The sequence below is a fragment of the Variovorax paradoxus genome (assembly GCF_030815855.1).
GTDB classification, from domain to species: domain Bacteria; phylum Pseudomonadota; class Gammaproteobacteria; order Burkholderiales; family Burkholderiaceae_C; genus Variovorax; species Variovorax paradoxus_M.
Genome location: NZ_JAUSXG010000001.1, coordinates 3,254,104 through 3,309,122, shown reverse-complemented (window position 1 = coordinate 3,309,122; position 55,019 = coordinate 3,254,104). Strand labels below are relative to the sequence as shown.

Sequence of the window (55,019 nt, the reverse complement as noted above, 5' to 3'; positions counted from 1 at the left end):
ACCACGCCGAACATGTGGCACATTTTTTCTTCGGTGTCGGCAATGAGTTCGAACGGGAGTTCGAGCTTGGCCTTGAATTCGTCGTGCGACTTCATGTTGTCGCGGGACACGCCGAATACGGTGGCGCCGGCCTTTTCGAAGTCCTTGTAGCGGTCGCGGAACTGCATGGCTTCGGTCGTGCAACCCGGAGTGTTATCTTTCGGGTAAAAATACATGACCAGCACGTGGCCGAGATGCGAGGTATTCGAGACTTTCAAGCCGCCCGTGGCGTTGGCGTCGAATTCAGGAATGGGTTTGTTGACAACGATCGCCATGAAACTTGTTTTCTCCGTTGGTTTCCATTGATCGAGCGCTTTGGGGCACACTCGACGAATGGAGGATTGGTCGTTGCTAACCGAGGGCAGCTGGCCTCTTTGCAACCCGGTATTTTACCCCGAAAAGCTCCCCCTCAGCCATCCTGGGGCGGTTCGACCAGCAGGGCGGCTATCACGTGGCGGCCTTCGCCGGCCAGGATGTTGTAGGTCCGGCAGGCAGCGGGGGTGTCCATGGTCTCCACGCCGGTGCGCTTGGCCATGAGCGGCTGAAGCCAGGCGGCCTGCGGAAAGCGGATGCGCGACCCGCTTCCGAAAATGATCAATTCCGCGCCGAGCGACGCCAACTGGGCGAAATGCTCGGGCCCAAGCTGGTCGAAGCGGGTGCAATTCCACTCGAAGCGCTCGCCCCGGGAACCGACCACCACGCTGCCCTCGACCTTCTCGTTGTTGATCGCAACCCAACCGGGGCCGTGTGCGGTAAGGGACTGGGCGTCGGATTTGTCGGGCTGGAGCTTCATCGGGGCACTGGGAACTGTGGTCAAATTATAGGTTTTCCCCAGTGACACGAGGCCCCCAAGGGCCTTTCGACATCGAGTAACCCGCGCCCGGGAGGGCCCTTTGAAGCAGTTCAAGAAATCGGCCAAGCTGGCCAATGTGCTCTATGACATCCGCGGCCCCATCATGGACGCCGCGAAGCAGATGGAGGAAGAGGGCCAGAAAATCATCAAGCTCAACATCGGCAACCTGGCCGTGTTCGGTTTCGATGCGCCCGAGGAAGTGCAGCAGGACATGATCCGCAACCTGCCGGCCTCGGCGGGCTATTCGGACAGCAAGGGCATCTTCGCGGCGCGCAAGGCCGTGATGCACGAAACGCAGAAGCAGGGCATTGCCGGCGTCACGCTCGACGACATCTACCTGGGCAATGGCGCGAGCGAACTGATCGCCATGGCCACCAACGCGCTGCTGAACGACGGCGACGAGATGCTGCTGCCAGCGCCCGACTACCCCCTGTGGACGGCCGCATCGAGCCTGTCGGGCGGCACGCCGGTGCACTACCTCTGCGACGAGGCCAACGGCTGGATGCCCGACCTGGACGACATCCGCGCCAAGATCACATCCCGCACCAAGGGCATCGTGGTCATCAACCCCAACAATCCCACGGGCGCGCTCTATTCCGACGAATTGCTCAAGAGCATCGTGGCCATTGCGCGCGAACACGATCTGGTGATCTTCGCGGACGAGGTCTACGACAAGGTGCTGTACGACGACGTCAAGCACACCGCGATCGCAAGTCTTTCGACCGACGTGCTCACGCTCACCTTCAATTCGCTTTCCAAGAGCTACCGCTCGTGCGGCTACCGCGCGGGCTGGCTCGTGGTGTCGGGCGACAAGAAGCGCGCGCAAGACTACATCGAGGGGCTGAACATGCTCTCGAACATGCGTCTTTGCGCCAACGTGCCCGGTCAATGGGCCATCCAGACCGCCCTCGGCGGCTACCAGAGCATCAACGACCTGGTCGGCGACGGCGGCCGCCTGCGGCGCCAGCGCGACCTGGCCTATGAACTGATCACGGCCATTCCGGGCGTGAGCTGCGTCAAGCCCAGTGCGGCGCTCTACATGTTTCCCAAGCTCGATCCGAAGGTCTATCCGATCGACGACGACCGGCAGTTCTTTCTCGAGCTGCTGAAAGAAACGAAGGTCATGCTGGTGCAGGGCACGGGTTTCAACTGGGCGACGCCAGACCACTTCCGCATCGTGTTCCTGCCGCATGAGGACGACTTGCGCGAGGCGATCCACCGCATTGCCAAGTTCCTGGAGCTGTACCGCTTGCGCAGCAAGACAGGGCCATGAAATCCGCCTGCATCGCTGCGGCGTTCTCGCTCGCCGCGCTGTCCGCCGGTGCCGCCGGGAAGGATCCGATCGCGTTCTCGCACAACGACTGGGAATTGGCCCGCGATAACACGCGCACCTGCCGCGCGGCGGGCTATCAGGCCGAGAGCGGGACTTCGGATCCGGTGTCGATGCTCATCACCCGGGCGGCGGGGGCCGGCACGGCCATCGACATCGAATTGCAGATGGGCGGTGAGAGCGAGGTCAAGGGGCCCCTGCGCTTCAGGGTCGGCAAGGCCGCCGTTCCCGGCCTGGGTGGCGAGAGCGCAAAGCTCGATGCGGACCAGATCCGCCACATCCTGCCGGAACTGCTCAAGAACGACGACGCGACCGTGACGGGCGGCGGCAGGAAGTGGACGCTGTCGCTGGCCGGCCTCAACGCCGTGCTGCTGAAGATGGACGAGGCCCAAGGCCGCGTCGGAACGCAGGGCGCGCTGGTGCGCCGCGGCAGCAAGCCGGAATCTTCCGTGCTGCCCCCGGTGGCGGCCCCCGTCGTGAACGTGGCCAAGCCGCCGAAGGCGCGACCCGGCGACGATGCGCTCGCCGCGCGCATCTTCCCCTCGCTCGATCTGGGCGACGCCAGGGAACGGTGCAGCAACCGCGACGACATCGACGCCAAGGCGCTGACCGTTTTGCGCCTGAGCGAACGGAAAGTACTGCTGTCGCTCGGCTGCGGCTTGGGCGCCTACAACTATTCGAGCCTGATCTGGATCGCCAATGACAAGCCGCCCTATGCGCCGGTGTCGATCGAGGCGAACGGCGATTTCGACGACAAAGAGGCCAGCATCACCTCGGCCATGAAGGGCCGCGGCATCGGCGACTGCTGGTCGAGCGAGACCTGGCACTTCGACGGCAAGGACTTCGTGCGTACCGGCGCGGCGGGCGACGGCATGTGCCGCGGCTTTGCCGGCGGCGCATGGAGCCTGCCACGCTACGTGAGCCGTGTCGTGAGCGCGCCGCCTGCCAATCCATCCAAACCATGAACGCGAATCTCCAATGAAACCCATCCAAGTAGGCCTGCTCGGCGCAGGCACGGTCGGCAGCGGCACTTTCAAGGTGCTGCTGCGCAATCAGGAAGAAATCAAGCGCCGTGCGGGCCGGGGCATCGAGATCACGATGGTGGCCGACCTCGACCAGGCGCGTGCGCGTGAAGTGGCGGGCGAAGGCGTGCGAGTGGTCGCCGACGCGCGCGACGTCATCGCCAATCCGGACATCGACATCGTCATCGAACTGATCGGCGGCTACGGCATTGCGAGGCAACTCGTGCTCGAGGCCATCGCGGCCGGCAAGCACGTGGTCACGGCCAACAAGGCACTGCTCGCGGTGCATGGCACCGAAATTTTTGCCGCCGCGCATGCCAGGGGCGTGATGGTGGCCTTCGAAGCCGCAGTGGCCGGCGGCATCCCGATCATCAAGGCGCTGCGCGAAGGCCTCACCGCCAACAGCATCCAGTGGCTGGCCGGCATCATCAACGGCACCACCAACTTCATCCTGTCCGAGATGCGCGACAAGGGGCTCGATTTCGCCACGGTGCTCAAGGAGGCGCAGCGCCTCGGGTACGCCGAAGCCGACCCGACCTTCGACATCGAGGGCGTCGACGCCGGCCACAAGGTCACGCTGATGAGCGCGATCGCCTTCGGCATTCCGGTGCAGTTCGACAAGGCGCACATCGAGGGCATCACCAAGCTGGCTGCGCAGGACATCAAGTACGCCGAACAGCTCGGCTACCGCATCAAGCTGCTGGGCATCACCAAGCGCACGGCGCAGGGCATCGAGCTGCGCGTGCACCCCTCGCTGGTGCCGTCGAAGCGGCTGCTTGCCAACGTGGAAGGCGCCATGAACGCGGTGGTGGTGCATGGCGATGCCGTGGGCACCACGCTGTACTACGGCAAGGGCGCGGGCAGCGAGCCGACCGCCAGCGCTGTGATCGCCGACCTCGTCGACATCACGCGCCTGCACACGGCCGACGCCGCGCACCGCGTGCCGCACCTGGCGTTCCACCCGGACGCCATGAGCGACCTCAAGGTACTGCCGATGACCGAGGTCGTCACCAGCTACTACCTGCGCCTGCGCGTGGCCGACCAGGCCGGCGTGCTTGCCAAGGTCACGGGCCTGCTGGCCACCGCAGGCATCAGCATCGACGCGGTGCTGCAGCGCGAAGCCGACGAAGTGGGCGGAGAAGGCTCCACGCAGACCGACCTGATCATCCTCACGCACGACGCGCGCGAAGGCACCGTCAACGATGTGTTGGCCGAGTTGCAGGCACTGCCCACCGTGCTGGAGCCGATCGTGCGAATTCGCAAGGAAGAGCTGTCCTGAAAGACGGCGCAAGAGAAATACCGTGAACTACCTGAGCACCCGCGGCCACCCAGACCGCAAGCGTTTCTGCGAAATCCTGCTTGAAGGTCTCGCGCCCGACGGCGGGCTCTACCTGCCCGAGCACTATCCGCAGGTCGACACCGCCATGCTCGCGAAATGGCGCGAGCTGCCGTATGCGGAATTGGCGTTCGAAATCCTCTCGCTCTACATCGACGACATTCCGCCGGCCGACCTGAAGGCCATCTGCGCCAAGACCTACACGCCCGAGATCTTCGGCAGCGAAGAGATCGTGCCGTTGCGCGAGCTCGAGGACGGCGTGTACCTCGAGGCCCTGTCCAACGGCCCGACGCTGGCCTTCAAGGACATGGCGATGCAGCTGCTCGGCAACCTGTTCGAGTACGAACTGGCCCGCCGCGGCGCCGAGCTCAACATCCTGGGCGCCACCAGCGGCGACACCGGCAGCGCGGCCGAGTACGCCATGCGCGGCAAGAAGGGCGTTCGCGTCTTCATGACCTCGCCGGACGGCCGCATGAGCCCGTTCCAGCAGGCGCAGATGTTCAGCCTGCAGGACGAGAACATCCACAACATTGCCGTCACCGGCGTGTTCGACGATTGCCAGGACATCGTCAAGGCGGTGTCGAACGATCTGGCGTTCAAGCGCAAATACCGCATCGGGACGGTCAACTCGATCAACTGGGCACGCCTGCTCGCGCAGGTCGTCTACTACTTCGCCGGCTACTTCCAGGCGACCGCCGGCAACGACAAGCCCGTGAGCTTCACCGTGCCCTCCGGCAACTTCGGCAATGTCTGCGCCGGCCACGTGGCGCGCATGATGGGCCTGCCCATCCAGACGCTGGTGGTGGCCACCAACGAGAACGACGTGCTCGACGAGTTCTTCCGCACTGGCATCTACCGTGTGCGCGCGGCTGCCGATACGCATGAAACCTCGAGCCCGTCGATGGACATCAGCAAGGCCAGCAACTTCGAGCGCTTCGTGTTCGACCTGGTGGGCCGCGATGCCGGCAAGCTGCGCTCGCTGTTCGTGGACGACCTGGGCCGCGAGGGCCGCTTCGACCTGAGCGGCACTCCGGCCTTCGCGCAGGCCGCGGAGCGCTTCGGCTTCAAGAGCAGCCGCAGCACGCATGCCGACCGCCTTGCAGTCATCCGCGACACCGACAAGCGCTTTGCCACGCTGGTCGATCCGCACACCGCCGACGGTCTCAAGGCCGCGCGCGAACACCTTGTGCTCGGCGTGCCGATGGTGGTGCTCGAGACCGCGCTGCCGATCAAGTTTGCCGCCACGCTGGTGGAGGCGCTCGGCCATGAGCCGGCTCGGCCGGCCAGGTTCGAAGGCATCGAAGCGCTGCCCAAGCGGGTGGTCAAGCTTCCGGCCGACGCCGAAGCCGTCAAGGCGTACATCGCGCAGAACTGTGACTGACCTTGGTCGTACGCCGCGCATTGCAGCGGCTGCCCCGCATTTGCATTCGGCTGCCGCGTAACGGCAGCCACAGGAACTCGACATGAAGGTGATCGGCTTTTCCGGGTATTCGGGTTCGGGCAAGACCACGCTGGTCGAGCGCCTGATTCCAGTGCTCAGGCTCCATGGGCAGCGGGTGTCGGTGGTCAAGCATGCGCATCACAAGTTCGACATCGACCATCCGGGCAAGGACACCTACCGCCATCGCGAGGCCGGGGCCTTCGAGGTGGTCGTGGCGTCGGACAAGCGGCTCGCGCTCATCCGCGAATTCGAGCAGCCCGCGCAGCTCACGGTGCACGATCTCATTGCCGAGCTTCACGACGGCGTCGACTGGGTGCTGGTCGAGGGCTTCAAGCACAGCGACCTGCTCAAGATCGAAGTCTGGCGTGCCCCCGAGGCAGGCCAGCAGCCGCGGCCTTCGAAGTACATCGACGATGCCTTCGTGACCGCCATTGCCACCAACGCACCCGAAGGACTGCCGGAGCCGACCAACCTGCCGATGTTCGACCTCGACGACATCGAGGGCATCGCGCAGTGGCTGATCGACAGCGGAGGCCGCTTCGAATACAACCCCGAACATCATGGCTGACACCGCTCCTAACTCGCGCCCGCCGCTGATGGCGCTCGACGAAGCGCTGGCAAGTCTGCTCGGGAAGGCGCAGCCGTTGCTGCCGGCCGAAAGCGTCGCCACCTTCGATGCGAATGGACGCGTGCTCGCGCAAGACCTGGTGTCTGCGCTCACCGTGCCGCCCCGCGACAACAGTTCCATGGACGGTTACGCAGTGCGCGCGGCCGACTGCGCCGCGCCCGGCGCCTTGCTGCAGGTCGCGCAGCGCATCCCTGCCGGCACAGTGGGCACGCCGCTGGCCGCAGGCACGGCGGCGCGCATCTTCACCGGTGCGCAAATCCCCGAAGGCGCGGATGCCATCGTGATGCAGGAAGACACCCAGGCCGTGCCGCAGGAAGGCACGCTCGGTTCAGTGCGCATCGAGATCGTTCCCACCGCTGGCCAGTGGATCCGCCGTGCGGGCGAAGACGTGGCTGCCGGCGACGTGGTGCTGCGCAAGGGCGAGCGGCTGACCCCCGCCGCGCTCGGGCTCGCCGCGAGCATCGGTTTCGACCGGCTGCAGGTCGCCCGGCGGCCCCGCGTCGCGCTGCTGTCCACCGGCGACGAGCTGGTGATGCCCGGCGAAGTCGCGCCCGAAGCCATGAAGCCGGGCGCGATCTACAACTCCAACCGCTTTTTCATGCGCGCCTTGCTGCATCGGCTCGGCTGCGAGGTGAACGACCTGGGCATCGTGCCCGACAGGCGCGAGGCCACCATCGAGGCGCTGCGCGGCGCGGCCGAAAGCAGCGACTTGATCATCACCACGGGCGGCGTGTCCGTGGGCGAGGAAGACCACATCAAGGCCGCGGTGCAGGCGCTTGGCGAACTTCAGTTGTGGTCGCTCTCGATGAAACCCGGCAAGCCTTTCGCCTACGGCTCGATCGCAAGGGCCGCGGGCGATGCGCAAGGCCGCTGCCACGTCACGGGGCTGCCCGGAAACCCGGTGTCCAGCTTCCTGACCTTCCTGCTGCTTGTGCGCCCCTTCCTGCTGACACTGCAGGGCGCCGCACGCGTGGCGCCGGAACCCGTGCAGATGCGCGCCGACTTCGACTGGCCGCGCGCCGACAAGCGCCGCGAGTTCCTGCGCGCGCGGCGCAACGCGGCCGGCGGACTCGATCTGTTCGCCAACCAGAGTTCGGGTGTGTTGACGTCGATGGTGTGGGGCGACGGCGTCGTCGACAACCCGCCGGGCCAGACCATCCAGGCTGGCGACACGGTGAATTTCATTCCCTTGGCCTCGCTGCTGGCCTGAAGCGCATCTCCATGAAGGTCCAGATCCGTTATTTCGCTTCCGTGCGCGAGGCGCTCGACACCGGCGGCGAAACCGTCGAAACCGGTGCCGGCACGCTGTCCGCGCTGCGCGACGAACTCATCGCGCGCGGCGGGGCCTACGCCACGGCGCTCGCGCGCGGCAAGGCCGTGCGCATGGCGCTCGACCAAGCCATGAGCGACGAGGCGGCCTCGCTGCGCGAGGGCTGCGAGGTCGCCTTCTTTCCGCCCGTTACGGGCGGCTGAGCCGGGCGTCCAGCGCCACCAGGCGCTCGCGCAACGCGTCGGAAGCGCGGGTCATCGGCGAGCGCAACTCGTCGCGCATCGATCCGCCATGCGCCAGCAGCGCCTTGAGCGGCGCGGGGTTCGGTTCGGCAAACAGCAATTCGATCAGCGGCTGCAGCGGCTGCCATTCGCTGCGCGCCTCTTCGAGCCGGTTTTCGGCCAGGAGGCGCAGCACCTGCACGAAGCGCCGCGTCTGCACATGCGCGCTCGCCGCAATGGCTCCTACGCCCCCTTCGGCCACCGTGCCGAAGATCTGGTGGTCTTCGCCGGACAGCACCCGCAGCCTGCCATCGGCAATCACCGCACGTGTCTTGGCCATGTCGCCGCCGCAGTCCTTGATGCCGCGGATGCGCGGGTGCCCGGCCAGCGCCAGCAGCGTTTCGCGCGCGATGGTCACGCCGGTGCGGTAGGGAATGTCGTAGATCAGCAGAGGTGCGGCGCTGGCGTCGGCAATGGTGCGAAACCATTCGAGCAGGCCGGCCTGCGAGGGCCGGATGTAGTGCGGCGCGGACACCAGCAGCCCTGCCACCGGGCGTTCGGCCAGCCGGCGTACCCAGGCTGTCGTCTTGCCCAGGTGATAGCCCGACAGGCCCATGACGATCGGCAGCCCTTCGGCGGCAGCGTGCACGGTGTCAAGCGCGGCCAGCTGTTCCGTTTCATCGAGCGCGGCGGGCTCGCCGGTCGAGCCGCAGACGACGAAGCCGGCCACGCCGTCGCCGGCGAGCCGGCGTGTCAGCGCATCGAGTGCGGCATGGTCGACGGCGCCGTCCTGAAACGGCGTGACAAGGGGAATCCAGAGGCCCGAGAAATCAGGGCTGGAAGAGGAGGGGATGGATGGTTGCGGCACGCGGGCTTCCTTACGGGAATCGACCGATGGAAAAGAACCATCGTCGATGCGCGCGCAACCATTCAGGGACCAAAGCCTTGGCAGGTTCCGTCGCTCATCCGACGACGGAACCGCAGCTCCGGTCAGACGAGCTTTGGTTTTTTGGCTTTGCTGCCCTGGCGCGCACGACTGCTTTCAAGGTGCGAAAGCACCGTGGAGAGCGCGGCGTGGCAAGGCATTGCCGAAGTCTAGCGCGGTGCCACAATCCCGGCATGAGCGATGCACGCGTTTCGATCCAGACAGCCGATTTCGACCTCGGACGGGAGGTCGCCGCGTTGCGTGCCGGCGACAAACGCGTGGGCGCGGTCTGCAGCTTCGTCGGTACGGTGCGAGACCGCAACGACGGAAGCGCCATCGCCTCGATGGAACTGGAGCACTACCCAGGCATGACCGAGAAGGCCATCGAGGCCATGATCGACGAGGCCCACAAGCGCTTCGACATCCTGGGCGCCCGCGTGATCCATCGCGTGGGCCTCTTGCAGCCGCTCGACCAGATCATGATGGTGGCGGTGATCTCGGCCCACCGTGGTCAGAGCTTCGAGGCCTGCGAGTTCCTGATGGACTACCTGAAGACGCAGGCGCCGTTCTGGAAAAAGGAGCAGACGCCCGAAGGTGCCCGATGGGTGGATGCACGTGTCAGCGATGACGCTGCGCTGGCGCGCTGGGGTATCGATGTCGGCAATGCGTGAATCGCGGCAGGTCTCACCGGGGCTCGACTAGAACATAGTCGCCAAAGCGCTGCCGGTCCTTCTTGCCCACTTTGGCGCACAGGCGGCCATCGCACAGTGTGACATCTGCCTGGTTGTAAGCCCTGAGCAGGTCGGCGGACACTTGGTTTGTACGAATCTCCTCGTAGTAGTGCCAGGATAACCAGCCTCCGCCAGCCAGAAGAAGCACGAGACTGCCCAGTGTGATGCCGGCAACTTTCCAGATCAGTTGCTTGTGCAGCGTTTCAGCGCGCTGCAATTGTGAGGTGAGTGCTTTCGACGCTTGCTGCAACCGCTCGCCCGCCTCGCGCAAGCGCTGTTCATAGGCGACCACTGGTCGCTCGATTCCTGACCGGACGCCGCCCATCACCTCGTCGGGAATGCGGCGAAAGTGCTCGTCGGCCGACTGCCGCACCACGCCCGGCATCTGTTGCGCGAGCTGGCGCAACTGTCCGCTGGCGTGCTCGCAGCGGCGGTCAAACTGCTCGACAAGTGCCGCAATCTTGCTGATCAAAATCATGCTTTTTTCTTCGTTCATTTCTTCCCTTTTTTCGCTCCCGTTCCCGATCCGTTCAATCGCGATCTACCAGGTGTTACATGCGCATGACCGGGCTACTGACCTGCGCGGCCTGCTGCAGTTGGGCTTGGTGCTGTGCGGCCAACTGCTCCTGTTGGTCTACGGCGGCAACGGCTTCGGTGCGCAGCTCGCGTCCGGGTGGTAGATCGGCCAGGGTCTGAGTCATCTTGCGGAAGGAAGCGTCATCGCCCGACTGCGCGGCGGCGAGCATGCGGTCGAGATAGGCCGAGAAGTCGGCTGTGGGCGAGAGTTCCCGCTGCGCCTGGGGTGTGCCGGAAGGCTGAACGGCCTCCGGATCGCGCGGGTCGCCGGCTTTTACCCCAGGCGATCCCGTTGCGCCGGGAACTACCGGCACATGCTGATGGCTATTGGGCGTGCCAGCCGGCGTGTTGGTGTGATCGAAACGATGCGGTGCCGGCGGCAACTGGCTGGTGTCGTTGTAGGGCTGCGGGGTGCCGGGATTCTTTCCGATGGCGATGCCGTTCCGTTCCATCAACTCTTCGCGCAGGCCCAGGCGAGACATATCGACCTGCATGTTCGGGGCTAGGCCGTTGATGGGCTGGGCGTAGGAGCGCTCCATATCGATGGCGCGCCCCACCGCATGGGCACCGTAGTAGTTGCGATAGTCGGAGTCGCCGTGAAAACCGATGCCGGTGGTCTGGTTCTCCGGTACGCCGAGTGTCCCCTTGGGCGGCTTGTCGAAGTAGTACAGCCCCGCCGTGGCAATGTTGGCGGGGGTTGGCGACAGGGTGGCGTCGGGGTTGAAGGTCAGGCCGGGGCGGATTTGGGCTGATCTAGAAATTCGGTTGAGTTCGATGAAATCGTTTACTCTGAAATTTCGGGTTCTCAGCATGTCATCGAGCCCCGCGGAGGGCGTGATCTGCTGCTGCTGGCTCAACAACGCATTCCATCCCGCAATCTGCGCGCTGGCCTCATCCGCGCGCGAAGCCTGAGTCAGCTTGCCGATGGGTTCGGTGTAGTCGTGCGCAAGGTTGTTGCTCTGGGCGATCTGCCGGGTCTCGGTGCTGAAGGACTGACTGGCCGCAGTCATGCCGGCATGGTTGAAGGCATGCTGGACTTCATGGCCCAGCACAAAGGTCATGTCCGCTGAATCGAATAGGGTCGAGAGACTCGTCGGTGGCAAGCTCATGGTCCTGGTGTCGCCGTTGTAAGTGCCGCCGGCCACCGTGCCGCTGAGTGGCGCAAAGTGCTGCAAGGGCGCTTCCTGCCCCGGCCCTGGTGGCGTGACCGCCTTCTTCATCTCCTGCGCCAGCACCGGCGAGCCATTGATGGTTGACTGCAGGTTGTTCACCATCACCTGCGTGATCGGGCGGCAGAGCTTGTTGGCAGGGTCGTCGTAGTCGCTGTGCGCAAAGCGCATGGACATGTCCTGCAAGCGCAGCGTTGCGATCAAGTCTGCACTGGCAACTCCGCCGGTAGGAGCAAAACTGCCGGCCGGTAAGGTGACGACACCGGAGGCCTTCTCATAGGTGCCCGTCAGATTCGGTGGGGCCCCGCCCTGCGACAAGGCAAAGCCCTTGAGGTGGCCGTCGGCAGCGTCCTGGTTCAGGCGCTCCAGCAACCGGGCATCGCTGGCGACGGCGGCACGCAGTTGTGCCTCATGGGCGGGAGTGACGCCGGGTTGGGCAGCGAGTTGGGAGAGGGCGATCTCCAACTGAGGATTGAGGATGGACATGGCTTATCTCTTTCCGAAGCGCTTGGCGGTGATGGATTCCACGCAGGCGTGAGACAGCTTTTCAGCAGGCGCATCGGCTTCACGTCGAGGGATGATCTGCACCACAACGTTGCTGCGCGTGAAAAAATAAACGGGCAGGCGCCGGAATTGAGGGGGGGGGAGGGCTCTAACAGTCCTGTTCGCTCGTTACGGCGCGGATATGGATGGAGGGCATCGTATCGGGCCATATCCTCCCGTTCCTGGAAGCCCATGCTCGTCAGTGCCGTCACATAGGCGCCATAGTCCATGGCGCAGACTGGGCCCATGTCAACCGTTTCGTTTTTCCCGAGGAACTCATACGTAATGTTCTTGGACTCTGACAGTTGGGGATGGTCGTAGTAGTCGAAGGCGTAGTACCAATCCGACGCTGGCAAATGCATTCCGAAAGCGTGCGATGTTCCTGATGGCATTTCGTACAGAGGCAGCCGCATCACCTCCTGAACCCGCGCCAACGACAACTCGTCGAAGGATGCGAGGCTGTCGATCAGCTTGAGCATTCGCCGTCCCATTTCTTCCGGCGTGAGGTCGGGGTATTCATCCAGCGTGTGGGGACGGTAGGCTTTCGCAGATGCGTTCATCGGCATGGTCTCTTTGGAGTGGTGCGCTGGGGCTTGGGCACAGGCGCCCAGGGCCAGCGTTGCAAGCACCGGCAATATGAGCTTGTGGGCAATCATTGGGATGCGTCCTGGTTCAGTTGCTCCAGCAATCCGGCCTTGCTGGCGACGGCGGCACGCAGTCGCGCCTTCTGCGTGGGAGTCACGCCCGGCTGGGCTGCGAACTGAGCCAGCGCCGTTTGCAGTTGGGGGCTGAGGTTGGCCATGGCCCATTGTGGTTGGCCGGAATAGTCAAAGCCGCAGTGCCTCCCCGACTGCGATAAACGAACCGTGAAGGAATGCAGGTCTCCGGCGGGCGTGTAAGTCATCCGAAGCGTGTGCTATCTCCGGTACTTGCTCCAACTGGAACTCCACGGCGTGCCGCTGTCGCGGCGCCTGTGGCAGGGCTGGCGCGCTGGGGCATCACGGCCAACAACGCTTGATTCTTTTCCCTCTCCCTCTGGGAGAGGGCGGGGTGAGGACAAGCGGCCGTTGTCGAGCGCTGCGCCTCATCGGCGGCACATGCCCTCACCCCAACCCTCTCCCGGAGGGAGAGGGAGCCAGAAAGCTCAGAGGGGCTTGAAGCCGCTCGACTGGATGATCCGTTCCCAGGTCTGCGTATAGCTGCGCACGCGGCCTGCGAACTGGCCCTGGGACTCGTAGCCGACCGTCAACCCCATGGTCGTGAGCTTCTGCTTCACGTCAGGCATGGCCAGCACTTTCTGCAGGGCCTCGCCGTACTTGTCGATGACCGGCTGCGGCGTGCCCACGGGCGCGAAGATGCCGTAGTAGGGCAGGTCCTCGAGGTTCGAGAAACCCAGCTCGGTGAAGGTCGGCACGTTCGGCAGCACGGCCTGGCGCTTGGCGCCGATGGACGCCACGATGCGCACCTTGCCCGCCTTGTGGTTCTCGATGAAGTCGGGCACCGAGGCGATGCCCGCGGTGATCTGGTTGCCCAGCATGTCGGCCGTCATCGGCGCGCTGCCACGGTAGGGCGCGGGCTGCACATCGATCTTGTACTTGTCCGAGATCATCTTCACCAGGAACTCGGGAATCGAGGCCGGTGCCGGAACGCCGATGGTCTCCTTGCCGCCGCGCTGGGTGCGAACCCACTTCACGTACTCGTCGATGCTCTTGGCCGGCGTGCCGCCCGACACCGCGAGTACATTGGCGAAGGTAGCGAAGCCGGCCACGGGCACGAAGTCGGTCGCGGGGTTGAAGCCCGGGTTCTTCACCACCTGCGGCAGGATGGAAATCGTATGGTCGTGCGAAAGGAACAGCGTGTGGCCGTCGGCCGGGGCCGCCTTGAGCGCCTGCGCCGCGATCTGTCCGCCGGCGCCGGCGCGGTTTTCCACCACCACCGGCACGCCCAGCACATCCTTGAGTTTTTCACCCAGCGTGCGTGCAATGGCGTCCGTGCCGGCACCCGCCGGAAAACCGACCAGCAGGCGAATGGGGGTGCCTTGCGCCTGCGCAAGACCTGCGAGGCCCATGGCCGCTACAAAGAGACCGACGCCGAGCGCCCGGCGAACCGGATGGGCGCGCTGCATTGAAAAAACCATGATCGACTCCATTCGAAAGATGAACAGGCACAGTGCAATAGCCATGCCCGAAGCGCCGGACACCTTGAATCGCGCCGGAACAGTCCTATTTTGAGTGCAGGAATACCACCATGCGACAAGACAAACTCACCACCAAGTTTCAAGAAGCGCTGGGCGATGCCCAGACGCTCGCGCTCGGCAACGACAACGCCTACATCGAACCGTCCCACCTGCTGGTCGCCATGCTGCGCCAGGAAGACGGTCCGCGTGCCCTGCTGGAGCGCGCCGGCGTCAACGTGCAGGGCCTGGCCCATGCGGCCGAGGCGGCCATCAAGAAGCTGCCGCAGGTGCAGGGGCACGACATCGTGCAGGTCGGCCCCGAGCTTGGCAAGCTGCTGCAGGCCACCGAGAAAGAAGCCATCAAGCGCAACGACCAGTTCATTGCGGGCGAACTCTTCCTCTTGGCCGTGGCCGACAGCAAGTCCGACATCGGCCGGATCGCGAAGGAAAACGGCCTCAGCCGCAAGTCGCTCGAATCGGCCATCGACGCCGTGCGCGGCGGGCAAGGCGTGAACAGCGCCGATGCCGAAGGCCAGCGTGAAGCACTCAAGAAATACTGCCTCGACCTGACCGAGCGTGCACGCCTGGGCAAGCTCGACCCGGTCATCGGCCGCGACGAGGAAATCCGCCGCGCCATCCAGGTGCTGCAGCGCCGCACCAAGAACAACCCTGTGCTGATCGGCGAACCCGGCGTGGGCAAGACCGCGATCGTCGAGGGCCTCGCCCAACGCATCGTCGCGGGCGAGGTGCCTGAGTCGCTCAAGGGCAAGCGGGTGCTGTCGCTCGACATGGCCGCGCTGCTCGCGGGCGCCAAGTTCCGCGGCGAGTTCGAAGAGCGCCTGAAGACCGTGTTGAACGAACTGGCCAAGGACGAGGGCCAGACCATCGTCTTCATCGACGAGCTCCACACCATGGTCGGCGCCGGCAAGGCCGAGGGTGCGATGGACGCGGGCAACATGCTCAAGCCGGCGCTCGCGCGCGGCGAGCTGCACTGCGTGGGCGCCACCACCCTCGACGAATACCGCAAGTACATCGAGAAGGACGCCGCGCTGGAGCGCCGCTTCCAGAAGATCATCGTGGGCGAGCCCTCGGTCGAGGCCACCATCGCGATCCTGCGCGGGCTGCAGGAAAAGTACGAAGTGCACCATGGCGTGCAGATCACCGACCCGGCCATCGTGGCCGCGGCCGAACTCTCCGACCGCTACATCACCGACCGCTTCCTGCCCGACAAGGCCATCGACCTGATCGACGAGGCCGCGGCCAAGATCAAGATCGAGATGGACTCCAAGCCCGAGGTCATGGACCGCCTCGACCGCCGCCTGATCCAGCTGCAGATCGAGCGCGAAGCCGTGCGGCGCGAGAAGGACGAGGCCTCGGTGAAGCGCTTCGGCCTGATCGAGGACGAGATCGCGAAGCTGCAGAAGGAAATCGCCGACTACGACGAGATCTGGCAGGCCGAGAAGGCGCAGGCGCAAGGCAGCGCGAAGATCCGCGAGGACATCGACAAGATCAAGTTCGAGATCGAGGAGTGGAAGCGCAAGGGCGACTTCAACAAGCTCGCCGAACTGCAATACGGCCAGTTGCCCGCGCTCGAAAAGCGTCTGCGCGAGGCCGAGGAAAGCGAAGCGAGCAAGGGCAAGTCGAGCGCGCCCACGCTGCTGCGCACGCAAGTGGGCTCCGAAGAAATAGCCGAGGTGGTGGCGCGTGCCACCGGCATTCCGGTCGCCAAGCTGATGCAGGGCGAGCGCGACAAGCTGCTGGTGATGGAAGACAAGTTGCACGAACGCGTCGTGGGCCAGGACGAGGCCATCGGCGCGGTCGCCAACGCGATCCGCCGTTCGCGCTCGGGCCTGTCCGACCCGAGCCGCCCGACCGGCTCGTTCCTGTTCCTCGGCCCCACGGGCGTGGGCAAGACCGAGTTGTGCAAAGCGCTTGCGGGCTTCATGTTCGACAGCGAAGACCACTTGATCCGCATCGACATGAGCGAGTTCATGGAGAAGCACTCGGTCGCCCGCTTGATCGGCGCGCCGCCGGGCTACGTGGGCTACGAGGAGGGCGGCTACCTCACGGAAGCCGTGCGCCGCAAGCCCTACAGCGTGGTGCTGCTCGACGAGGTCGAAAAGGCGCACCCGGACGTGTTCAACGTGCTGCTGCAGGTGCTCGACGACGGCCGCCTGACGGACGGCCAGGGCCGAACCGTGGACTTCAAGAACACCGTGATCGTGATGACGAGCAACATCGGTTCGCCGATCATCCAGGCCATGGTGGGCAAGCCGTCCGAAGAGATCAAGGAAGCGGTGTGGGACGAGCTGAAGAACTACTTCCGCCCCGAGTTCCTGAACCGCATCGACGAGACGGTGGTGTTCCATGCGCTGGACGCGAAGAACATCGAATCGATTGCCGCGATCCAGCTCAAGGTGCTGCAGGCGCGGCTCGCGAAGATGGACCTGGGGCTCGAGGTGTCGCCCGCGGCGCTGGCCGAAATTGCCAAGGTCGGCTTCGACCCGGTGTTCGGCGCGCGCCCGCTGAAGCGCGCCATCCAGCAGCGCATCGAGAACCCGCTCTCGAGGCTGCTGCTCGACGGCAGCTTCGGGCCGAAGGACACGATCGAAGTGAATACCGACCCGATCCGGACCCCTGGCCAGTTTTCGTTCTCCAAGGCCGGGGAACCATCGGAGGCCGTTGCGGCCTAAAGTCGGATGATGAACTTTATCTTTCGCGTCGTTCTTCTGCTCCTGGGGCTGGTTTTCGCGGCCAGCCTGGCGGTCGCGGTCACGCTGCTCGCCGCCGTGTGGGGTGTTCGCTACGCTTGGGGGCGCCTCACGGGCAAGCCCGTGAGGCCCTGGATGGCTTCGATGGGCGGGCGCTTCAATCCGCGCTCGGGCTTCGAACGTTTTCGCAATGCGGCACAGCCGGCCGAACCTACTGCCTCGGACACGGCCAACGCGCGTGCCCGCGGCGAGTCGGTGCGCAGCCCGCTGTCGCTGCGTCCGGCCGGCGACGTGACCGATGTGCGGGCCCGGCCTGCGCGCGGCGAATAAGAAGCACGCCGCGGTCTTCGAACGCGTTTGAAGGCACACTCGCCTTCATGCTTCGTCCACCCATTCTGATCGACCCCGACGAGGTCGAAATCAGCGCCATTCGTGCGCAGGGCGCGGGCGGGCAGAACGTCAACAAGGTGTCGAGCGCGGTGCACCTGCGCTACGACATTCATGCCAGCTCGCTGCCCGCCGACGTGAAAGAGCGGCTGCTTGCATTGCGCGACAGCCGCATCACGCAGGAAGGCGTCTTCGTGCTGAAGGCGCAGCAGCACCGCACGCAGGAGATGAACCGGGCCGACGCGCTCGCGCGCTTGCAGGCGGTGGTCGACAGCGTGGCCACGCCGCCGCGCGTGCGGCGCGCCACCAAGCCGACCTATGGTTCGAAGCAGCGCCGGCTCGAGGGCAAGAGCCAGCGCTCGCAGATCAAGAACCTGCGCGGACCGGTGCGGGACTGACCGGCTTGTGCGCATGCATTTGCCTCCCTCATTAAGACTCGACTAAGCCGGGGGCAATGGGGCCCAAGCACAATGGAGGCCATGAGAGCCTTTCTTCGCCGTACCTTGCCGGCTTTCCTGCTTGCATTGGGCGCGGTGACCCTGGCGGGCTGCGGCCCGGCCGCCGACACGCGGGCGGCCGCGGCGGGCGCGGTGCAGGAGCTCAAATGGGAAGAGCTCGTGCCCAAGAGCTGGGACCCGACCAGGCGCTACCGCGACATCAGCCTGGAGTCGCTGCGCGACAATGATCCGCGCGCGGTGCAGATGCTCGACGAGATGCGCGCCGTATGGGACAACGCGCCGGTCAACGTGGCGCTCGACGGCACGGCTGCGCAGCTCTCGGGCTTCGTGGTTCCGCTCGACAACACGCAGGGCGGCATCCGTGAATTTCTGCTGGTGCCGTATTTCGGCGCCTGCATCCACACCCCACCGCCGCCCGCCAACCAGATCGTCCACGTGATCGCGGCCGATACCGTGAAGGGCCTGCACGCGATGGACACGGTGCGCGTCAGCGGCCTGCTGAAGGCGGCGCGCTATTCGTCGGCGGACATGGGCGTGAGCGGCTACGAGATCAAGTCGGCTTCGGTCGAACCCTTTGTCTCGGCGCGCTGATTCGCGCCTCCGGCCAGTGCCGCCAGCGCTTCGCCGTCGGTGCGGTAGCTGAAAAGCATCGGCCCCGGCGCGAGCAGCCCGGCACGTTCGAGCACCTGCAGGGCCGGCAGCTTCAGGCCGCTCAGGTGCAGGCGCACGCCCTTGGATTCCATCATTCGCCGGATCGAGCCGAACACTTCGGCGCCCGTGATGTCGATGCGGTTGATAGGTTGTGCAAAGAGGCACACATCGGTCAGTTCAGGCCGCTCGGCCAGCACGACCGTGAGCGCGCGCTCGAGCGTCGACGCCGAGGCGAAGTCGAGTTCGGCATCCATGCGCAGTGCGTAGAGCTGCGGTGCCAGCGGCGGCAGCTTCCAGAGGTTGCGGTCGCGCAGGCTGCCGTCGGGATGCAGGCCCACCTCGATGATGCGCGGATGCAGGTGGCGGTACATGTAGTGCGCCATGCTCGCGAACAGCCCGCCCAGCACGCCCCAGTAGATGCTCGGCGCGGTGCCAATGGTCAGCACGAAGGTGCCGAACGAAATGCTGGCCTCGATGCGCGACACGCGCCAGAGCGCAATGAAGCTCGCCGGCTTGACGAGCCCGAGAATGGCCGTGACCACCACGGCGGCCAGCACCGCCTGCGGCACGTGATAGAGCAGCGGCATCAGCCACAGCAGCGCACCGGCCACGACCGCGACGCTGAACAGCGTGGCCCACCCGGTCTGCGCGCCCGCATAGAGCGTGATGGCCGAGCGCGAGAACGACGAACTGGTGGGGAAAGCGCCCGAGAAGCCCGAGACCAGCTTGGCCAGGCCCTGGCCGATGAGGTCCTGGTTCTCGTTCCAGAGCGTGCCGGCGCGCGCGTTGTCGACCTTGGCGCTCGAGGCGGTTTCGAGAAAGCTCACCAGCGTGATCATCAGCGCGGGCAGCACCAGCGTGCCGAGCGTGCTCAAGGGCAACAAGCCGGGCCAGTACAACGAAGGCAGGCCCGATGGCAGGCTGCCCACCACGGCCCCGCCGCGCAGCGCGTAATCGATCGTCCAGCTGATGGCCGCCGCACCCGCGACCAGTGCCATCGCGGTTGGAAAACGGGGCGCCAGCCGCTTGCCGAGCCACAGCGCCGCAATGCTGCCCAGGCCGAAGGCGATGGCCGTCAAGTCCGGCAGCGGACCGCCCCGCAGCACTTGCGGAATGGTGCGGCCCGTGAAGCCGAGCAGCCCCGGCAGCTGAGAAATGGCGATGAGCACCGCCGCGCCTTGCGTGAAGCCGATGAGCACCGGCGAATTCACCAGCCGCAGCAGCCAGCCGAAGCGGCCCGCGCCCAGCACGATCTGAACGGCGCCGGAGATCAGCGTGAGCCACACCGCCATTGCCACCCACTCGGTGCTGCCCGGCACCGCGAGCGGCGCGAGCGATGCGCCCACCAGCAAGCTCGTGAGGGCCGTGGGCCCGACCGACAGCCGCTGCGACGAACTGAAGATCACCGCGACGAGCGCCGGAAACAGCGCCGCGTACACGCCCGTGACCAGCGGCATGCCGGCGAGTGCCGCGTAAGCCACGCCTTGTGGAATGACCATCAGCGCCACCGTGACGCCCGCCATCGCCTCGTTGCGCAGCAGCGCGGCCGAAGGGCGCGGCCAGGCGAGACAGGGAACCCAGCGCGCGAGGCGCTGGCGCAAGGAAGGAGAGGGGGCGGCCGGGTTCATGGATCGTTGCTGGCGCACGGGAGAGGCAAGAGAACACAGGCGCGGTGCGGCGCGCGGTCGGGACGCAGGAGCGTTGTCAGATCAGGGAGGTGGCGTTTTTCAGCACGTAATCGCAGGCCTTTTCCTTCATCTTCGACGACAGGATCTTGAAGTTGAGCGTCTTGCCGTCGCCGCCCTTCAGCAGCCCCTTCGCGCCGCTCTCGAAGTTCTTTTCCTGCTGCTTCTGGCCGGTGATCTTGGCAAGGAGCTTGTCTTTCACCGAGGCCGCATCGCCGCCGAGATAGTTGTTCTTGACGCAGTACTGCAGCACGCCGGCCGCGCTGCCGACGGTGCTGGAGCCGATCGCGGGCATCTTGAAGCCGAGGTTCCCGCCGAGCGACGAACCGGCCTGGTCCTTGAGCTTGCCGAGCAGGTCGGACTGGGCCGAGGCCGAGACGCTGGCTGCGATCAGCACGACGGAAATCAGTGTGGAACGAACATGCATGACGTGCTCCCGCCTGTAGGGGTGAATGAGGATTCCATCGGCAGCATACCCCGACGGAACCGCGATTCACGGGCGACGGAAAAGCAGCACCGAGTTCGTGCCGCCGAACGCGAAGGAGTTGCTCATTGCGGCTTCGAGTGCCGGCGCGTGCGTGTCGTTCTGCGTCACGAGATTCAGGCTGCAGGCCGGATCGATTTCGTGGCAGTGGGCATTGGGCGGCAGTTCGCGGCGGTGCAGCGCCAGCACCGTGATGAGCGCCTCGAGGGCGCCCGCCGCGCCGAGCATGTGGCCGTGCAGCGCCTTTGTGGAGCTGACGCGCAGGGTGTCGAGGTCGCGGCCCCACACCTCCGCCAGCGCATTGCGCTCGACCACATCGCCGATGCGCGTGGCCGTGCCGTGCGCGTTGCAGTAGCCCACGTCGCGCGGTTGAAGGCCGGCCTGACGCAGCGCCTGGCGCAATGCGCGCGCCTGGCCCGGTGCGTCCGGCTTCGTGAGGTGCGTGGCATCGCTGCTCAGGCCCCAACCGGCCAGCGTGGCATAGCTGCGCGCGCCGCGGCCGCGCGCGCGTTCGGCGGATTCGAGCACGAGGAAGGCCGCGCCTTCGCCCAGCGCGAACCCGCTGCGGTCGCTCGCGAACGGACGTACCGCGCCGGCTGCTTCGCCGGGCTGGAAAGTTGCCAGCGTCTGCATGGCCTGCCATGCCAGCACCACGCCCGGCACGATGAGCGCCTCGCTGCCGCCAGCAATGGCCATGTCGACTTCGCCACGCTGGATGGCCTTGGCCGCTTCGGCAATGGCGACCGACGACGAGGCGCAGGCGACCGAATAGGTCAGCACCGGCCCCTGCACGCCCTGGCGCATGGCCACGTGGGCGGCAGGCGCATTGGGCATGAAGGCTGGGATGGTGAGCGGCGATACGCGTCCGTTGCCGCGGTACGCGGCCTCCAGTGCGGCGGCACCGCCCATGCCGCAGCCGGCATAGATACCCGTGCGCTCGGGATCGGCATCGCTTGCGGCAAGGCCTGCATCGCGCATCGCGAGGTCGGTCGCCGCCACGGCAAGCTGGCTCACCCGGTCGACCCCGGCGAGCTGCAGCTTGGTGAACCAGCGCGTTTCGTCGAAAGCCACCGTGGCCGCGGCGGCCGGCTTGGGCAGGTCGGGAAAGATCGGGCGGATGGCCGACTGGCCGCCCAGCAGTGCCTGGAACAGTGCATCGGGCTCGCCGCCGTGCGGCGCCATGACGCCGAGGCCCGTGACGCAGACCTCGTGGCTCACGCTGTTTTCGCGGCCCTGACCTTGTCGACGAGCAACGCCAGTTCGCCCAGCGTGTCGATGTTCGCGTCGTCGTCGGGCATGGTGATGCCGAAGTGGTCTTCGATGGCAAACAGGAACTCGGCCAATGCCAGCGAGTCGAGTCCGCCTGTTTCGCGCATCGATGCATGGGGGTCGAGCTTCGACGGTTCGATACCGTACTTCTCGTGGATCAGGTCCTGCAATTCCTTCAGCGAACTCATCGTGCGATGCCTGTTGTCGTGTGCCGGCCGCTGATCGATCGCCACCCCTCAGGGCGCTGCATGGGATCGACCCCTTCCTCGCTCGGCTTGTGGGTCAGTGATGGCCAATGATATCCGCTCCCACCAAAGTATTCGGCCGGTTTCTGTACACCGGACGCCAGCGCAGCGAGGGCAGCGCAAAGGCCGTTCCCAGCAACGCGCCGGCCAGTGCGTCGAGCACCACATGCTGCTTGACGGCCAGCGTCGAGTAGGCAATGGCGGCAAACCAGAGCCAGTTCGCAAGGCGCAGGAAGACCGGCGTGCGCGTCTCGCGCAGCACGTGGTCCAGGCGTATGGCGGTGAAGATGGCCACGGCCACGTGCATCGAGGGACAGGCGTTGCCCGCGGCATCCACGCCCTGCAACATCGCAAAGCCGGGGTAGCCCGACACGTCGATGGCGAGCGGCGGTATCTGGGTGGGCCAGAAGTAGAAGAGGCCCAGGCCCGTGAGGCAGAGCGCGCCGATCCAAAGCCCATAGACCACCAGCTCGCGAAAGCCCAGCTGCAACCCCGGCGCGACGCCCACATAGAACCAGAGCGAGAGGTAGGCGCCCAGCGTGTACGGCTGGAACGGAATCAGGTGGTCGAGCGCCGTGAGCGGCATCACCACGACCGGGTAGACCGGGTTGCGCAGCAGGTGGAAGTAGCCGATGAAGAAGAGCCACGTGAAGGCCGTGGTGCCGATCGCCTTGAGCCAGAAGAGGCTGCGGATGCGCTCGCCGATGTCTGCGGTCCAGGTCAGGGGGCGATGCGATCGGGGAATGGGCGCCATGGGGCAGGTGGGTCGGGGTCCGTGGTTTCTTGGGCCCGCCGATCTTGCCAGAGCGCCGTGACAGCCCCGCGCCGCACAGGCGATTCAGGCAAGTGCGGCGGATCGCTTGCGGTGCTGGAACGACGTCGGCGAGCGGCCGGTGGCCGCCTTGAACATGGCGCAGAACGCGCTGTCGGTGGCATAGCCGCTGGCCGCCGCCACCTGGCTCACGGCCATGCCGCGTGCCAGCAGCGGCAGTGCATGCGCCATCACGGCTTGCTGCCGCCACTGCTGCCAACTCATGCCGAGCTGGTCGCGGAACAACCGCGCCACCGTGCGCTCGCTGGCGCCGATGGTGGCGGCGCGCTCGGCCAGCGTGGCCCGGTCGGCCGGGTTGCGCAGCAGCGCTTCGCAGAGCTGCCGCAGCCGTTTGTCGGTGGGCAGCGGCACGTCGATGCGGATTTGCGTGGCGCGCTCCAGTTCGTCCACCAGCAGCGGGGCGATCATGCGTTCGCGCTGCGGTGCATGCGGATCGGCCGGCGGCAGTCCGTCGGGCGTGGTGTCGAGCGCGAGCATCAGTGCGCGCAGCAGCGGGCTGATTTCGAGCACTTCGCATTTTTCCCATGGCGGGCCGAGCCAGGCATGCAGGTACACGGTGCGCAGCTCGGCATCCTCGATCAGCATGATGCTGTGCGGCATGTTGGCCGGCACCCAGACTGCGCGTGACGGCGGCACGATGTAGCTGCCGTCCTGCGTGCTGAGGCGGATCACGCCGCGGGTCGAGAAGGTGAGTTGCGGCCACGGGTGCTGGTGCAGTTCGACGAACGTGTCGGCGCTCAGGAAATGTTCCTTGGCGCGCAGCGGCCGCACGGCATCGGGCGCATAGAGATGCGGCGTGAGCGAGGCAACGCTGGTGACCGGCGCCACGTTCGCGCCGCGCGGCTTGGCAGCGCGGGTGCTCCCGGCATTGGACGAGAAAGAGGAAGAAACGGCGCTTGGCATGGTTTCGACAAATGTTGTCGCTGTATCGCCATTCTGCCGCGAGCTGCGGGCATAGCATCGGTACTGCCTCGGTTTTTTGTAGCAATCCATGTCTTCTTCCACCTCCACGACCGCCACCTCTTCCACCAACTTGCGCAGCGATGCCCAACTGATCGGCCTCGTCGGCCTGGCCCATGCCATCAGCCATTTCAGCCAGCTGATCCTGGCGCCGCTCTTCCCCTGGCTCAAAGACGCCTTCAACGTGAGCTACACCGAGCTTGGCGCGGTGCTGACGGTGTTCTTCGTGGTCTCGTGCATCGTGCAGGCGGCTTCCGGTTTCATCGTCGACAAGCTGGGCCCGCGGCCCGTGCTGTTCGTCGGCCTTGGCGCCTTGGCGTTGGCGGCTTTCGGCTATGCGCTGGCCCAGAGCTACTGGATGCTGCTGGCATGCGCCGTTGTGGGCGGCATCGGCAACGGCGTGTTCCACCCGGTCGACTACACGCTCTTCAACCGCAAGGTCGCGCCGACGCGGCTCGGCCACGCCTACAGCGTGCACGGCATTACCGGCAGCCTGGGCTGGGCGCTGGCGCCAGCCTTCGTGGTGCCGATTGCCATGGCCTATTCATGGCGCGTGGCGCTGGCCTCGGCGGGCGTGCTGGCCATCGTGGTGTTGCTGGTGCTCTGGGCCTATCGCAGCGTGCTGTCGCTCGATGTGAAGGCGGTGCACAAGGCCACGGGCCACGGCGAGCCCGCGCCCATCGGCGGCGAGTTCGATTTCCTGCGCATCCCGGCGGTGTGGATGTGCTTCGGTTTCTTTTTCCTGTATGCCGTGGTGATCAGCGTGGTGCAGACCTTCGCGCCGGTGGCGGCGGGCCACCTGCACGCGGTACCGGTGGCACTGGTGGCGGTCTGCCTCACCGTCTACATGGTCGCGAGCGCGGCGGGCATGGTGGCGGGCGGCTTTCTCGCGTCCGATCCGTCGCGCTGCGAGCGCATCGTAGGCACCGGCTTCGGCATTGCGGCGGCCGTGGCGCTGGTGCTGGCCTTTGCGCAGTTTCCGCCGGTGCTGGTGCCGGTGCTGTTCGGCGTCATGGGTTTCGTGTCGGGCGTTGCTGGGCCTTCGCGCGACTTGCTGGTCAAGCGATCGACACCGCCGAATGCCACCGGGCGCGTCTATGGCGTGGTGTACGCCGGCCTCGATATCGGCCAGGCGCTGGCGCCGCTGGTGTTCGGGCGGCTGATGGACCACGCCCAGTACACGAGCGTGATCGTCGGCCTGGCGCTGGTGCAGGGCGTGCTGATTGCCAGCGCGTTCAATGTGACGCGGGTGCGCCGCACGGCGATGGTGCCGGCGTCGGCCTGACCGGCCGGCAGCGACTGACGCGCGATGCGGCCGATATCATCGGCCGCATGCAGGCCTTGTATGTGTATGTGATCGTCGGCGCCGTGCTGGCGGGTTTTGTGCAAGGCCTGTCGGGCTTTGCCTTCGGATTGGTGGCGATGTCGGTCTGGGCCTGGACCCTGGAGCCGCAACTGGCCGCCGTGCTTTCGCTGTTCGGCGCGCTCACTGGCCAGGTGATTGCCGCCGCGACGGTGCGCCGCGCCTTCGACAGGCATGTGCTGTGGCCGTTCGTGCTCGGCGGACTGGTCGGCGTGCCCTTCGGCGTGTGGCTGCTGCCGCACCTCGATCTCGTGGTCTTCAAGGTTTGCCTTGGCGTGCTGCTGGTGCTGTGGTGTCCTGCGATGCTGATGTCGCAGCATTTGCCGAAGATCACTTTCGGCGGACGCATCGCCGATGGCATCGCCGGGTGCATCGGCGGCGCCATGGCCGGTATCGGCGGCTTCTCGGGCACCATTCCCACACTGTGGTGCACGCTACGCGGCTTCCAGCGCGACACGCAGCGGGCGGTGATCCAGAACTTCAATCTTTCGATGCTGATGGTGGCGTTCGCACTCCACCTGGCGAGCGGCAGCATGGGCCGCTCGATGGTGCCGCTGCTGGGGCTGGTGGCGCTGGCCGTCGCGGTGCCGGTGCTGCTGGGAGCGCGGCTCTACATCGGCATCAGCGAGGCGGCGTTCCGCAAGCTGGTTCTGGGTCTGCTGACCGCCTCGGGCGTGGCGATGCTGGCTTCGGGCGTGCCCGCGCTGTTGCAGCGCGGCTGAGCCTATACGGCAGGCAGGATTTCGCGCACGCGTTCCCACGGCCGGCACATCAGCGTGCCGCGCGGCGAGACGACGATGGGGCGCTGCAGCAAGATCGGATTCGCGACGATGAAATCGAACAACTGGTCGTCGGTCCACTTCGGATCGGCCAGCTTCAGGTCTTCATAGGGCGCTTCCTTCGTGCGCAACAGGTCGCGCGCGCTCGCGCCCATGGCCTTCGCCAGCTCGCGCAGCTTTTTCTTCGAGGGCGGGGTCTCCAGATAGAGGACGATCTCGGGTTCCACGCCGCTCTCGCGGATCAGGCCCAGCACGTTGCGCGAGGTGCTGCAGTTGGGCTTGTGGAAGATGGTCATCGGGTAGGCGGTGGTCGGGGTGCGTGCGGTCATGGCGTCGATGATGTGAAGAACAGGCGTCAGTCTTTCTGGGTTCCGGTGTCCAGCGTGAAGGGAAAGCGCGCGGCCCAGAAGTCGGCCAGCCGGGGATCGGCATCCACGCGCCGCACCACCCGGGCCATGCGTGGTGCCTCGCGATAAAAGCGCCTGCGCTGCGGCGTCCAGCGCGACATCACGGTCACATACAGGTCGAGCATGCTGATCTTCTCGCCGAGCAGGTAGGGCGCGGGTTCGTCGATCTGCGTGTCCATCAGGTGCCAGCAGTGCGCGATGCGCTCGGCCGTGCGTTCGAGCATCACGGCCTGCGCCGCCGCGTCGGGCGTGAGGCGCGTGGGATCGTCGCGCACCCAGTACAGCGAATAGATGGCCGCCGGCAGATAGACCATCCAGCGCAGATAGCGCGCACGCAGCGGATCGTCGGGCGCGGGGCAGAGCCCGGCTTCCGGATAGCGGTCGCCGAGCCAGATCAGGATGGCCGCGCTTTCGGTCATGACCTCGCCCGAAGGCAGCACCAGCGCGGGCACCTGGCGCATCGGATTGATGCCCGATACCCGCTCGCGCTCGGACTCGCCCTCCCAGGGAGAGACGTCGACGGTATTCACCTGCGCGCCGATCAGCGTCAGCGCGGCGTGAACCGGCGTGGCACCCGAACCGGGCGCACCGTAGAGGGTGTAGCGGTCGTTCGAAGAAGCGGATGAAGAAGTCATCCGCCCAGATTACTGCAGCTCAGCGCCTGTTGTCACGCAGCCAGCAGCGCGTCGACGTTCTTCAGGCCTTCGAGCGTCTTCACGCAGGCTTCGGCCACTTCCGTGCCCTTGACGGCAAAGTGGCGGTGGAAGTATTTGCGGTGCTCCACATGCTCGTGGAAATGGTGCGGCGTGAGCACGGCCGAGAAAATCGGCACGTCGGTCTCGAGCTGCAGCGACATCAGCGTGCTCACCACGGTGCTGGCCACGAACTCGTGGCGGTAGATGCCGCCATCGACCACCAGCGCGCAGCCGACAATGGCCGCGTATTTGCCCGAGTTCGCGAGCCTCTTGGCATGCAGCGGGATCTCGAAGGCGCCCGGCACATCGAACACGTCGATGAGCTCGCGCGGCACGCCGAGCCGTTCCATTTCGGCAAGGAAGGCGTCCCGCGCCTGATGGACGATGTCGGAATGCCACTGCGCCTCGACAAATGCGATGCGCTCGCCGCGCGGATTGCCCGACGCGTTGATGGCGGAAAGGGGAAGGCCGTTGATCTGACTCATGGTGTGCCTCTTGAAAGCAGGTTTCCTGAATCAGGGCGCACGAAACCGCACGCCAGACCACGCGCCATTGCACCTAGAGACGGCAAAGCGCGCGGGCCAGCCCGCATTTTCGCGCTCTCTTTCATCCGGACTGTGACCGTCGGCTTCGGAATGGCACCGAAATCTGCTGACCCCGCAGCCTGTTGCAGGCCGCAGGCGCTCGCGGGCTCGTGCGGCTTATCTCTCGAAGAAGCCGCCATTACCGCCGGTGGGGAATTTCACCCCGCCCTGAGAACGCTTGCCGTCCGGCATGCCGGACGACGGGGCGATTCTAGGAGCGGGCGGCGGCGCGGGTTGTCGCCCGTGCGCCAGACCTTCCGCGGCGCGGGGATTTTCATTTCAAGCGGATGCGGATTAGCGCTTCGCCAGGAACTGCGTCATGCGCTGCAGTTCGTCGTCGAGCGCCGCACGGAAGGCTGCATCGCGCGGCTTCCGGTCGACGTAGCCGAATGCGGGCTGCAGCCGGCCTTCGGGCGCGCTCACGTTAGCCCAGCCGATCACGCGGTCATGCCAGAGCATGGGCAGCGCGTAGTAGCCGAACCGGCGCTTGGCTGCGGGCATGTAGGCCTCGAACTTGTATGTCCAACCCCACAGCAGTTCGAAGCGGCGACGGTCCCACGCCACGGGATCGAACGGCGCTAGCAGGCGCACCTCGTCATCGGGCGCATGACGGCGCGAGGCTGGGTTCTCGCCGGCCGGCCAGTACCAAGTCGTGCCGTCGATGCGGCAGCTCGCGAGCTCTTCTTCGCGTGCGAGGCGCAGTGCGGCCTGCGTCTGTGTCGAGAGATGCGGCGCGCCGTAGCCGAGCAGCCGCACGAGATACGTCAGGCTCGCGGCGGGCAGTGGCGCGTATTTGCGCACGACCAGGTCGATCAGTGCGGCGGCGCGCTCCGTGCGGCCGGCGGGGCTTTCGTCGGCGGGCGCATGCGTCACGGCTTCATAGACGCGCGTGCCGCTGTCGCGCCGCACCACGCGCAGCATGCCCCGGTAATGCAGGCCGTCGAGCAGCCGCGTCGTCGCATTGCTCGAGCCGCCCCAATAGTTCTTCACGCTGCCGTGCGCGAAGTGCTGTTCGACCTCGCGCGGATGCACCGATCCGCGTTCGCGCGCGAAGGCCAGCACATCGGCGGCCTTGCGGCGGGTGTCCGCGTCCCAGGGTTGCCTGGCTTCGCGCGGATGCATCAGAGCCAGGTGTTCGCGCGGCAGGAATCCGTAGTTGACGAGGCAGTCTTCCTCGATGGGAAGGCGGGTATAGCGGCTTTCGAGATCGCCGGCGCGGTAGTCCTTCACGCGATGGCGCAGCGTGAGGTCTTGTGCACGCGCAGGTGCGCGGATCGGGTCGGCTTGAACGAAGCCGAGTTGGCGGATTGCGCCGGGCAAGGTGGTCGGCTTGAAGAGGGTGCGGGCTATTGCATAGCGGCGCAGGTCGTCGAGGGTCGGAGTAGCCATGGGGCGAATTGCAGCACAAAGTGGAGCGTTCTTTTTGGCGCTGCTGTTCTTCGGGGCGCGCTCCCGCCGACGGGGTGCCTTGCGCAGCGAAATCAAGGAGGAGCCGAAGGCGGGGGACATTCGGAGGGGAGTACCCGGTGACCTTTGCACGCGCCCTGAACAAGGGCCCATGCGCCCGCGCAAAGATTCAAACAGCCTGCTTATGCCGCTCGATACACACGTCGAGGGTTTCGCTGCCAAGCCGCTGCCACCAGTCGAGATTCGAAAAGATCTCAACCTCGCTGAACCCGGCGAAGCCCGCTTCTTCGACCCAGCCGCGGATCTTCTTGAGTTCCACGACGCCGTCGCCCATCATTCCGCGATCGCTCAGCAGGTCGCGCGTGGGCGTGAGCCAGTCGCAGACGTGATACGCCAGCAACCGCTCGCGTCCGGCGCGTGCGATCTGCTGCTGCAGCTTCGGATCCCACCAGACGTGGTAGATGTCCAGCGCCACGCCGAGCATGCCGCTCTTCCCCACATCGAGCTCGTCGCAGATGTCGAGCGCGTGTTCGAGCGTGTTGATGCAGGCGCGGTCGGCGGCCTGCATGGGGTGCAGCGGCTCGATGGCCAGCGGCATGCCGACTTCGCGGGCGTATTCCAGCGAGGCGGCGATGCCGTCGCGCACCTCGTTGCGCGCACGGGCGATGTCCTTGTAGGCGGCCTTGCCCTCGAGCGCACCGGGCAGCGCGCCGACCACCAGAACCAGGCAGGGCGCATTCAGCGTCTTGGCCTCGTCGATGGCGCGGCGGTTGTCGTCCAGCGCGGCTTTCAGGCCCACCGCATCGGGCGCGGGGAAGAAGCCGCCGCGGCAATAGCCCGAGAGGCGGATGCCATGTGCCTTCAGCTGCGTCGCAATCTTGTCCAGCCCGACGGCCGCCACCTGGTCGCGCCAGGGGCTGATCGCGCGGATCCCGCGTTCGGCGCACTGGTCGATGATGCGGTCCAGCGGCACCTCGGCGCCCAATTGCTTGCGGATGGTTGCCGTGTTGATCGACAGCCGGTCGTGGTTCTGCGAGAAGTCGCGCATGGTCCGGGCTAGCCTTCTACGCCGTGCAGGGCCAACAGCGTCTTCATACGCCGTAGCGCCAGCTCCGGCTGCTCCAGCAGATTGGCCGCATCGGCCAGGCGGAACAGCTCGGCAAAGTGCTGCAGCGAGCGCGTGCTCTGCTGGCCGCCGACCATCGTGAAGTGCTTCTGGTGGCCGTTGAGCCAGGCCATGAACACCACGCCCGTCTTGTAGAAGCGCGTGGGCGCCGCGAAGATGTGGCGCGACAGCGGCACCGTCGGGCCGAGGATCGCGTGGAACTTCTCGGTGTCGCCCTGCGCAAGCGCACCCAGCGCCGCACTCGCTGCGGGGGCGATGGCGTCGAAGATACCCAGCAGTGCGTCGCTCTGGCCGTGCGTCGGCTCGCTGCCGACGCCGTCGCCGGCAATCAGCTCGGCGTAGTTGAAGTCGTCGCCGGTGTACATGCGAACACCTGCCGGCAGCCGCCGCCGCATCGCAATTTCCTTGTCCTTGTCGAGCAGCGAAATCTTGATGCCGTCGACCTTGTGCGGATGCGCGGCAATCACCGCAAGGGCGGTGTCCATCGCCGCATCGACATCCTTGCTGCCCCAGTAGCCCGCGAGCGCCGGATCGAACATGTCGCCGAGCCAATGCAATACCACCGGCTGCTTGGCCTGGCTCAGGATGCGGTCGTACACACGCTCGTAGTCGGCGGGGCTCTTCGCCACGCGGGCGAGGGCACGGCTCGCCATCACGATCAGCTTGCCGCCGAGCGCCTCGATGGCGGCCATCTGCTCTTCGTAGCCGCGGATCACGTCGTCGACGCTCTTTACGTCGTCGATGTTCAGGTGGTCGGTGCCGCAGCCAGAGGCCACCAGCGCGCCGGGCACATCCTTTGCGGCATCGAGCGAGCGGCGGATCAGTTCGAGCGACGTGGGCCAGTCGAGGCCCATGCCGCGTTGCGCGGTGTCCATCGCCTCTGCCACGCCCAGCCTCAGCGAGAACAGGTGGCGGCGGTAGGCGATGGTCGCGTCCCAGTCGACGGCAGCCTGCAGCCACGGATCCACTGCGGCGAGCGGATCGGCCACCACGTGCGCGGCCGAATAGGCGATGCGGTTGAACTTGACGCCCGCTTCGGGCTTGACCGGCGCGGTACCGCGCAGGGCGTACGGCGCGAGCGAGCCGCTTGCGGTGGGAAGGGTCAGCGAAAGTGCCATGCTGCCTGCCTCAGACCTTCAGCGCAGGCACGTCGATCCAGCGGCGTTCCTTCCACGACTCGAGCGCGGCCTCGACCAGCTGCACGCCCTTGGCGCCCTCAGGCAGCGTCCACTTGTAGGGCTCGTTCTCGACCACGTGGCGAATGAAGTGTTCCCACTGGATCTTGAAGCCGTTGTCGTACGCCTGCGAATCCGGAATCTCCTGCCACTGGTCGAAGAAATTCATCATCTGCTTCTCGTCCGGGTTCCACACCGGGCGCGGCGTGGCCACGCGCGACTGGGCGCGGCAGCTCGAGAGGCCCGCGACGGCCGACCCGTCGGTACCGTCGACGTGGAAGGTCACGAGGTCGTCGCGGCGCACGCGCGTGACCCAGCTCATGTTGATCTGCGCGATCACTGGCTCGCCGTTGTGGCCGGTGAGTTCGCAGGTGGCATAGGCCGCGTCGTCGGCGGTGGCTTCATACGGCTTGCCGGCTTCGTCCCAGCGCTTGGGTATGTGGGTCGCGCCGAGGCACGACACCGACTTGACCTCGCCGAACAGGTTGTCCAGCACATAGCGCCAGTGGCACATCATGTCCAGGATCATGCCGCCGCCGTCTTCCTTGCGGTAATTCCAGCTCGGGCGCTGGATGGGCTGCAGGTCGCCTTCGAACACCCAGTAGCCGAACTCCAGGCGTACGCTCAGCATGCGGCCGAAGAAGCCGGCGCGGCGCAGCATGTCGAGCTTGCGGAGACCTGGCAGGAAGAGCTTGTCTTGCACGGCGCCATGCTTCAGGCCAGAGCCTTCCGCGAGGCGCGCGATCTCGACCGCTTCATTGAGGTTGGTGGCAATCGGTTTCTCGCAGTACACGTGCTTGCCGGCGCGGATGGCCTTGGCCAGCAGCGTGGGGCGCATCTGCGTGGTGCCGGCGTCGAAGAAGATGGTGTCTTCCTTGTTGGCCAGCGCCTTGTCGAGGTCGGTGCCCCAGCGCGCGATGTTGTGCGTCTTGGCGAGCGCTTCCATCTTCTCGGCGTTGCGGCCGATGAGGATCGGGTCGGGCATGACCTTGTCGCCGTTCGACAGCGTGACGCCGCCTTGCGCGCGGATTGCGCAGATCGAGCGGATCAGATGCTGGTTCATGCCCATGCGTCCGGTGACGCCGTGCATGATGATTCCGAGTCGTTGTGTAGCCATGTCGTCTTCAGCCGAAAGAAAGTTGGAGAGAAAAGAAGGAAGGAGAGGGCGGATTACTGCGCCGGCGTGAGCCCGGCGGCCTTGACCAGCGTGGCGTTGGTCTTGATCTCGTCCTTGATGTAGGCGTCGAACTGCTCGGGCTTGAGCGTCCAGGCATCGGCGCCGAGCTTGAGGAAGCGCTCCTTGACCTCGGGTGAAGCGAGCGCCTTGGCCACTTCGTCGTGCAAGCGGTTGACGATGTCGCGCGGCGTCTTGGCGGGCGCCATCATGCCGATCCAGAAGTTGAACTCGGAGCCGGGCACGCCTGCTTCGGCGGTGGTCGGCACGTCGGGCAGGGCGGCGGCGCGCTTGGGCGAACCGACCGCCAGTGCGAGCAGCTGGCCTTCCTTGATCTGGCCGATGACCGGCGCGATGGGCGAGAAGTAATAGTCGACCCGGCCCGACAGCACTTCGGTCACGGCTTCGGCCGAACCCTTGAACGGGATGTTGGTGGCGTCGATCTTCGCGGCCAGCTTGAACTTCTCCGCGTTGAGGTGGGTGGCGCTGCCCTGGCCGGCCGAGGCGAAGTTGATGGTGCCGGGCTTGGCCTTGGCGGCTGCGACGAGCTCTTGCAGCGTCTTGATGTTCTTCGCGGGCGAGATCACCAGCGCGTTGGGCAGCGACGAGATCGGCGTGACGCCGGCGAAGTCGTTCACCGTGTCGAACGGCAGCTTCGCGAAGGTGGAAGGGCTCACCGTGTGCGACGACGAGTGAATCATGACGGTGTAGCCGTCCGGCGCGGCCGTGGCCACGGCCTGCTGGCCGATGGTGCCGCTGGCGCCGCCGCGGTTGTCCACCACCAGCGTCTGGCCCATGCTCTGGCCCATCTTGTCGGCAATGGCGCGCGCAATGATGTCGGTGGTGCTGCCGGCCGCGAACGGCACGATGACACGGATGGGCTTGTTGGGATACCCGTTCTGCGCCGACGCCCACCCCGGCGCCAACGCGGCCAGGCAGGTGAGCGTGGCCAGTGCAGTGCTGCGTACAAGTTGCTTCATGGTTGTCTCCGTGCGGTCGGGCCGCTGTGTCTGATCGATTAATTCACCAATAAGTGAATTAGCGATTCTAGAAAGGCTGTCGCCGCAGCGCAATCGCTGCCACTCGGTAAATACCCGAAGATGCTGGAAGTGCCGGAGGACTCAGTGCAGGACGTAGCCCAGGACCAGGTCGGTCATGTGCGAAAGGCGCTGCGCCATGGCCTTGGGCGCGCGCAGGTCACGGCCGAAGACAGCCGAGAGCGTGTGGTTGTTCGAGAGATAGAAGTAGCAGAGCGAGGCGATCGAAATGTAGAGCTGCACCGGGTCGACCCCCCCGCGAAACAGCTTGTCGCGCTTGCCGCGCTCGAGCACCGTGTCGAGCAGTTGCACCAGCGGCGAGTTCATTTCCTGGATGCGTTCGGAGCGCTTGAGGTGTGCTGCGCAATGCAGGTTCTCGCTGTTCAGCAGCGTGATGAACTCGGGATGCTCGAGGTAGTAGTGCCACGTGAACGAGACCAGCTGGCGGATGGCTTCGACCGGATCGATCTCATCCAGGTGCAGCTGCTGCTCGGCCTCCCGAATGTCGGCATAAGTGCGTTCGAGCACCGCCAGGAACAGGTCGTCCTTGCTGCCGAAGTAGTAGTAGATGAGCCGCTTGTTCAGGCCCGCGCGGGTGGCGATGCTGTCCATGCGTGCGCCCGCGAGACCCAGCTGCGAGAACTCTTCGCGTGCTGCCACGAGGATGGCGAGTTGCGAGCGATCGGCGTCGCGCGAACGCGGCTCGATCGTTTGGGGCAGGGAGTCCTTCGAGGCTTTCATGGTTCGAATTTAACCATTTGGTGAATTAATGCAACGCGCGGAGGACCGGCGAACAGAGTGCCGCAGGCAAAAAAAAGCCGGCATGTGCCGGCCTTTTGATTCGGGAGCGCGATGGACGCGCACTACCCGAGCGCTTACTTGACGTGCTTGCCGATCAGCGCGGCCAGTTCGAACATCGACACTTGCGGCTTGCCGAAGATTTCCTTCAGCTTGGCGTCGGCGTTGATGTTGCGCTTGTTGGCCTTGTCTTGAAGATTGTTCTTCTTGATGTAGTCCCACAGCTTGCTCACGACTGCGGTGCGCGGCAGAGGCGTCGAGCCCACCACAGCGGCGAGTGCCGGGCTGGGGGTCAGGGCCTTCATGAACGCGGCGTTGGGCGTGCGCTTCTTGGCGGGAGCGGCCTTCTTTGCAGGAGCCTTCTTCGCCGGTGCAGCAGCCTTCTTCGCAGGAGCAGCCTTCTTTGCGGGAGCTGCCTTCTTGGCCGGTGCGGCCTTCTTCGCAGGAGCCGCAGCCTTCTTTGCGGGAGCGGCCTTCTTTGCCGGAGCTTTCTTGGCCGGAGCCTTCTTTGCAGTTGCCATGGTTGATTTCCTTTTTTGGTTGAACAGTCACCAATGAAAAACTTGCGTCTCCAGTGGCATTGCGGATGCTAAAGGAGAAAAAACGCGTTTCCAAGGGAAAAAGAGCTTTTTTCATTGGGAGTTGTTGTTTTTTCAGAGGGGAGAACCCGAGGTTTTCAACTCCGGCGTGCAGGCCAGGTCGCCAGCACCACGCCAACGAGTGCGATTGCGAATGCAAGCAGCTGTGCCGAGGAGAGGCTTTCGCCGAGCACCAGCACGCCCACGAGGGCCGCGCTCACGGGCAGCATCACAGCGAAAACACCGGCTTGCGCGGCGGGCACATGACGAAGACCGGTCATCCAGAGCCACACGGTCCAGATGCTCGCGGCGAGTGCGTAGACCACGAGCAAGGCCCAGGTGCCGAAGCGCACGGCGGAGAAGTCGAACTGCAATGCGAACCAGAGGCCGAAGGGCATCGACAGCACGAAGCCCCAAAGGTTGATGAGTGACGAGATCCGCTTGGGCCCAAGACGACCGGTGAGCGACTTGCCGATCACCGCGTAGGCGGTTTCGCAAAGCACCGCGCAGAACACGAGCAGGTTGCCGAGCCAAGGCATCGATGGCGGCGCGCCGCCTTCCGCGGCAGGCGGTGCATGCGCCGGCGCAAGGGCCAGCAGGCCAATGCCGAACGCGGCGCAGCCGATCGCAAGGCCGATGCGCACCGTGATGCGCTCGCGCAGGAAGAGCCAGCTCGCCACCGCGACCACCGCGGGGATCGATGCCATGATCACGCCTGCCGACACTGCGCTCGTGAGGCTCACGCCAAACAGCATGCAGATCGAAAACAGGAAGTTGCCGAGGAAGGATTCGAGGAAGACGAGCCAGCGCGTGCGGCCCGTCATGGGTGCTTCTTCAGGCCCGCGCTTGAGCCAGTGCGGCATGGCCAGCGCAGCGATGCCGAAGCGCAGCCAGGCGAGCAGCAGCACGGGAAAGGCCGCGACCAGCGGTTTGGAAAGGGCGACGTAGCCGCCGACGAGCGACATGCTCAAGGCCAGGCAGCCATAGGCTACAAGACGGCTGGAGGCGGGAGCGGCGGTGTTCAATAGACTGGACGGCTTGTTGGGAACGATGGATTCAATGATGCCGCAATCGCTGAAATTCGATGGCGCACCGGCCGTGCGCACACCGGGCCATGTCTTCGTCTACGGCACGCTGCGCCGCGGCGGGCGCAACGACATCGCGCGCTTTCGGCCCGAGCCGATCCATGTGGCCGACGCCGTCATCGCAGGCACCTTGTACGACCTGGGCGCCTATCCCGGCTTGGTGTTGAACGGAAAAGGACGGGTGCTGGGCGAGATCTACCGCATCGAACCCGAGGTGGAGGCGGCGCTCGACGTGCTCGAGGAAGTTGCGGACGACGACTCCGGCGAATACATCAAGCGCCAGGTGGCGGTGGAAGTGGACGCGCGGCAGTTCGAATGCCTGGTCTATGAAATCCATCCGTCGCGCATCGTCGGACGCGCGGTGATCCGGAGCGGCGATTGGATCGCACACGCAGCGGCCGGCTGAAAAACCGTGTCTGAGGAGCCTGTTTTCACGTCTGAAAGAGTCATTGCACATCGTGAAAAGAGCGACTGCTGCGCTGCAATATTTTTTCTCGATATGAGAAAAATAATTTCGTATTGAGAAATATTCCTATAAGTTGTTGATTTTCCTTGGATAAAAATATGTCTTCTATAAGACATAAGAGTGTGAGATCGGTTTACAGTGACTTCACGGCCGTAGCGCCCACCTTCAATCAACCTCACGGAGTGACCATGCCCCAGACCCTTACCGAACAACTGAGCCGCGAACAGCAAATTGCCGCCCTCGAGAAAGACTGGGCCACCAATCCCCGCTGGAAGGGCATCAAGCGCGGCTACAGCGCGGCAGACGTGGTGCGCCTTCGCGGCTCGTTCCCCATCGAGCACACGCTGGCCCGCCGCGGCGCAGAGAAGCTCTGGGAACTGGTGAACAACGAGCCCTACGTCAATTGTCTCGGCGCGCTCACGGGCGGCCAGGCCATGCAGCAGGTGAAGGCCGGCGTGAAGGCCATCTACCTGTCGGGCTGGCAGGTCGCCGCCGACGCCAACACCTACTCGTCGATGTACCCCGACCAGTCGCTGTACCCGGTGGATTCGGTGCCGACCGTGGTCGAGCGCATCAACAACACCTTCCGCCGCGCGGACGAAATCCAGTGGTCGAAGAACGTGAACCCGGGCGACCAGGGCTACGTCGACTATTTCGCACCCATCGTTGCCGATGCCGAAGCGGGCTTTGGTGGCGTGCTGAACGGCTTCGAGCTGATGAAGGCCATGATCAAGGCCGGTGCCGGCGGCGTGCACTTCGAAGACCAGCTTGCCTCGGTCAAGAAGTGCGGCCACATGGGCGGCAAGGTGCTCGTGCCCACCACCGAGGCCGTGCAGAAGCTGGTTGCCGCGCGCATGGCGGCCGACGTTTGCGGCACGCCCACGCTCGTGATTGCCCGCACCGATGCGGAAGCGGCCGACCTCATCACCAGCGATTACGACGAGAACGACAAGCCCTTCCTGACGGGCGAGCGCACCGCCGAAGGCTTCTACAAGACGAAGAAGGGCATGGACCAGGCCATCAGCCGCGCCGTGGCCTATGCGTACTACGCCGATCTGGTGTGGTGCGAAACCGGCACGCCCGACCTCGAGTTCGCGCGCAAGTTTGCCGAAGCCGTGCACAAGGTGCACCCGGGCAAGATGCTGGCCTACAACTGCTCGCCGTCGTTCAACTGGAAGAAGAACCTCGACGACGCGACCATTGCCAAGTTCCAGAAGGAACTGGGCGCCATGGGCTACAAGTACCAGTTCATCACGCTGGCCGGCATCCACTCGATGTGGTTCAACATGTTCGACCTGGCGCAAGACTATGTGGCGCGCGGCATGTCGGCCTATGTCGAGAAGGTGCAGGAGCCCGAATTCGCAGCGCGCGACCGCGGCTACACCTTCGTGTCGCACCAGCAGGAAGTGGGCACGGGTTACTTCGATGATGTGACCACGGTCATCCAGGGCGGCAAGTCCAGCGTCACGGCGCTCACCGGCTCGACCGAGGAAGAGCAGTTCCACTGATTCGGCTGTTCCTCGAATCGCCTGCGCAGGCGATTCGCGGTCACTTCAGAGCCCGGCCATGCGCCGGGCTTTTTCAGTTGGGCTTGCAAGACCCGGCGCCTGCTGCCTGGCCCGGCAGCGGATAGAATCGCGGTCTCTGCACCCAACAAGAGCGAGAAAGGCAACTTGGTTATGACACCGCGAACTACTCCGCAAGGATTCAGCGGCTTTTTCTTCTTCGAAGGAAAAGGCCGGTAGACCGCGCACGCTGGTTTTCTCCAGCTTCCGAACCAAGCAAAGCGCGGCCAGTCACCGCGCTTTTTTGTTTTTCTCCCGAGGTTTTCACATGATCCAGATCACGCTTCCCGACAACTCGCGCCGCGAGTTCCCCGGCCCGGTTTCGGTGGCCGAAGTGGCCCAGTCCATCGGACCGGGGCTCGCCAAGATGACGGTGGCCGGCAAGGTCGACGGCAGGCTGGTCGACGCCAGCGATGTCATCGACCGCGATGCCAAGCTGCAGATCATCACGCCCAAGGACGACGAGGGCCTGGAGATCATTCGCCACTCGACGGCCCACCTGGTCGGCCATGCGGTGAAGCAGTTGTATCCGACGGCCAAGATGGTCATCGGGCCCGTGATCGACGAAGGCTTCTACTACGACATTTCGTACGAGCGCCCCTTCACGCCCGAGGACATGGCCGCGATCGAAGCTCGCATGCGCGAGCTGATCGCGCAGGACTACGACGTCGTGAAAAAGATGACGCCGCGCGCCGAGGTGATCGAGGTCTTCAAGTCGCGCGGCGAAGACTACAAGCTGCGCCTCGTCGAGGACATGCCCGACGAGCAGGCCATGGGCCTCTACTACCACCAGGAATACGTCGACATGTGCCGCGGCCCGCACGTGCCGAACACGCGCTTTCTCAAGGTCTTCAAGCTCACGAAGCTGGCCGGCGCCTACTGGCGCGGCGATGCCAAGAACGAGCAGCTGCAGCGCATCTACGGCACAGCCTGGGCCGACAAGAAGCAGCTCGACCAGTACATCCAGCGCATCGAGGAAGCCGAAAAGCGCGACCACCGCAAGCTGGGCAAGGAGCTCGACCTGTTCCACATCGACGAAGTGGCGCCGGGCGTGGTGTTCTGGCACCCCAAGGGCTGGGCGATATGGCAGCAGGTCGAGCAGTACATGCGCGGCATCTACCGCGACACGGGCTACTGGGAAGTGAAAGGTCCGCAGATCCTCGACAAGAGCCTGTGGGAGAAAACCGGCCACTGGCAGAACTACCGCGACAACATGTTCACGACGGAATCGGAAAAGCGCGAGTACGCGCTCAAGCCGATGAACTGCCCTGGCCATGTGCTGATCTTCAAGAGCGACCTGCGCAGCTACCGCGACCTGCCGCTGCGCTACGGGGAGTTCGGCCAGTGCCACCGCAATGAACCCAGCGGTGCGCTGCACGGCATCATGCGCGTGCGCGGCTTCACGCAGGACGATGGCCACATCTTCTGCACGGAAGACCAGATCTTGGGCGAATGCATCGCCTACACGGAGCAGCTGCAGAAGGTCTACGCCGACTTCGGCTTCACGGACATCCTCTACAAGGTGGCCACGCGGCCCGACAACCGCGTCGGCTCCGACGAGCTCTGGGACAAGGCCGAGCACGCGGTGATGGAGGCGCTGCGCCGCTCGGGCGTCGATTTCATCATCTCGCCCGGTGATGGCGCCTTCTACGGCCCCAAGATCGAGTACACGCTGAAGGACGCGCTCGGCCGCCAGTGGCAGTGCGGCACGATGCAGGTCGACTTCAACACGGCCGAGCGCCTGGGCGGCGAGTACGTCACGGAATCGAGTGGCCGTGCCCACCCCGTGATGCTGCACCGGGCCATCGTCGGCAGCCTGGAGCGCTTCATCGGCATGCTGATCGAACACCATGCCGGCGCGCTGCCCGCTTGGCTCGCTCCGGTGCAGGTGGCGGTGCTCAACATCAGCGAAGGACAGGCCGATTACGCTGCTTCAGTGGCTAAAACGCTGCAGAATCAAGGGCTTAGAGTCCAGCTCGATCTGCACAACGAGAAGATTACGTATAAAATACGCAAGCATTCGTTGCAAAAGCTCCCTTATATCCTTGTCGTGGGCGACAAAGAGAAGGAAGCTGGTGCCGTCGCAGTGCGCGCCCGGGGCAATCAAGACCTCGGTGCAATGTCCCTCGAATCGTTCGTACGACGGCTCGTTCAGGATATTGCTGACAAGCGTTGATTTGTCCCGGAAGCACCCTCACATGTGTTTCTTGACTCATCGTGCCGCTTGTCCGCGAGGACTGACCCGGCGTTCGCTACAGATTTTGTAGCAATTTTTGAAGGATTCTGACCATCGCTACTGCATTTCGCGACCGCCGCCACCGCGAGGAACGCCAACACCGCCTGAACCGGGAAATCATGGCCCCGGAAGTCCGCCTTGTAGGCCCGGAAAACGAGCCCATGGGTGTTATGAGTCTTACCGAGGCCCTGCGCCTTGCCGGTGAGGCTGACGTGGATCTGGTAGAGGTCGTTGCCGCGGCCAATCCGCCTGTCTGCCGTCTGATCGAGTACGGTAAGTTCAAGTACCACGAGCAGAAGAAAGCGGCCGAGGCGAAGTCGAAGCAGAAGGTCATCGAGGTCAAGGAAATCAAGTTCCGGCCCGGTACCGACGATGGTGACTACAACATCAAGATGCGCAATATCCGGCGCTTTCTTGAAGAGGGCGACAAATGCAAGATCACGCTGCGCTTCCGCGGCCGCGAGATCACGCACCAGGAGCTCGGTTTGGCGCTGCTACAGCGCATTCGCGATGAGCTGGGCGACCTGATCGTCGTCGAGCAATTCCCGAAGCTCGAAGGCCGGCAAATGATCATGATGATCGCTCCGGGCCGCAAGAAGCCGGGTGCCGCCAAGCCTGCGTCGTCGGAAACGGCGGCGCCTGCAGCAGCCTGAAAAGGCTGGCTGGCGACTTGAGAGATAGCAGGGTTTAAAGAATTTCGCCCTTGCCGGTGCTTCGAAAGAAGGGCCGGCAGGGGCGGAGTAAAGAAGTGTCTCGGGGCCAACAAGTTCGCGGAGTATCCGCGGCGCCTCACGAGCACAAATTAAAGGAGCATTCACATGCCCAAAATGAAGACCAAGAGCAGCGCGAAAAAACGTTTCCGCGTTCGTCCCGGTGGCACCGTCAAGCGCGGTCAAGCCTTCAAGCGTCACATCTTGACGAAGAAGACCACCAAGAACAAGCGTCACCTCCGTGGTGCAGTCGCAGTGCATGAGACCAACATGGTTTCTGTCGCCGCCATGCTGCCCGGCCGTGGCATTTAACTCAGACGAACAAGGAGTACACACATGCCTCGCGTCAAACGTGGTGTAACGGCTCGCGCCCGCCACAAGAAAGTTCTCGCACTCGCCAAGGGTTTCCGCGGTCGCCGCGGTAATGTCTTCCGCGTCGCCAAACAGGCGGTGATGAAGGCTGGGCAATATGCCTACCGTGACCGCCGCACCAAGAAGCGCGTGTTCCGTCAACTGTGGATCGCGCGTATCAACGCTGCCTCGCGTGAACTGGGCCTGACCTACAGCCAGTTCGCAAACGGCATCCGCAAGGCCGGAATCGAGATCGACCGCAAGATGCTTGCGGACATTGCAGTGCACGACAAGGCCGCTTTTGCCGGCATCGTGGAGCAGGTCAAGGCCAAGCTGGCTGCTTGATCCTGCACAGCAGGGGGGCAAGCCTTCGGGCCGCTTCCTTCGCTCGCGACACAAGGGCTGGCGCTTGAAAAGGCTCCAGCTCTTTTTTTATTTCCCGCCTATTTTTTGTTGCTATGAACGAGTTGGACTCCCTGGTAGCCACCGCAGGCACAGCCTTCGCCGAAGCGAAAACGCCCGCCGAGCTCGAGAACGCCAAGGCGCAGTTCCTGGGCAAATCGGGCCGCATCACCGAGCTGATGAAGGGCATGGCTGCGCTCAGCGTCGACGAGAAAAAATCTCGCGGCGCCGCGATCAACGTGGCCAAGCAGGCCATCGAGTCCGCGTTGACCGACCGTCGCCAGCAGTTGGCCGACGACGAGCTGTCCCAGCAACTGCGTGCCGAGGCGCTCGATGTGAGCCTGCCTGGCCGCCGCCGCATGACCGGCGGCCTGCACCCGGTGAGCCGCACGCTGGAGCGCATCGAGGAGATCTTCTCGAGCATGGGCTTCGACGTGGCCGACGGCCCTGAAATCGAGAGCGACTGGCACAGCTTCACCTCGCTCAACAACCCGCCGAACCATCCGGCGCGTTCGATGCAGGACACCTTCTATGTCGACCTGAACGGCGACGACGGCATTCCGTACAACCTGCGTCCGCACACCAGCCCGATGCAGGTGCGCTATGCGCATCAGCACATCAAGAAGTACGCGGCCGAATTCGCCGCCGCAGCAGCCGATACCACCGGCGCTGCCAAGGCCCCCGAGATCCGCGTGATCGCGCCAGGCCGCACCTACCGGGTCGACAGCGACGCCACGCACTCGCCCATGTTCCACCAGTGCGAAGGCCTGTGGCTTGGCGAGAACGTGAGCTTCAAGGACCTGAAGGTCGTGTTCACCGACTTCTGCCGCACCTTCTTCGAGCGCGACGACCTCGTGCTGCGCTTCCGCCCGAGCTTCTTTCCGTTCACCGAGCCGAGCGCCGAAATCGACATCCAGTTTGCGAGCGGCCCGCTGGCCGGCCGCTGGCTCGAGGTTGCGGGTTCAGGCCAGGTGCATCCGAACGTGGTGCGCAACATGGGGCTCGACCCCGAACGCTACATCGGCTTTGCCTTCGGCATGGGCCCCGATCGGCTCACCATGCTGCGCTATGGCGTGAACGATTTGCGACTGTTCTTCGACGGCGACTTGCGCTTTCTCTCGCAGTTCCAGTGACGTCCCCCATTCAAGACTAGAAAAAACCGAATACGAGATCGAAGAGATGCAATTCCCGGAATCCTGGCTGCGCGAGTTCTGCAACCCACCCCTCGGCAGCGCCGAGCTGGCCGAAACGCTCACCATGGGCGGCTTCGAGGTCGAAGAGCGCCGCCCCGTCGCGCCGCCCTTCAGCCGCATCGTGGTCGGTGAAATCAAGGAAGCGGTGCAGCACCCGAACGCCGATCGCCTGCGCGTGTGCCAGGTCGACGTGGGGCAGGGCGCCTTGCTCAACATCGTGTGCGGCGCGCCCAATGCGCGCGTCGGCATCAAGGTGCCTTGCGCACTGGTCGGCGCCGAACTGCCGCCGGGTGAAGACGGCAAGCCCTTCCTCATCAAGCTCGGCAAGCTGCGCGGCGTCGAGAGCCAGGGCATGCTGTGCTCGGCGCGCGAACTGAAGCTCAGCGAAGACCACGGCGGCCTGCTTGAACTCGATGCAGAAGCACCCATTGGCGCCGACGTGCGCGATGTGCTCAAGCTCGACGACGCGCTGCTCACGCTCAAGCTCACGCCCAACCTGGCGCACGGTCTGAGTGTCTACGGCGTTGCGCGCGAACTCGCGGCGTTGACCGGTGCGCCGCTCAAGACGCCCGCCATCGCGCCCGTGAGCACTTCGTTCAATGACGTGCTGCCGGTCAAGGTCGAAGCGCCCGAGCTCTGCGGCCGTTTCTCGGGCCGCATCGTGCGCGGCGTGAACACCCAGGTTGCCACGCCGGCCTGGATGGTCGAGCGCCTGGCGCGCTGCGGCCAGCGCAGCGTGACGCCGCTGGTCGACATCTCGAACTACGTCATGTTCGAGTATGGCCAACCCAGCCACATCTTCGACCTCGACAAGATCCACGGCGGCCTCACGGTGCGCTGGGGCAAGGCAGGCGAGCAGCTCAAGCTGCTCAACGGCCACACGATCAGCGTCGACGACACGGTCGGCGTGATTGCCGACGACCAGGCCGTCGAGTCGCTCGCCGGCATCATGGGCGGCGATGCCACCTCGGTGTCGGACGGCACCCGCAACATCTACGTCGAGGCTGCGTTCTGGTGGCCCGAGGCCGTTCAGGGCCGCTCGCGGCGCTTCAACTTCACGACCGATGCCGGCCATCGCTACGAGCGCGGCGTCGATCCGAGCCGCACGGTCGAGATCATCGAGCGCATCACGCAACTCATCATCGAGATCTGCGGCGGCCAAGCCGGTGCCATGGACGACAAGATCCTGAACGTGCCCGAGGCCATGCCCGTCACGCTGCGCGTGGCGCGTGCTTCGCGCGTCATCGGCATGCCGCTCTCGCAGGCGCAGTGCGCCGATGCGCTGCGCCGCCTCGGCTTTGCCCTCCGCGAAGGCGAGGGCACATTGACCGTGACGCCGCCGCCGCACCGCTTCGACCTGCTGATCGAGGAAGACCTGATCGAGGAGGTCGCGCGCCTGATCGGTTTCAACAACCTGCCGACGACTGCGCCGCTGGCGCCCATCACGGCGCGCGTGCGGCCCGAGTCGCAGCGCAGCCGCTTCGCAGTGCGCCGGAGTCTTGCGGCGCTCGGCTACCAGGAAACCATCAACTTCAGTTTTGTCGAGGTGCATTGGGAGCAGGACCTGGCCGGCAATGCCAACCCCGTCAAGCTGCTGAACCCCATTGCCAGCCAGATGAGCGCGATGCGCTCCTCGCTGCTCGGTTCACTGCTGCAGGTACTCAAGTTCAACCTCGACCGCAAGGCACCGCGCGTGCGCGTGTTCGAAGTGGGCCGCGTGTTCATGCGCGACGACAGCGTGGCCACGACCGACAGCACCGTGCGCGGGATTCACCAGCCGATGCGCGTGGCCGGCCTTGCCTGGGGCGATGCCGAAGAAGCCCGCTGGGACGGCAAGCCGCACCGCGTCGATTTCTACGATGCCAAGGGCGACGTCGAAGCACTGCTCGCACCGCTGGTGCCCAGCTTCGAGGCGGCCGAACATCCGGCGCTGCACCCCGGCCGCTCGGCGCGCGTGCTCGTCGACGGCAAGGCCATCGGCTTCATCGGCGAACTGCATCCGCGCTGGCGCCAGAAGTGGGACTTTGCCCTGGCGCCGGTGCTCTTCGAACTCGACCTCGATGCCGTCGCCGCGCGTCCCGTGCCCGTGGCGCAGCCGGTGCCCAAGCACCAGGCGGTGGAGCGCGATATTGCGGTGGTGGTGGCCGAGGCCGTCACGCACAATGCGCTGATGCAGGCCATTCAATCGGTGGCGGCGGCGCAAGGGCTGCTGCGCGACGCCACGCTGTTCGACATCTATCGCCCGCAACCCGCGCGCGATGGCGCGGCGCCGACATCCGCCGGCCTGGCGCAAGGTGAAAAAAGCATGGCGGTCCGACTGAGCTTTCAAGACGATAACGCCACGCTGACGGACGAACAGGTGGAGCCGGCCGTGCGTGCCATCGTCGAACAATTGAGCGCCAGACTCGGCGCACGCCTGAGAGGTTGATGAGAATGAACGCTGCGGAATTCACGCTCGAAGCCCTCGAAACGCCCGCACTCACCAAGGCGCACCTGGCCGACCTGCTGTTCGAGCAGATCGGCCTGAACAAGCGCGAATCCAAGGACATGGTCGAGGCTTTCTTCGACCTCGTCGCCAACAGCCTGATCGAAGGCACGGACGTAAAGATTTCGGGCTTCGGTAACTTTCAGATCCGCGTGAAGGCGCCTCGCCCGGGCCGCAATCCGCGCACCGGCGAAGCCATTCCGATCGGTGAGCGGCGCGTCGCCACCTTTCATGCGAGCGCCAAGCTGAAGGAACAGATTCACGGAAGCATCGAGCAGAACGGTACTTCCGAGGTCGAGTGGAGCCTGGGCGCCGAATAGTGCTTGGTGCTGCGCGGGTGCGTAGAGTAATCTCTAAGGTTTGCTGCGCACGGTCTTGATTTCAATGGAAATAATGGAGAAAGCGCTCCCGCCCATTCCCGTCAAACGCTACTTCACCATCGGTGAAGTCGGCGAACTCTGCGGCGTGAAGCCGCATGTGCTGCGTTACTGGGAGCAGGAGTTCACGCAACTGCGCCCCATGAAGCGGCGCGGCAACCGGCGCTACTACCAGCACCACGAGGTGCTCATGATTCGCCGCATTCGCGATCTGCTCTACGACCAGGGCTTTACCATCAGCGGTGCGCGCAACAAGCTCCAGGAACTCGTGCAAGGCGAGCGTGACCGCCGCAAGGCTGGCATGGTGCCGCTCGAGGGCATGGAGGCCGTCGAGATCGACCAGGAAGAGTTCGATGCGGCCGTTCACGAGGACGACCCCGATTCAGGTAGCGCGGTTCGCACGATCGATCCGTCGCAGCTATTGCACCTGCGACGCGAACTCTTTGAAATTCGTGAGCTGCTGACCGTCGGACGGTGATTTCAGCCGGCTATAATTAAAGGCTTCGGTGTGTGGCGCAGCCTGGTAGCGCACTTGCATGGGGTGCAAGGGGTCGAAGGTTCGAATCCTTTCACACCGACCAAAAAAACGTCCAAGGGCGTCCGGAATCATCCTCCGGACGCCCTTTTTCATTGGGGAGCCGGCGAATCGTGCGCGATCATCCACGCGTGCAGCGCATCGGCCTCAACTCAAACTGACGCGTTTGCGGGGCCCCGGCGCGCGAGGGCCGATGCGATCATCCAAGGCGTAGCCTTCCAGCACTCTCACGCCCGCATGCAGCGCGTCGAGCCAGATTTCATAGGACAACTCGGCGGACTCCAGTTCTCTCCACTGGCTCGCGTCGTCGCATTCCTCCGCGAGCACCCAGAAGAAGTGCCCCGGATGCGGTTCGTCGACGTAGATGGCGACTCGCCGGACATGGCTTACTACCGCTTCTTGGCAGGGGCTTTGCTCGGTTGCCGACTGGGCTGCTTGAGCCACGTCGGGCCCGGTCAGCTTGTCTACAAAACTGATTTTCCGGGAGTCGCTAGCCATGGTGCTCTCCTGCTCCTGCGAGCCGTGACCCACTCGACCTTCACCCTCCAGGCTTCAGCGTGGACGCGAGGCTTGCGCATTTGTGCGTCGGACGAAACCCACGCCGCAGAGGCTACTCGGCAATAGAACACCGCCATGTTCCGGCGCGCATGAGATGCTTGGCTGCATACGGCGGCGGCTATTCCAAGACAGCCACCGAGTGGCCCGGGCCAATCAGCGGGCTCGAATTCTTTGACCAACCCGTGCCCTGAGCATCTGCTCGTAGTGGCGAGTCGCCATTGCCCTGGCTTCGTGCGCCAAGTTGTAGTCTTCGACACCGGGCGGCTGCGAGGCGCCGCGGAAGTAATCCACGTGCTTCCTGTGCAAGCGCCGCTCCGCGCAGCGTGCCAAGCCTTCCAAGTCTTTCCATAGCTGCAGCGATGCCGCAGGAGTCAGCGGTAGTTTCGACATGCAACACGCAAGTAAAAGCAACCGAATGATGGATGGGGCGCGAGGCGCGCCCGCGTAAGACAAGTGCTACGGCTGAAGCCATACTCGTGCGCCTCGCATCCATCTCTCACATGAATCGCGGCCCCCCAGCAAACTTCATCGAGGTTGCTGCATGCTTCGGCACGTGCCCGCTTCTCGCGATCTCGGCGCATCCGTGTTCGGTGATGCGGATCACTATGGCCAGCCGTGACGCGGCGTATCGTGCTGTAGCCCCCAGGGCGCCGATCTCGGCTTCGATCAAACCCGTCGCCGTGAGCGCCGAGACGTATCGGATTTCTTCGGCCTCAACGACTCGAACCGGCAACTGCTCGTGCTGCAGCCGCATCAAAAATGAGAGCGCGGTTCGACTCTCGACCCGCCGAGCATCCAGGTGATTGCGCTCGGGGAAGGTATCGATGAGTTTGCGGACCGCAGCTTGGTCGGCAAGGCTTGGCGTCATGGTGTCTCCTTGTTGTGGGAGCGCCTGTCCGGGCAATGCGCGTGCCTACCGGTTGAAGAAGCCCGAGCGGTCTGACGTACCGAAATCGAACCGCGGTGACACGAAACGCCGCCGTCATTTGCGGCAAATCGGACAATGCATGACCTTCCAGCTGCAATGGCGGATATAGCGCACGAGGCAAGCCAGCCGGCATATGCTTGTGGGACGCAAGCGAATCGGTTGTCGATCTTCAGTTCGTTGAGGCCTTGCGACGGCGCCGACGGCGATAGCGAGTTCACAGCTTTGGCAAGCCGACGAGACGGAACCCGGTGCGAGCGGACGCAGCTATTGCTTAGCGCCGGCTCCCCCAGGCTCGGACAGTGGTGACAGCATCGGCGAAATCCCTTGGCACCTCCCGCGGCAGGTTGTGCCCGCACTGAAGGACGCGATGTTCATGCCGGGCCTTGAACATGGGCGCGTGGTCGGCCGTGCCGCCTGGCTTGAGCGGGTCTTGGTCCCGTCGATCGTGATAGCCGGAACGGTGATCGGTGGCCTTTCGGCCAACCGTGCTTCCAGCTCGGCCAGTGCGGGGTCGCCTGCTGCAAGGCCAAGATGAAAACGATAGGAATGAATCACGGCGTCGACAAAATCGGGATTGTCGAAGGAGGCCGCGGTTCGATCGAATGTCTCTTCGTCGAAGCGCCATGTCGGGGACCACTGCTGCGATGGCCGCTACGCATGGATGAAGCTTCAGAGCAACTGCGCCCGAGATCAAGAGCCCGTGGCCCATCGAAGGCATGCGACGGGTCCTCGGGGGTCTTCTTCAGTGTCTCGCCAGTACAGCCTTTGCAGCTGCCGCACGAGGTGTGCAAGTGGGAGGCCCCAACCACGCCGCGCCAAGAACTGCTTCATGGCGCGGCGAGCGCTCACCACTTCATGCGCAACCCGAGCGAGCCCTGCAGGGACGTCTTGACATCGCTCGCGCCGCCGGAGGCCCACAGCTTGCCCACTTCGCCGTAGATGCTGGTCGTCTGGTTCAGCGCCAGCGTCAGGCCGCCGGCCAGTTCGCTGACGGTAGAGCCGGTGCGGCTCGTGATGTCGGTCGTGCCGGCCGGTCCGATGAAGCGGGCCACGTCGGCACCGCTGCTCGCCTTGTAGACGTTGAAGCGGCCGTAGGGCTGCAGCGTGCCGAGGCCCGTGGCCATCTCGCCCTTCAGGCGCACGCCGATGCGCGCGATCCAGCCGTTGTCGCTGTCCTGCCGCACGTTCGCACCGGAGATCGCCAGATTGTCCAGGCCGATGTGCTGATGAATCAGCTGCAACTGCGGCTCGATCTTCCAGCCGCTTTCGCCGAGCGCAAAAGCCTGGCCCACTTCGATGGAGGCCATCAGACTGTCGCCCTTGCCGGCGCTGCGCAGGCTCGAAAGCGGCTCTACGGTGTAGCGGTGGCGGCCGGCCTGCAGCACGGCATCGGCATAGAAGCCCGAATCGGCGGTCCAGGTGCCGTAGGCGCCCAGGTACTGGCTGCGCAGATCGTTGGAGCCGACGGCCAGGTTGGCGATACCGCTCGCGAAGCCGCTGACCTTCACGCCGCCGTCGAGCTGGCCGACGTACACGCCGGCGCGCCAGTTGGACGTCGCGAACAGGTCGGTGCCGGCCTGGAAGCCCTTGACGTTGCCGTTGCTGTGCGGGCTGACGGTGCCTTGCTGGCGGATGTCGAGGTCGGTGGCAATCACCCGGCCCCAGGCACGGCGTTCAGTACCGGTCGATGCGGGGCCGCCGGCCTTCACGTCGTCGTCGCCGATGCGCTGGTGCAGATTGCCGATCATGGCCAGGTCCATCTGGCGCAGCTGGCTGGGCAGTGCAGCGATCAACGGGACTTCGGCGCGGTAGGTGGGCACCTGCACGGTGATCGTGCCTGTGCCGCCGCCCGTCGATCCGTCCCCGCCTGTCGTGGGCGTCGTCGGGGTGACAGGCGTGGTCACCGTCGTGGTCGATCGCAGGTACCAGTTCTCGCCTGCGCCGCTCGCGTCGGCGGCATGCAGGCGGTACTCGTAGGCGCCCGCGTCGACATGGCCGCCCGCCAGCGTGAACGCATCCCGGGTGGTCTGCGCGGTCGTGGTGGCGCCATTGAGCGCCGAGATCACCTCGATGCCGTTGCCCGTGGTCAGTGCGCCCAGGCCGCCGAGCTGGGTGATCTGCACGCTGGTCCGGCCGCTGGCCGAGGCGCTCGCGCCGTTGAGCACCAGCCGGTCGCTCACGCTGGTGCTGTCGCCCAGGAAGGTGCCGAGCCGCAGCACGCCGTTGTTGCCGACGTAGGCGCCGTTGACGGTGAGGGTGGTGCCCGGTGCGGTGCCGACGAACGAGACGGTACCGCTGTTGGCGAGCGAAGCAACCGTCTGGCTGAAGCCCGCCAGGTCGAGCGTGGCACCGCTTGCCACGGTGTGCGCCGAGGCCGCGCTGAAGGTGCCGATGGCACCGGCCCTCAGCGTGCCTTCGGCCACATTGGTTGCGCCCGTATGGGTGTTGGCGCCCGAGAGCGTGAGCGTGCCGCTGCCCATCTTGGTGATGAAGCCGCCGCCGCTGATGTTGCCGCTGAGCGTTTCGCTGAATGCGCCGGTGTCGATGATGGGATCGTTGGCGCCCGTCAGCACGATGGCGTTGGCGAGGTTCAGGCCGTCGGCAACGAAGCCGAGCGTGGTGCCGTCGTCCATCGCCAGCGTGCCGGTGCCCAGCGCCAGGCTGTTGCCGACGTTCAATCGGCCCTGCTTGAGCGCGGTGCCGCCGCCGTAGCTGTTGGCGGCGGTCAGCGTCGTCGTGCCGGCGCCTTCTTTCACGAGCGAGCCGGTGCCGCTGATGGTGCCCGACAGCGTCAGCGCATCTGAACGGTTGACGACCAGCGTCGCATTGTTCACGACGTCGCCCAAGATGCTGCCCGTGGTGCCGCCGTTGCCGAGCTGCAGCGCACCCGCTTCGATGGTGGTGCCGCCGGTGTAGCTGTTGTCGGCGGTGAGGATCGTGGTGCCGGCCCCGGCTTGCACGAGTGCGCCGGTACCGCTGATGGTGCTTGATATCGTCAGCGCGTCCGAGCGGTTGACGTTCAGTGTCGCGTTGTCGACGATGTTGCCCTGCACCGAGCCGGTGGGGCCGCCGTTGCCCAGCTGCAGCGTTCCGGCGGTAATGGTGGTGAGGCCGGTGAACGCCTGGTCCGCGGTCAGCGTGAGCACGCCCGCGCCGGTCTTCTCGATGCCGCCGGTGCCGGTGACAACGCCGGCGTACGTAGCGTCGACCGGCTGGGCGAAGCGCACCAGCCCCGCATTGCCAATGGCCTGGGGCGCGAACTCTGCCGTGCTTTGCAGGACGCCCGCCGCTGCGACATTCATGCTGCCCGTGTAGGTGCTGGCGTTGGCGCCCAGGATCAGGGTGCCGCCATTCACGGTCGTGCTGGTGATGCCCGATCCCGGCAGTGCGACATTGAAGGTCCAGATGCCGGCATTGCTCTGCAGCGTCTGGAAGCCGGTCAGGGAAAGGGGCGCAAAGGTCGACGCCGCGCCATCATCGCTTTCGAGCGTGAGCAGGTTGGCACCGCCGCCCCCGTTGATGTTGCCGGTGATCTTCGAGCCCGTGAAGGCATGCAAGGCATCGTTTCCGTTGGCGAAGTTGAGCGATCCGATAACGCTGCCCTTGTTGGTGAAGTCGACGGCCGAGGTGCCGTTGGCGCCGAACACCGTTGCGGTGCCTGGGTTGCTGCTGCCCGCCACATAGCCCGCTTCCATCGTGCCGGTGTTGAGGATGGTGTTGTTGCCCGAGTTCGCCTGGAACCAGATCGCCGCATGGGTCGACCGCACGGTGCCGTGATTGATGATCGTGTTGCCGCTACCAACAGGATTGACGGCCTCGGAATTGGAGGCGGTTCCATCGGCGAAGACATTGGCGCCCTGCTCGATGGTGAGGGTGCTGTTGCTGTTGAACTCGATGGTGTTGGCACCGATGCCGCCCGGGTACTGGCTGTTGCCGTTGGCGGAGCTGTTCTGGACCGTGGCGCCGCCGCGAACCGTGATGACGGCATTGTTGCCGAGGCTGATCGCGGAGGTGTTGCCCGTGCTGATCAATGCACCCGACTGCACATCCACCGAGGTGTTGGCAGCCGTGGCGGGCCCGGTTCCGACCGTCGTGGCCTGCGTTCCGCCTGTCGCACCGCAGGTGATGGCCGCACCCGCCGCCACGCAATCTGCCGCTGCTGGCATTGACACGATGGCCAAAGCAAGGGCGGCGACTGCTGCACCTGCCGCACTGGCAGCGCTGCTTGCCTTCGCGTGACCGCGGCCCAGCTCCGACACTACCGTCCATGCCGCGAGCGCGTCATTCCACACAATGCGAAAAACTCTGTTCATGATGTTCCTGGTTGGTTCCGCCGCCGCGGTATTGAGGCGTATGCCAGCCAAGATCAGGGGCGGACGGCTTCTGCCGAACAAGCCTCTGTGCCGGAGCGCCGAGCGTGAGCCGCGAGCTTATGTAACAAGCGCCCGACTTTCGCTAACCATTGTTAACTTTGAGCTTGCTTTTCGTTCACTAAATCACAAAAAAGGCGCGATTTAGTATTCATCGTGGGCCGTCGAACCTGTCACAACAGGGCTTGCCAAGCCTTGACGGAAATCAGGCATTGGCTCGCCGCGTTAACATTCTTACTGTACAAATGAACAGTATCCAAGGCATAATCGCACCATGGAAAACGTGCCTGCCACTCTCTGGATCGCTGCTTGCGCGCACCGGCTGCAGCAGCAGTGGCACACCGTGGATCCGCTCGAGCTGGAGGATGTCGCACGTGACCTGCGGCGCGATGCGCGCCTGCGGGCGATGCCACCCGAAGCTGCCGCCATGGAGTGGCTGAAGCCGATCACCGAAGCGGCTTAGGCCCTGCTCCAAAACCAATTTGCCGTTGCCCTGATCCTTGATTGAGGGCTCCTTGATGTGGCGACACCGTCGAGGATTCCACCCAGCTTCGTGCTGGGTTTTTTTTGGGGTCAAACCAGGTGCCGGATTGGGGCCTCAAGCCCAGGCGCGCTTGCAAGGGTTAACCCTTGTATGATTGAGCATTCTGTTACGTTCTCGGTTCGAGACGACATCGCTTACCCCTCCCGGTCACAAATACCGCGCATCGTGCGAGCCGATGCCGCTTCGATGTGCGAGTGCTTCAGACCAGCACCACCTAACTACCTTAATGAACAATTCCATCAAACGTCGCGATGCGATCAAGCGGTTTGCGGCTGCAGGCGCTGCCATGGCGATGCCGGCGCTGGCTCAACCCGCGCGCATCGTGCTTGGCCAATCCGCCCCGCTCAGCGGTCCGGCAGAACAACTGGGCATTCAGATGAACCAGGGCGCACGCATCTACTTCGATGCACTCAATGCATCGGGCGGCGTCAATGGCCGGAACGTCGAATTGCGCACCATCGATGACGGCTATGAACCCGAGCGCTGCCAGGCGAATACCGACAAGCTCATCAAGGACGATGTCTTCGCGCTCTTCGGTTATGTCGGCACGCCGACCTGCATGGCGGCATTGCCGCTGGTCGAAGCCGCGAAGATCCCGTTCTTCGGCCCGTTCACTGGCGCCGAGGTTCTGCGAACGCCATTCCGCAAGACGGTGTTCCATGTTCGTGCCTCGTATTTCGACGAGACCGCATTGATCGTCAATCACCTCACCTCGCTCGGCATCAGGAAGATCGCGGTGTTCCACCAGAACGATGCCTATGGCCAGGCCGGGCTCGAGGGCGTGCGCAACGCCCTCAAGCCCATGGGCCTTGCGCCGGTCGCCATCGGAACGGTCGAGCGCAACTCGGTCGACGTGGCGAAAGCCGTGAAAGACATCACCGCCGCCGGCCCCGCGGCCGTGATTCAGGTGGGGGCGTACAAGGCGTGCGCCACATTCATCCGCGAGGCGCGCAAGGCGGGTTATGGCGGGACCTTCCTCAACGTGTCGTTCGTCGGAACCCAGGCGCTGGCCGATGAACTCGGCAAGGACGCCCGGGGCATCATGGTCAGCCAGGTCATGCCGTCCCCCTTTTCGACGAGCACCGCGATCTCGCGCGAGTACCTGGATGCCGTGCGAAAAGCAGGGCCCGCAGCCAAGCCCAACTTCTCGAGCATGGAAGGCTATGTCGCCGCGAAGGTGCTCACGGAGGGGCTTCGGCGGGCCGGCCGCACGGCGACGCGTGAATCGCTGATCACCGGATTGGAGTCGATTCAGAACACCGATTTCGGCGGTTTCCACGTCGACTTCAGTGCCCGCAATCACAAGGCTTCGAATTACGTCGAACTGTCGATGCTGACCGAGGACGGCAAGGTGCGCCGATAAGCGCTTGGTGCGGCCGGGCCTCCGTATGCCTAGCCAAACAGCGAGTGCCCTCGTGGGGCTTGCGTGGCTCGCTCTGGCCTTCGGCGTGACATTTGGGAACGTTCTTCACAGCAGCGATGTGCGCGGCACCGTCGGGCCAGGCGTTGGGTAGGCAGCAGGGGTACTTCTCGCCCCTCAGGAGATGAAATGACTTTTTCCCGATCTGCTCTCACCTTGGCCGCTGCAGGTTTCGTTGCCGCTGGCTCCTTGTTCATGGCCGCATCGGCCCATGCGGGCACCAGTTGGTCCATCGGCGTCAACGTTCCGGGCGTGGTCGTGAGCGAGCCCCCGCCGGTCTACTACGAGCCGGCGCCTGTCTACTCGCGGCCGGCGCCGACCTACTACCAGCCTGCGCCGCCGGTGTATTCCGCCCCGGTGCCTGTCTACGAGGAGCCTGGCTCTCGCTGGGAGGAACGCCGCGCGGAGCGGTGGGAAGAGCGCCGTGCCGAGCGCCGTGAATGGCGCCGCCGGCAGTGGGAGCGCGAACAGTACCGCCGCTACCACGAATACCGCGACTGAAGGCAATCTCACTCCGGCTGGATTCCTGCTTCCTTGACCACCTTGCCCCACTTGGCGAGGTCTGACTTGATCAGCGCGGCGTACTCCTGCGGTGTTCCGCCCTGTATCTCGATGCCGGCAGCCTCCAGCTTTGTCCGCACGTCGGGCAGCTTCAGCGCCGCGTTGATCTCGGCATTCAGCTTCGCGACGATGGCCTTGGGCGTGCCGGCGGGGGCCAGGAAGCCGCCG

General features: G+C 65.0%; 55 protein-coding genes, 1 tRNA gene and 1 riboswitch (2 of these 57 only partly in view). Of the genes, 28 read left to right on the top strand and 28 right to left on the bottom strand.

Annotated features, from left to right (window positions below; genetic code table 11):
- Positions 1-314, bottom strand: partial view of a peroxiredoxin gene (locus QFZ42_RS15640; protein WP_007830801.1) — the 5' portion only. 163 nt of this gene lie to the left of the window's left edge; the window shows 314 of its 477 coding nt (coding positions 1-314); it begins with the start codon at positions 312-314; its stop codon lies off the left edge, out of view.
- Between the two features lie 134 nt (positions 315-448).
- Positions 449-832: an Mth938-like domain-containing protein gene (locus QFZ42_RS15635; protein WP_126748869.1), complete on the bottom strand. Its 384-nt coding sequence runs from the start codon at positions 830-832 to the stop codon at positions 449-451.
- 100 nt (positions 833-932) lie between these two features.
- On the opposite strand from QFZ42_RS15635, the gene QFZ42_RS15630 reads away from it, so the two are divergent.
- From QFZ42_RS15630 to QFZ42_RS15600, 7 genes are all read left to right on the top strand, one after another.
- Entirely contained in the window at positions 933-2,165 is a 1,233-nt protein-coding gene (locus QFZ42_RS15630) for a pyridoxal phosphate-dependent aminotransferase (protein WP_307701830.1), read from the top strand.
- The gene (locus QFZ42_RS15625; RefSeq protein ID WP_307701829.1) at positions 2,162-3,187 is read left to right on the top strand and encodes a DUF1176 domain-containing protein; all 1,026 of its coding nucleotides are present in this window, start codon (positions 2,162-2,164) and stop codon (positions 3,185-3,187) included. The genes QFZ42_RS15630 and QFZ42_RS15625 overlap by 4 nt, the downstream gene beginning before the upstream one ends.
- A 13-nt stretch (positions 3,188-3,200) precedes the next feature.
- Positions 3,201-4,523, top strand: a complete 1,323-nt coding sequence (locus QFZ42_RS15620) for a homoserine dehydrogenase (protein ID WP_307701828.1) — start codon at positions 3,201-3,203, stop codon at positions 4,521-4,523.
- A gap of 22 nt (positions 4,524-4,545) precedes the next feature.
- Entirely contained in the window at positions 4,546-5,961 is a 1,416-nt protein-coding gene (gene thrC / locus QFZ42_RS15615; protein WP_307701827.1) for a threonine synthase, read from the top strand.
- Positions 5,962-6,043: 82 nt separating this feature from the next.
- A complete protein-coding gene (mobB, locus tag QFZ42_RS15610) occupies positions 6,044-6,589 on the top strand; it encodes a molybdopterin-guanine dinucleotide biosynthesis protein B (protein ID WP_307701826.1) in 546 nt (181 codons plus the stop codon).
- The gene (locus QFZ42_RS15605; protein WP_307701825.1) at positions 6,582-7,859 is read left to right on the top strand and encodes a molybdopterin molybdotransferase MoeA; all 1,278 of its coding nucleotides are present in this window, start codon (positions 6,582-6,584) and stop codon (positions 7,857-7,859) included. The genes mobB and QFZ42_RS15605 overlap by 8 nt, the downstream gene beginning before the upstream one ends.
- Positions 7,860-7,870: 11 nt before the next feature.
- Positions 7,871-8,122: a MoaD/ThiS family protein gene (locus QFZ42_RS15600; RefSeq protein WP_307701824.1), complete on the top strand. Its 252-nt coding sequence runs from the start codon at positions 7,871-7,873 to the stop codon at positions 8,120-8,122.
- Here the strand turns inward: QFZ42_RS15600 and dapA are convergent.
- Complete coding sequence (gene dapA / locus QFZ42_RS15595) at positions 8,109-9,008, bottom strand: 4-hydroxy-tetrahydrodipicolinate synthase (protein ID WP_307701823.1); 900 nt, start codon at positions 9,006-9,008, stop codon at positions 8,109-8,111. The two genes, QFZ42_RS15600 and dapA, sit on opposite strands and share 14 nt — an antisense overlap.
- 251 nt (positions 9,009-9,259) lie before the next feature.
- Here dapA and QFZ42_RS15590 point away from each other — a divergent pair, with 251 nt between their 5' ends.
- Complete coding sequence (locus QFZ42_RS15590; protein ID WP_307701822.1) at positions 9,260-9,736, top strand: molybdenum cofactor biosynthesis protein MoaE; 477 nt, start codon at positions 9,260-9,262, stop codon at positions 9,734-9,736.
- Between the two features lie 13 nt (positions 9,737-9,749).
- On the opposite strand, the gene QFZ42_RS15585 is transcribed toward QFZ42_RS15590, so the two are convergent.
- From QFZ42_RS15585 to QFZ42_RS15570, 4 genes are all read right to left on the bottom strand, one after another.
- Entirely contained in the window at positions 9,750-10,292 is a 543-nt protein-coding gene (locus QFZ42_RS15585) for a hypothetical protein (protein ID WP_307701821.1), read from the bottom strand.
- A 55-nt stretch (positions 10,293-10,347) separates the two neighbouring features.
- On the bottom strand, positions 10,348-12,027 hold the full coding sequence (locus QFZ42_RS15580; protein WP_307701820.1) for a hypothetical protein: 1,680 nt from the start codon (positions 12,025-12,027) through the stop codon (positions 10,348-10,350).
- A 709-nt stretch (positions 12,028-12,736) separates the two neighbouring features.
- Positions 12,737-12,886 (bottom strand): hypothetical protein, encoded by a 150-nt coding sequence (locus QFZ42_RS15575; RefSeq protein WP_307701819.1) that lies wholly within the window; start codon positions 12,884-12,886, stop codon positions 12,737-12,739.
- 342 nt (positions 12,887-13,228) lie between these two features.
- On the bottom strand, positions 13,229-14,221 hold the full coding sequence (locus QFZ42_RS15570) for a Bug family tripartite tricarboxylate transporter substrate binding protein (protein ID WP_307701818.1): 993 nt from the start codon (positions 14,219-14,221) through the stop codon (positions 13,229-13,231).
- Positions 14,222-14,331: 110 nt separating this feature from the next.
- Here QFZ42_RS15570 and clpB point away from each other — a divergent pair, with 110 nt between their 5' ends.
- The 4 genes from clpB (at position 14,332) to QFZ42_RS15550 (ending at position 18,407) form a co-directional block, all read left to right on the top strand.
- A complete protein-coding gene (gene clpB / locus QFZ42_RS15565; RefSeq protein ID WP_307701817.1) occupies positions 14,332-16,953 on the top strand; it encodes an ATP-dependent chaperone ClpB in 2,622 nt (873 codons plus the stop codon).
- A gap of 9 nt (positions 16,954-16,962) precedes the next feature.
- Positions 16,963-17,301, top strand: coding sequence for a hypothetical protein (locus QFZ42_RS15560; RefSeq protein ID WP_307701816.1), 339 nt, complete (start codon positions 16,963-16,965; stop codon positions 17,299-17,301).
- 47 nt (positions 17,302-17,348) lie between these two features.
- Complete coding sequence (gene arfB, locus QFZ42_RS15555; protein ID WP_307701815.1) at positions 17,349-17,756, top strand: alternative ribosome rescue aminoacyl-tRNA hydrolase ArfB; 408 nt, start codon at positions 17,349-17,351, stop codon at positions 17,754-17,756.
- 72 nt (positions 17,757-17,828) lie between these two features.
- On the top strand, positions 17,829-18,407 hold the full coding sequence (locus QFZ42_RS15550) for a DUF3299 domain-containing protein (RefSeq protein ID WP_373423344.1): 579 nt from the start codon (positions 17,829-17,831) through the stop codon (positions 18,405-18,407).
- Here QFZ42_RS15550 and QFZ42_RS15545 read toward each other — a convergent pair.
- The 6 genes from QFZ42_RS15545 to QFZ42_RS15520 form a co-directional block, all read right to left on the bottom strand.
- On the bottom strand, positions 18,359-20,095 hold the full coding sequence (locus QFZ42_RS15545; RefSeq protein WP_307701813.1) for a SulP family inorganic anion transporter: 1,737 nt from the start codon (positions 20,093-20,095) through the stop codon (positions 18,359-18,361). The genes QFZ42_RS15550 and QFZ42_RS15545 overlap by 49 nt on opposite strands.
- 76 nt (positions 20,096-20,171) lie before the next feature.
- Positions 20,172-20,579, bottom strand: a complete 408-nt coding sequence (locus QFZ42_RS15540) for a DUF2501 domain-containing protein (protein ID WP_307701812.1) — start codon at positions 20,577-20,579, stop codon at positions 20,172-20,174.
- Positions 20,580-20,645: 66 nt separating this feature from the next.
- A complete protein-coding gene (locus tag QFZ42_RS15535) occupies positions 20,646-21,854 on the bottom strand; it encodes a beta-ketoacyl-[acyl-carrier-protein] synthase family protein (RefSeq protein WP_307701811.1) in 1,209 nt (402 codons plus the stop codon).
- Positions 21,851-22,093 (bottom strand): acyl carrier protein, encoded by a 243-nt coding sequence (locus QFZ42_RS15530; RefSeq protein WP_307639942.1) that lies wholly within the window; start codon positions 22,091-22,093, stop codon positions 21,851-21,853. The genes QFZ42_RS15535 and QFZ42_RS15530 overlap by 4 nt, the downstream gene beginning before the upstream one ends.
- 94 nt (positions 22,094-22,187) lie before the next feature.
- Positions 22,188-22,904 (bottom strand): phosphatase PAP2 family protein, encoded by a 717-nt coding sequence (locus QFZ42_RS15525; protein ID WP_307701810.1) that lies wholly within the window; start codon positions 22,902-22,904, stop codon positions 22,188-22,190.
- Positions 22,905-22,988: 84 nt separating this feature from the next.
- Positions 22,989-23,885, bottom strand: a complete 897-nt coding sequence (locus tag QFZ42_RS15520; RefSeq protein WP_307701809.1) for an AraC family transcriptional regulator — start codon at positions 23,883-23,885, stop codon at positions 22,989-22,991.
- Between the two features lie 88 nt (positions 23,886-23,973).
- Here QFZ42_RS15520 and QFZ42_RS15515 point away from each other — a divergent pair, with 88 nt between their 5' ends.
- The gene (locus tag QFZ42_RS15515) at positions 23,974-25,227 is read left to right on the top strand and encodes an MFS transporter (RefSeq protein WP_307701808.1); all 1,254 of its coding nucleotides are present in this window, start codon (positions 23,974-23,976) and stop codon (positions 25,225-25,227) included.
- 47 nt (positions 25,228-25,274) lie between these two features.
- Positions 25,275-26,027 carry a sulfite exporter TauE/SafE family protein gene (locus QFZ42_RS15510; protein WP_307701807.1) on the top strand — a complete coding sequence of 251 codons (753 nt, stop codon included), beginning with the start codon at positions 25,275-25,277 and terminating at the stop codon, positions 26,025-26,027.
- Positions 26,028-26,029: 2 nt separating this feature from the next.
- Here QFZ42_RS15510 and arsC read toward each other — a convergent pair whose 3' ends face one another.
- The 11 genes from arsC to QFZ42_RS15455 all read right to left on the bottom strand — a co-directional run bounded on the left by arsC (position 26,030) and on the right by QFZ42_RS15455 (position 36,030).
- Positions 26,030-26,413: an arsenate reductase (glutaredoxin) gene (gene arsC / locus QFZ42_RS15505; RefSeq protein WP_307701806.1), complete on the bottom strand. Its 384-nt coding sequence runs from the start codon at positions 26,411-26,413 to the stop codon at positions 26,030-26,032.
- A gap of 26 nt (positions 26,414-26,439) precedes the next feature.
- A complete protein-coding gene (locus QFZ42_RS15500) occupies positions 26,440-27,126 on the bottom strand; it encodes a glutathione S-transferase family protein (RefSeq protein WP_307701805.1) in 687 nt (228 codons plus the stop codon).
- Between the two features lie 32 nt (positions 27,127-27,158).
- Entirely contained in the window at positions 27,159-27,671 is a 513-nt protein-coding gene (locus tag QFZ42_RS15495; RefSeq protein WP_307701804.1) for a 6,7-dimethyl-8-ribityllumazine synthase, read from the bottom strand.
- A gap of 109 nt (positions 27,672-27,780) precedes the next feature.
- A riboswitch (FMN riboswitch) is annotated at positions 27,781-27,950 on the bottom strand.
- Positions 27,951-28,064: 114 nt separating this feature from the next.
- Positions 28,065-29,159, bottom strand: coding sequence for a DNA glycosylase AlkZ-like family protein (locus QFZ42_RS15490; protein ID WP_307701803.1), 1,095 nt, complete (start codon positions 29,157-29,159; stop codon positions 28,065-28,067).
- A gap of 187 nt (positions 29,160-29,346) precedes the next feature.
- A complete protein-coding gene (locus tag QFZ42_RS15485; RefSeq protein WP_307701802.1) occupies positions 29,347-30,225 on the bottom strand; it encodes a sugar phosphate isomerase/epimerase family protein in 879 nt (292 codons plus the stop codon).
- An 8-nt stretch (positions 30,226-30,233) separates the two neighbouring features.
- Positions 30,234-31,421 carry a dihydrodipicolinate synthase family protein gene (locus QFZ42_RS15480; RefSeq protein WP_307701801.1) on the bottom strand — a complete coding sequence of 396 codons (1,188 nt, stop codon included), beginning with the start codon at positions 31,419-31,421 and terminating at the stop codon, positions 30,234-30,236.
- Between the two features lie 10 nt (positions 31,422-31,431).
- Complete coding sequence (locus QFZ42_RS15475; RefSeq protein ID WP_307701800.1) at positions 31,432-32,595, bottom strand: Gfo/Idh/MocA family protein; 1,164 nt, start codon at positions 32,593-32,595, stop codon at positions 31,432-31,434.
- A gap of 53 nt (positions 32,596-32,648) precedes the next feature.
- Positions 32,649-33,632, bottom strand: a complete 984-nt coding sequence (locus QFZ42_RS15470) for a tripartite tricarboxylate transporter substrate binding protein (protein WP_307701799.1) — start codon at positions 33,630-33,632, stop codon at positions 32,649-32,651.
- A gap of 141 nt (positions 33,633-33,773) precedes the next feature.
- A complete protein-coding gene (locus QFZ42_RS15465) occupies positions 33,774-34,430 on the bottom strand; it encodes a TetR/AcrR family transcriptional regulator (RefSeq protein WP_307701798.1) in 657 nt (218 codons plus the stop codon).
- 134 nt (positions 34,431-34,564) lie between these two features.
- Positions 34,565-35,008 (bottom strand): SWIB/MDM2 domain-containing protein, encoded by a 444-nt coding sequence (locus QFZ42_RS15460; RefSeq protein WP_307701797.1) that lies wholly within the window; start codon positions 35,006-35,008, stop codon positions 34,565-34,567.
- 155 nt (positions 35,009-35,163) lie between these two features.
- On the bottom strand, positions 35,164-36,030 hold the full coding sequence (locus QFZ42_RS15455; protein WP_373423396.1) for a DMT family transporter: 867 nt from the start codon (positions 36,028-36,030) through the stop codon (positions 35,164-35,166).
- A gap of 97 nt (positions 36,031-36,127) precedes the next feature.
- Between QFZ42_RS15455 and QFZ42_RS15450 the strand changes: the two genes are divergently transcribed.
- The 11 genes from QFZ42_RS15450 to QFZ42_RS15400 all read left to right on the top strand — a co-directional run bounded on the left by QFZ42_RS15450 (position 36,128) and on the right by QFZ42_RS15400 (position 46,516).
- Positions 36,128-36,556: a gamma-glutamylcyclotransferase family protein gene (locus tag QFZ42_RS15450; RefSeq protein ID WP_307701795.1), complete on the top strand. Its 429-nt coding sequence runs from the start codon at positions 36,128-36,130 to the stop codon at positions 36,554-36,556.
- Positions 36,557-36,804: 248 nt separating this feature from the next.
- Positions 36,805-38,124 carry an isocitrate lyase gene (gene aceA, locus QFZ42_RS15445; RefSeq protein ID WP_307701794.1) on the top strand — a complete coding sequence of 440 codons (1,320 nt, stop codon included), beginning with the start codon at positions 36,805-36,807 and terminating at the stop codon, positions 38,122-38,124.
- Between the two features lie 325 nt (positions 38,125-38,449).
- On the top strand, positions 38,450-40,357 hold the full coding sequence (gene thrS / locus QFZ42_RS15440; RefSeq protein ID WP_307701793.1) for a threonine--tRNA ligase: 1,908 nt from the start codon (positions 38,450-38,452) through the stop codon (positions 40,355-40,357).
- Positions 40,358-40,461: 104 nt separating this feature from the next.
- Positions 40,462-41,070: a translation initiation factor IF-3 gene (gene infC / locus QFZ42_RS15435; protein WP_307704252.1), complete on the top strand. Its 609-nt coding sequence runs from the start codon at positions 40,462-40,464 to the stop codon at positions 41,068-41,070.
- Positions 41,071-41,235: 165 nt separating this feature from the next.
- Positions 41,236-41,439: a 50S ribosomal protein L35 gene (gene rpmI, locus QFZ42_RS15430; protein WP_007832497.1), complete on the top strand. Its 204-nt coding sequence runs from the start codon at positions 41,236-41,238 to the stop codon at positions 41,437-41,439.
- 24 nt (positions 41,440-41,463) lie between these two features.
- Positions 41,464-41,823, top strand: a complete 360-nt coding sequence (gene rplT, locus QFZ42_RS15425) for a 50S ribosomal protein L20 (protein WP_007832499.1) — start codon at positions 41,464-41,466, stop codon at positions 41,821-41,823.
- 113 nt (positions 41,824-41,936) lie between these two features.
- Positions 41,937-43,013: a phenylalanine--tRNA ligase subunit alpha gene (pheS, locus tag QFZ42_RS15420; RefSeq protein WP_307701792.1), complete on the top strand. Its 1,077-nt coding sequence runs from the start codon at positions 41,937-41,939 to the stop codon at positions 43,011-43,013.
- A gap of 46 nt (positions 43,014-43,059) precedes the next feature.
- Complete coding sequence (gene pheT, locus QFZ42_RS15415; protein WP_307701791.1) at positions 43,060-45,501, top strand: phenylalanine--tRNA ligase subunit beta; 2,442 nt, start codon at positions 43,060-43,062, stop codon at positions 45,499-45,501.
- Between the two features lie 5 nt (positions 45,502-45,506).
- A complete protein-coding gene (locus tag QFZ42_RS15410; protein ID WP_215247428.1) occupies positions 45,507-45,878 on the top strand; it encodes an integration host factor subunit alpha in 372 nt (123 codons plus the stop codon).
- A gap of 73 nt (positions 45,879-45,951) precedes the next feature.
- Positions 45,952-46,413, top strand: coding sequence for a MerR family transcriptional regulator (locus QFZ42_RS15405; RefSeq protein ID WP_307701790.1), 462 nt, complete (start codon positions 45,952-45,954; stop codon positions 46,411-46,413).
- 26 nt (positions 46,414-46,439) lie between these two features.
- Positions 46,440-46,516, top strand: a tRNA-Pro gene (locus tag QFZ42_RS15400).
- 101 nt (positions 46,517-46,617) lie between these two features.
- Here QFZ42_RS15400 and QFZ42_RS15395 read toward each other — a convergent pair.
- The 3 genes from QFZ42_RS15395 to QFZ42_RS15385 all read right to left on the bottom strand — a co-directional run bounded on the left by QFZ42_RS15395 (position 46,618) and on the right by QFZ42_RS15385 (position 52,269).
- The gene (locus QFZ42_RS15395) at positions 46,618-46,968 is read right to left on the bottom strand and encodes a hypothetical protein (protein ID WP_307701789.1); all 351 of its coding nucleotides are present in this window, start codon (positions 46,966-46,968) and stop codon (positions 46,618-46,620) included.
- Positions 46,969-47,524: 556 nt separating this feature from the next.
- Entirely contained in the window at positions 47,525-47,896 is a 372-nt protein-coding gene (locus QFZ42_RS15390; RefSeq protein WP_307701788.1) for a hypothetical protein, read from the bottom strand.
- Positions 47,897-48,801: 905 nt separating this feature from the next.
- A complete protein-coding gene (locus QFZ42_RS15385; RefSeq protein ID WP_307701787.1) occupies positions 48,802-52,269 on the bottom strand; it encodes an autotransporter outer membrane beta-barrel domain-containing protein in 3,468 nt (1,155 codons plus the stop codon).
- A gap of 331 nt (positions 52,270-52,600) precedes the next feature.
- On the opposite strand from QFZ42_RS15385, the gene QFZ42_RS15380 reads away from it, so the two are divergent.
- The 3 genes from QFZ42_RS15380 (at position 52,601) to QFZ42_RS15370 (ending at position 54,791) form a co-directional block, all read left to right on the top strand.
- Positions 52,601-52,789 carry a hypothetical protein gene (locus QFZ42_RS15380; protein ID WP_307701786.1) on the top strand — a complete coding sequence of 63 codons (189 nt, stop codon included), beginning with the start codon at positions 52,601-52,603 and terminating at the stop codon, positions 52,787-52,789.
- 307 nt (positions 52,790-53,096) lie between these two features.
- The gene (locus QFZ42_RS15375) at positions 53,097-54,233 is read left to right on the top strand and encodes an ABC transporter substrate-binding protein (RefSeq protein WP_373423395.1); all 1,137 of its coding nucleotides are present in this window, start codon (positions 53,097-53,099) and stop codon (positions 54,231-54,233) included.
- Positions 54,234-54,419: 186 nt separating this feature from the next.
- The gene (locus QFZ42_RS15370; protein ID WP_307701785.1) at positions 54,420-54,791 is read left to right on the top strand and encodes a hypothetical protein; all 372 of its coding nucleotides are present in this window, start codon (positions 54,420-54,422) and stop codon (positions 54,789-54,791) included.
- An 8-nt stretch (positions 54,792-54,799) separates the two neighbouring features.
- Here the strand turns inward: QFZ42_RS15370 and QFZ42_RS15365 are convergent, their stop codons facing one another.
- On the bottom strand, positions 54,800-55,019 hold the end of the coding sequence (locus tag QFZ42_RS15365; protein ID WP_307701784.1) for a Bug family tripartite tricarboxylate transporter substrate binding protein. It continues 758 nt past the right edge of the window; 220 of the gene's 978 nt are visible here — the last part of the coding sequence; its start codon lies off the right edge, out of view — the gene reads right to left on this strand; its stop codon occupies positions 54,800-54,802.

Bases quoted from the DNA above. Each gene is read 5' to 3' on its own strand.
- rpmI (WP_007832497.1), top strand. From the start codon at position 41,236: ATGCCCAAAATGAAGACCAAGAGCAGCGCGAAAAAACGTTTCCGCGTT.
- QFZ42_RS15570 (WP_307701818.1), bottom strand. From the start codon at position 14,221: ATGGTTTTTTCAATGCAGCGCGCCCATCCGGTTCGCCGGGCGCTCGGC.
- pheT (WP_307701791.1), top strand. From the start codon at position 43,060: ATGCAATTCCCGGAATCCTGGCTGCGCGAGTTCTGCAACCCACCCCTC.
- QFZ42_RS15575 (WP_307701819.1), bottom strand. From the start codon at position 12,886: ATGGCCAACCTCAGCCCCCAACTGCAAACGGCGCTGGCTCAGTTCGCA.
- clpB (WP_307701817.1), top strand. From the start codon at position 14,332: ATGCGACAAGACAAACTCACCACCAAGTTTCAAGAAGCGCTGGGCGAT.
- QFZ42_RS15470 (WP_307701799.1), bottom strand. From the start codon at position 33,632: ATGAAGCAACTTGTACGCAGCACTGCACTGGCCACGCTCACCTGCCTG.
- mobB (WP_307701826.1), top strand. From the start codon at position 6,044: ATGAAGGTGATCGGCTTTTCCGGGTATTCGGGTTCGGGCAAGACCACG.
- QFZ42_RS15380 (WP_307701786.1), top strand. From the start codon at position 52,601: ATGGAAAACGTGCCTGCCACTCTCTGGATCGCTGCTTGCGCGCACCGG.
- QFZ42_RS15390 (WP_307701788.1), bottom strand. From the start codon at position 47,896: ATGACGCCAAGCCTTGCCGACCAAGCTGCGGTCCGCAAACTCATCGAT.
- arsC (WP_307701806.1), bottom strand. From the start codon at position 26,413: ATGACCGCACGCACCCCGACCACCGCCTACCCGATGACCATCTTCCAC.
- QFZ42_RS15405 (WP_307701790.1), top strand. From the start codon at position 45,952: ATGGAGAAAGCGCTCCCGCCCATTCCCGTCAAACGCTACTTCACCATC.
- QFZ42_RS15480 (WP_307701801.1), bottom strand. From the start codon at position 31,421: ATGGCACTTTCGCTGACCCTTCCCACCGCAAGCGGCTCGCTCGCGCCG.
- QFZ42_RS15620 (WP_307701828.1), top strand. From the start codon at position 3,201: ATGAAACCCATCCAAGTAGGCCTGCTCGGCGCAGGCACGGTCGGCAGC.
- QFZ42_RS15545 (WP_307701813.1), bottom strand. From the start codon at position 20,095: ATGAACCCGGCCGCCCCCTCTCCTTCCTTGCGCCAGCGCCTCGCGCGC.
- rplT (WP_007832499.1), top strand. From the start codon at position 41,464: ATGCCTCGCGTCAAACGTGGTGTAACGGCTCGCGCCCGCCACAAGAAA.
- QFZ42_RS15485 (WP_307701802.1), bottom strand. From the start codon at position 30,225: ATGCGCGACTTCTCGCAGAACCACGACCGGCTGTCGATCAACACGGCA.
- QFZ42_RS15450 (WP_307701795.1), top strand. From the start codon at position 36,128: ATGCCGCAATCGCTGAAATTCGATGGCGCACCGGCCGTGCGCACACCG.
- QFZ42_RS15410 (WP_215247428.1), top strand. From the start codon at position 45,507: ATGAACGCTGCGGAATTCACGCTCGAAGCCCTCGAAACGCCCGCACTC.
- QFZ42_RS15455 (WP_373423396.1), bottom strand. From the start codon at position 36,030: ATGTCGCTCGTCGGCGGCTACGTCGCCCTTTCCAAACCGCTGGTCGCG.
- QFZ42_RS15375 (WP_373423395.1), top strand. From the start codon at position 53,097: ATGAACAATTCCATCAAACGTCGCGATGCGATCAAGCGGTTTGCGGCT.
- arfB (WP_307701815.1), top strand. From the start codon at position 17,349: ATGCTTCGTCCACCCATTCTGATCGACCCCGACGAGGTCGAAATCAGC.
- QFZ42_RS15370 (WP_307701785.1), top strand. From the start codon at position 54,420: ATGACTTTTTCCCGATCTGCTCTCACCTTGGCCGCTGCAGGTTTCGTT.
- QFZ42_RS15520 (WP_307701809.1), bottom strand. From the start codon at position 23,885: ATGCCAAGCGCCGTTTCTTCCTCTTTCTCGTCCAATGCCGGGAGCACC.
- QFZ42_RS15540 (WP_307701812.1), bottom strand. From the start codon at position 20,579: ATGCATGTTCGTTCCACACTGATTTCCGTCGTGCTGATCGCAGCCAGC.
- QFZ42_RS15605 (WP_307701825.1), top strand. From the start codon at position 6,582: ATGGCTGACACCGCTCCTAACTCGCGCCCGCCGCTGATGGCGCTCGAC.
- QFZ42_RS15475 (WP_307701800.1), bottom strand. From the start codon at position 32,595: ATGGCTACACAACGACTCGGAATCATCATGCACGGCGTCACCGGACGC.
- QFZ42_RS15560 (WP_307701816.1), top strand. From the start codon at position 16,963: ATGAACTTTATCTTTCGCGTCGTTCTTCTGCTCCTGGGGCTGGTTTTC.
- QFZ42_RS15625 (WP_307701829.1), top strand. From the start codon at position 2,162: ATGAAATCCGCCTGCATCGCTGCGGCGTTCTCGCTCGCCGCGCTGTCC.
- QFZ42_RS15495 (WP_307701804.1), bottom strand. From the start codon at position 27,671: ATGAGTCAGATCAACGGCCTTCCCCTTTCCGCCATCAACGCGTCGGGC.
- QFZ42_RS15385 (WP_307701787.1), bottom strand. From the start codon at position 52,269: ATGAACAGAGTTTTTCGCATTGTGTGGAATGACGCGCTCGCGGCATGG.
- pheS (WP_307701792.1), top strand. From the start codon at position 41,937: ATGAACGAGTTGGACTCCCTGGTAGCCACCGCAGGCACAGCCTTCGCC.
- QFZ42_RS15515 (WP_307701808.1), top strand. From the start codon at position 23,974: ATGTCTTCTTCCACCTCCACGACCGCCACCTCTTCCACCAACTTGCGC.
- QFZ42_RS15510 (WP_307701807.1), top strand. From the start codon at position 25,275: ATGCAGGCCTTGTATGTGTATGTGATCGTCGGCGCCGTGCTGGCGGGT.
- aceA (WP_307701794.1), top strand. From the start codon at position 36,805: ATGCCCCAGACCCTTACCGAACAACTGAGCCGCGAACAGCAAATTGCC.
- QFZ42_RS15600 (WP_307701824.1), top strand. From the start codon at position 7,871: ATGAAGGTCCAGATCCGTTATTTCGCTTCCGTGCGCGAGGCGCTCGAC.
- QFZ42_RS15525 (WP_307701810.1), bottom strand. From the start codon at position 22,904: ATGGCGCCCATTCCCCGATCGCATCGCCCCCTGACCTGGACCGCAGAC.
- QFZ42_RS15500 (WP_307701805.1), bottom strand. From the start codon at position 27,126: ATGACTTCTTCATCCGCTTCTTCGAACGACCGCTACACCCTCTACGGT.
- QFZ42_RS15580 (WP_307701820.1), bottom strand. From the start codon at position 12,027: ATGTCCATCCTCAATCCTCAGTTGGAGATCGCCCTCTCCCAACTCGCT.
- thrS (WP_307701793.1), top strand. From the start codon at position 38,450: ATGATCCAGATCACGCTTCCCGACAACTCGCGCCGCGAGTTCCCCGGC.
- QFZ42_RS15395 (WP_307701789.1), bottom strand. From the start codon at position 46,968: ATGGCTAGCGACTCCCGGAAAATCAGTTTTGTAGACAAGCTGACCGGG.
- QFZ42_RS15590 (WP_307701822.1), top strand. From the start codon at position 9,260: ATGAGCGATGCACGCGTTTCGATCCAGACAGCCGATTTCGACCTCGGA.
- QFZ42_RS15635 (WP_126748869.1), bottom strand. From the start codon at position 832: ATGAAGCTCCAGCCCGACAAATCCGACGCCCAGTCCCTTACCGCACAC.
- QFZ42_RS15585 (WP_307701821.1), bottom strand. From the start codon at position 10,292: ATGAACGAAGAAAAAAGCATGATTTTGATCAGCAAGATTGCGGCACTT.
- QFZ42_RS15465 (WP_307701798.1), bottom strand. From the start codon at position 34,430: ATGAAAGCCTCGAAGGACTCCCTGCCCCAAACGATCGAGCCGCGTTCG.
- QFZ42_RS15530 (WP_307639942.1), bottom strand. From the start codon at position 22,093: ATGAGTTCGCTGAAGGAATTGCAGGACCTGATCCACGAGAAGTACGGT.
- QFZ42_RS15460 (WP_307701797.1), bottom strand. From the start codon at position 35,008: ATGGCAACTGCAAAGAAGGCTCCGGCCAAGAAAGCTCCGGCAAAGAAG.
- QFZ42_RS15490 (WP_307701803.1), bottom strand. From the start codon at position 29,159: ATGGCTACTCCGACCCTCGACGACCTGCGCCGCTATGCAATAGCCCGC.
- QFZ42_RS15550 (WP_373423344.1), top strand. From the start codon at position 17,829: ATGGAGGCCATGAGAGCCTTTCTTCGCCGTACCTTGCCGGCTTTCCTG.